Origin of the sequence: Rothia sp. HMSC072E10 (genome assembly GCF_001813965.1) — a bacterium.
In the GTDB taxonomy this organism is placed as follows: Bacteria; Actinomycetota; Actinomycetes; order Actinomycetales; family Micrococcaceae; genus Rothia; species Rothia mucilaginosa_A.
In genome coordinates, this window is the sequence record NZ_KV814486.1 from 230,728 (window position 1) to 288,398 (window position 57,671).

Sequence of the window (57,671 nt, forward strand, 5' to 3'; positions counted from 1 at the left end):
TGCTATGGCTCTGGTGAACCGCGAGTTCTCGGAGCTTGGCTCCACCGTCGACGTGGACATTCGCGGTAAGCGTGCACCCTTCGACGTTGTGGCTCTGCCCTTCTACAAGCGCGAAAAGTAACGAAATATACTGCGTGAGGTAACCTCCGCGAGGTGAATGGCGCCGTGTTTCCGAGAGGACACGGCGCCTTTCGCGTGTCGGGGCGGCAACTGAGACGAAGCAGCCGGGGGAGAGAGGAGGAACCGAGGCGTACCCTCACCTTAGTTTCTGCATCCTCGGAAGTGCGTTAGGATTAGAGCGGTTAGTCAAGGAGGACTGTCCATTATCACTACCTCATATGAATTAGGTGGAATACCGAGCCGGATAGTTTTCGGTAACCGATATCCCGCGCGACTGCGCCCCGCAGAGCGCAATGACTTCGAAGGACAGAACGTGGCGATTAATCAGAGCACCCCCAGCAGCGCCCAGAAAAAGGCGGAGGCCCTTCCCTACGACATCAGCGTTTTTGAGCTGTTCAGTATTGGTGTTGGTCCCTCCAGTTCCCACACCGTGGGTCCCATGCGTGCGTCGAATCGTTTCGTGGCTGAGCTGATTGATGAAGGTCTGCTGGACCGCGTGACCGGCGTGCATATCGATTTGTACGGTTCGTTGGCGGCAACCGGTGCCGGTCACGGTACGATGAGCGCCGCGTTGAAGGGGCTGTGCGGCTTCGTTCCCGAGACGATTGATATCGCCGCTGCGGAAGCGATGATTGAGCGCAATAGCGTTGACGGTACCCTGCCTCTGGCCGGATATCCTTCCTCCTCGTACGGAGTGAATGCTCCCGGCGGCGAGGAGAGCAAGGTGTACGGCCCGGTGGTGCACTACCGTGAGATTGACATGACTTTGCGCCCCCTGACTGTTCTTCCGCGCCATACGAACGGCATGAAGATTGCCGCGTTTGCGGGGGAGGAGCTACTGCTGGAGCGTACCTACTACTCGATTGGTGGTGGCTTTATCGTTGAGGGAGACGAGGAAGCTACCGGCGGTGCCTCGCTCACGAACCCGCCCTACCCCTTTGGGTCGGGTGCCGAGCTCGTCGAGATGGCGAACGAGGCTGGCCTGTCGATTGCACAGCTGAAGATGGCGAATGAGTGTTCGCTACGCACGGAGCAGGAGGTGCGCGCGGGCATCCTGCATATCTATCGCGTCATGAAGGAGTGCATCGGCTCCTCTCTGGCTCGTGTGGGGTATCTGCCCGGTCCGCTGAAGGTGCGTTGCCGTGCGGGTGCGTGGCACCGTGACCTGATGGTGGAGGATCCCGGCAAGTCTCCGGAGTTTGCGATTGACTGGGTGAACCTGATTGCTCTGGCTGTGAACGAGGAGAACGCCTTTGGCGGTCGCGTGGTGACGGCCCCGACGAACGGTGCATCCGGCATTATTCCGGCGGTACTGCACTACGCGATGAACTACACCCCGGGTATCCGCCATTGCGGCCAGGCCGCCCGTGAGCAGGCGATCGTGGACTTCTTCCTGGCTTCGGCCGCCGTGGGTGTGCTGTACAAGAAGCGCGCCTCGATTTCTGGCGCCGAGGTTGGTTGTCAGGGCGAGGTGGGTAGCGCCAGCTCGATGGCTGCTGCCGGCTTGGCTCAGGTGCTGGGCGGAACCCCCGAACAGGTGGAGAATGCGGCCGAGATTGCGATGGAGCACAACCTGGGTCTGACGTGTGACCCGGTGGGTGGTTTGGTGCAGATTCCGTGTATCGAACGTAATGCGATGGCCGCGTCGAACGCCGTGACTGCAGCGCGCATGGCTCTGCGCGGAGATGGTATGCACCGTGTGTCGCTGGATCAGGTGATTGAGACGATGCGCCAGACCGGTCTGGATATGTCGCACCGTTACAAGGAAACTTCGATGGGCGGCCTGGCCGTTAACGTGGTGGAGTGCTAGGTTCCTTGCGGTAGTGGGCGGGTTCTCAGGAGGATGAGTCCTTGAGAACCGGCCGGCGACCATCCGTGTATGGTTCTTCTTCAGGGTGGAAAATACATTTCTGTGTCAGGTTTGCACTCGCTCTTTGGGTGTGGTAGACAAAATAGATTTCTTCCTGTATCGTTAGTATTTACGCTTTCCCTAACCTTTGTGCCTTCATATAGCGGTGGGCACGGGCTGAAGGTGACGTTTTCCGTCCGACATCTGTAGCTTCGAGCACCGTTTATGCGGGGGCCGAGGTCGTCATGTCGCCGGTAAAGTCGCCGGGAGGCTGATTGCTAACAGACATGTCTGTGGAAGGATCCCCATTTTGGTCGCTTCGAGCACCTCTAACCATGACGCCGCTAACGGCGCAGAGAACGTCTCGCGCCGAATTTCATTCGCGAAGATTAACGAACCGCTGAAGGTTCCCAACCTGCTTGCTATCCAGACCGATAGCTTCGACCGCCTCGTAGGTAACGAGCGTTGGCTGGAGCGTCTGGAGTCCGCGCAGGCTGCTGGTGACACCTCTGTTCCCGCAAAGTCCGGTCTGGCTGAGATCTTTGAAGAGATTTCCCCGATTCGCGACTTCCAGGAGACCATGCAGCTCTCCTTCTCCGAGCCCGAGTTCGCCGACCCCAAGTACTCCGTCGAGGAGTGCAAGGACCGCGACGCAACCTACTCGGCACCGCTGTATATCAAGGCTGAATTCATGAACCTCGCTACCGGCGAGGTTAAGCAGCAGACCCTGTTCATGGGCGACTTCCCCCTGATGACCGAGGCCGGTACCTTCGTGATTAACGGTACCGAGCGCGTGGTTGTCTCCCAGCTGGTGCGTTCCCCCGGCGCCTACTTCGAGAAGGCTCCGGACCGCACCTCCGATAAGGACATCTACTCGGCCCGCGTGATTCCCTCCCGCGGTGCATGGTTCGAGCTTGAGATTGACAAGCGCGACCAGGTGGGCGTTCGTCTGGACCGCAAGCGTAAGCAGTCCGTGACCGTTCTGCTCAAGGCCCTGGGCTGGACCGAGTCCAAGATTCTGGCTGAGTTCGGTCAGTACGACTCCATCCGCGCAACCCTCGAGAAGGACTCCGTCAAGGACCGCGATGAGGCTCTGCTGGACATCTACCGTAAGCTGCGCCCGGGTGAGCCCCCGACGGTTGAGGCTGCCCAGGCTCTGCTGGACAACATGTACTTCACCCCGCGCCGCTACGACCTGGCCAAGGTCGGCCGTTACAAGCTGAACCGTAAGCTTGGCGTGGACGTTCCCCTGGATTCCCCCGAGGCCTCCGTGCTCAGCCAGGACGACATCGCCCAGATGATCCGTTACCTCTGCGCTCTGCACGCTGGCGAGACCAGCATCCCGGGCGTACGCGACGGCAAGGAAATCTCCCTGAAGGTCGACATCGACGATATCGACCACTTCGGTAACCGCCGCATCCGCACCGTGGGCGAGCTGATTGAGAACCAGATCCGTACCGGTCTGTCCCGTATGGAGCGTGTGGTCCGCGAGCGCATGACCACCCAGGACGTTGAGGCTATCACCCCGCAGTCCCTGGTGAACATCCGCCCCGTCGTGGCAGCTATCAAGGAGTTCTTCGGTACCTCTCAGCTGTCGCAGTTCATGGACCAGAACAACCCGCTGGCGGGTCTGACCCACAAGCGTCGTCTGTCCGCTCTGGGCCCTGGTGGTCTGTCCCGAGACCGCGCAGGCATGGAAGTGCGAGACGTGCACCCCTCGCACTACGGCCGCATGTGCCCCATCGAAACCCCTGAAGGCCCGAACATTGGTCTGATTGGTTCGCTGGCAACCTACGGTCGCATCAACTCCTTCGGTTTCATCGAGACCCCCTACCGCGTGGTGACCGATGGTCGCGTGACCGATGAGGTCCGCTACCTGACCGCTGACGACGAGAAGTCTGTTGTTATCGCGCAGGCAAACGCGCCTCTGAACCCGGACCGCACCTTCGCTGAGAACGAGGTTCTCTGCCGTGCAGGCGATGGTTCTGGCGAAGCTGTTCTGGTTGCTCCCGGTGCCGTTCAGTACATGGACGTCTCCCCGCGCCAGATGGTGTCCGTGGCTACCGCCCTGATTCCTTACCTGGAGCACGACGACGCTAACCGAGCACTGATGGGTGCTAACATGCAGCGTCAGGCTGTGCCCCTGCTGGAGTCTGAGGCTCCCGTGGTTGGTACCGGTATGGAGAAGTACGCAGCACTGGACTCCGGTGACTCCGTGCTCGCGAAGAAGCCCGGTGTGGTTTCCTCCGTGGACGCTAAGACCGTTATCGTCCGTAACGACGACGGCTCTGTCTCAACCTACCCGATCATGAAGTTCTCCCGCTCGAACCCGGGTAACTGCTACAACCAGCGCGTAGTGGTGAAGGAAGGCCAGCGCGTCGAATACCGCGACGTTATCGCTGACGGCCCCTCCACCGACGGTGGCGAGCTTGCACTGGGTAAGAACCTGCTCGTGGCATACATGCCGTGGGAAGGCCTGAACTACGAGGATGCGATCATCCTCTCCCAGCGCATGGTTTCTGAGGACGTGCTGACCTCGATTCACATCGAGGAGCACGAGATTGACGCCCGCGACACCAAGCTGGGCCCCGAGGAGATTACCCGCGACATCCCGAACGTGTCCGAGGATGTTCTCTCGGCTCTGGACGAGCGCGGCATCATCCACATCGGTGCCGAGGTTGAGGCTGGCGACATCCTCGTCGGTAAGGTTACCCCCAAGGGCGAGACCGAGCTGACCCCCGAGGAGCGCCTGCTGCGCGCAATCTTCGGTGAGAAGTCTCGCGAAGTTCGCGACACCTCCCTGAAGGTTCCTCACGGTGAGTCCGGTACCGTCATCGGTATCCGTATCTTCGACCGCGAGAACAACGACGAAGACGATCTGCCCCCGGGCGTGAACCAGCTGGTCCGCGTGTACGTGGCTCAGAAGCGTAAGATTACCGACGGCGACAAGCTTGCAGGCCGCCACGGTAACAAGGGTGTTATTTCCAAGATCCTGCCGATCGAGGATATGCCCTTCCTGGAAGACGGTACCCCCGTGGATGTCATCCTGAACCCGCTGGGCGTGCCCGGTCGTATGAACATTGGTCAGGTTCTGGAAGTCCACACCGGTTGGCTGGCTAAGCAGGGTTGGAAGATTGAGGGCGAGCCCGAGTGGCTTAAGCACATGCCGAACTTCCCGAAGGAATCCGGCCCGACCCGCCTGGCAACCCCGGTGTTCGACGGTGCCCACGAGGACGAGCTGTTCGACCTTATGGACCACTCGAACCCGAACCGCGATGGTGACCGTCTGATCAACCGTTCCGGTAAGGCACGTCTGATTGACGGCCGTTCCGGTGAGCCGTTCCCGGACCCGATTTCGGTTGGTTACCAGTACATCCTGAAGCTGCACCACCTGGTGGATGACAAGATTCACGCTCGTTCCACCGGTCCGTACTCGATGATTACCCAGCAGCCCCTGGGTGGTAAGGCGCAGTTCGGTGGTCAGCGCTTCGGTGAGATGGAAGTGTGGGCGCTGGAAGCATACGGCGCCGCATACACCCTGCAGGAAATCCTGACCGTCAAGTCCGATGACGTGGCGGGCCGTGTGAAGGTTTACGAGGCTATCGTGAAGGGCGAGAACATCCCTGAGCCGGGTATCCCCGAATCCTTCAAGGTTCTTATCAAGGAAATGCAGTCTCTGTGCCTGAACGTCGAGGTGCTCTCCACCGACGGCAAGATTATCGAGATGAGCGACTCGGAGGAAGAAGGCTTCCGGGCAGCAGAAGATATGGGCGTGAGCCTGACCCACGACGAGCCCAGCTCGGTCGACGAGGCATAAGCACCGCCTCCTTCTAGGGTGGAGAACCCCGCATGCGCTCGCATGCGTTGTGGGGTTCCCACCCGCAAACCCAAGTCTTCAGAAACTTACAGAAAGAGATTAGGACCGATATGTCCAACGAATCTTCGCTTGGTTTGATGCGAATTGGCCTCGCCACCGCCGACGACATCCGTCGTTGGTCCTTTGGTGAGGTTAAGAAGCCCGAGACCATCAACTACCGTACCCTGAAGCCCGAGAAGGACGGCCTCTTCGACGAGCGTATCTTCGGCCCCACCAAGGACTGGGAGTGCTACTGCGGTAAGTACAAGCGCGTGCGCTTCAAGGGCATTGTGTGTGAGCGCTGTGGCGTTGAGGTGACCCGTTCCAAGGTGCGTCGCGAGCGCATGGGCCACATTGAGCTGGCCGCTCCCGTGACCCACATTTGGTACTTCAAGGGTGTTCCTTCCCGTCTGGGCTACCTGCTGGATCTGGCTCCGAAGGACCTGGAGAAGGTCATTTACTTCGCTGCGTACATGATTACCAGCGTTGACGAGGAGGCTCGTCACGAGGATCTGCCGATGCTGCAGGCTGCTCACGACCGTGAGAAGCAGGAGCTTGAGGCTGCTCTGAACGCTGACGTGAACGCTATTAGCCGTGAGGTTGAGTCCGAACTGGCTCGTATCGAGGCAGAGGGCGGTAAGGCTGCTGAGAAGCGCAAGCTGCGCGATAACGCTGAGCGTCAGCTTGCCTCCGTGCGTAAGCGCTACGAGCGCGAGGTTGCTCACCTGGAGAACGTGTGGGAGCGTTTCAAGTCCCTGAAGGTCGCTGACCTCGAGGGTAACGAAGCTCTGTACCGTTCCATGGTGGACAAGTACGGCATGTATTTTGAGGGTGCCATGGGCGCCGAGGCTATCAAGAAGCGTCTGGAGTCTTTCGACCTGGAAGCTGAGGCCGAGGCTCTCAAGGAGATCATTCAGACCGGTAAGGGCCAGAAGAAGACCCGTGCCCTGAAGCGTCTGAAGGTTGTTAACGCCTTCCTGACCACCAACAACTCCCCGCTGGGTATGGTTCTGGACGTTGTTCCGGTCATCCCGCCGGAGCTGCGCCCGATGGTTCAGCTGGACGGTGGCCGCTTTGCGACCTCCGACCTGAACGACCTGTACCGTCGTGTGATCAACCGTAACAACCGTCTGAAGCGTCTGCTGGAGCTGGGCGCTCCCGAGATCATCGTGAACAACGAGAAGCGTATGCTGCAGGAAGCTGTGGACTCGCTCTTCGACAACGGCCGTCGTGGCCGTCCGGTGACCGGCCCCGGCAACCGTCCCCTGAAGTCTCTGTCGGACATGCTCAAGGGTAAGCAGGGTCGTTTCCGTCAGAACCTGCTGGGTAAGCGCGTGGACTACTCCGGTCGTTCCGTGATTGTGGTTGGTCCGCAGCTGCAGATGCACCAGTGTGGTCTGCCCAAGCAGATGGCGCTGGAGCTCTTCAAGCCCTTCGTCATGAAGCGTCTGGTGGAGCTGAGCCACGCTCAGAACATTAAGAGCGCTAAGCGCATGGTTGAGCGTTTCCGCCCGCAGGTTTGGGATGTTCTGGAAGAGGTTATCGCCGAGCACCCCGTGTTGCTGAACCGTGCACCTACCCTGCACCGCCTCGGTATTCAGGCATTTGAGCCGAAGCTGGTTGAGGGTAAGGCTATCCAGCTGCACCCGCTGGTTTGCTCCGCGTTCAACGCTGACTTCGATGGTGATCAGATGGCAGTTCACCTGCCGTTGTCTCCCGAGGCCCAGGCTGAGGCTCGTATCCTCATGCTGTCCTCGAACAACATCCTGAAGCCGTCGGATGGCCGTCCCGTGGCCGTTCCTTCGCAGGATATGATCATCGGTCTGTACCACCTGACCACTCCTCGCGATGGTCAGAAGAACGAGGGCCACGCTTTCTCCTCGGTTTCTGAGGCTCTGATGGCGATGGATCGTCACGAGATTGAGCTGTACACCAAGGTGAAGATCCTGCTGGACGGCGACCAGTTCGTTGCTCCCGAAGGTTGGGAAGCTCCCGAGGGCTACAAGCCCGGCGACCCCGTGTTGCTGGACTGCACCGTTGGCCAGGTCCTGTTCAACCAGGCTCTGCCGAAGGACTACCCCTGGTTCACCGGTGTGGCAGACAAGAAGGGCCTGGGTAGCCTGATTAACGATCTGGCTGAGCGTTACCCGATGGATGTTGTGGCTCGTGCCCTGGATAACCTGAAGAACGCAGGTTTCTACTGGGCATCCCGTTCGGGCGTGACCGTGGCCGTCTCCGATATCGCTACTCCCTCCGAGAAGCCGGCAATCATGGAGCGCTACGAGAAGCAGGCTGCCGCAATTCAGGACGACTTCGAGATCGGTACCATTGACGATGAAGAGCGTCGTCAGGAGCTGATTAAGGTTTGGACCGAGGCTACCGACGTGGTTGCTGAGGCTATGCGTGAGAACCTGAGCTCTCATGGCGGTCTGAACACCATTTACCGCATGGTGACCTCTGGTGCACGTGGTAACTGGATGCAGGTCCGTCAGATTGCGGGTATCCGTGGTCTGGTGTCGAACCCGAAGGGTGAGATTATGCCTCGCCCGATTAAGTCCTCCTACCGTGAGGGCCTGTCGGTTCTGGAGTACTTCATCGCAACCCACGGTGCACGTAAGGGTCTGGCTGATACCGCACTGCGTACCGCTAACTCGGGTTACCTGACCCGTCGTCTGGTGGATGTGTCGCAGGACGTTATCGTGCGTGAGCATGACTGCGGCACCCGCCGCGGTCTGATGCTCCCGCTGGTTGACGCCGACGGCAACCTGCACCCGGACGTTGAGACTTCGATTCACGGTCGTACCCTCGCGGTGGACGTGAAGGACGAGGCTGGCAACGTTTTGGCTGAGGCTGGCGCTGACGTTTCCGATGAGCTCATCGAGAAGCTGTTCAAGGCTGGTGTGAAGGAGCTGCGTGTCCGCTCGGTTCTGACCTGTGAGTCGGCTATCGGCGTGTGCGCACTGTGCTACGGCCGTTCGATGGCTTCGAACGTTCTGGTCGACATTGGTGAGGCTGTTGGTATTATTGCGGCTCAGTCGATTGGTGAGCCCGGTACCCAGCTGACCATGCGTACCTTCCACACCGGTGGTGTGGCATCGGCAGACGATATTACCCAGGGTCTGCCCCGTATTCAGGAGCTGTTCGAGGCCCGTACCCCCAAGGGTGTCGCCCCGATTTCTGAGGTGTCCGGTCGCGTGGCCATTGAGGATACCGAGAAGTCCTACAAGATTGTGGTGACCCCGGACGACGGTTCTGAGCCCCAGTCCTACACCGTTCTGCGCCGTGCGGCTTCTAAGCTGCAGAATGGCGATTACGTCCATGTCGGTGACCAGCTGGCTAGCGGTTCTGTTGACCCGAAGGAGGTCCTGCGAATTCGCGGTCCTCGTGAGGCTCAGAAGCACCTGGTGAGTGAGGTTCAGGGCGTGTACAAGTCGCAGGGTGTGGAAATCCACGACAAGCACGTCGAGGTTATCGTCCGCCAGATGCTGCGTCGCGTGACCGTGATTGAGTCCGGTGACACCGACCTTCTGCCGGGTGAGCTGGTCGATAACATTGTCTTCCAGACCGCAAACCGCAAGGCTCTGCTCGAGGGCAAGAAGCCTGCTGCCGGTCGTCCCGAGATGATGGGTATTACCAAGGCTTCGCTGGCTACCGAGTCCTGGCTGTCGGCGGCCTCCTTCCAGGAGACCACCCGCGTCCTGACTCAGGCAGCTATGGAGGCTAAGACCGACCCGCTGCTCGGCCTGAAGGAGAACGTGATCATCGGTAAGCTGGTTCCTGCCGGTACCGGTCTGGCACGTTACAACGATATTGAGGTTGAGCCGAGCGCTCAGGCTACCGCTGAGCGTCTGCAGTCTCTGGACACCTTCGGCGGCGGTTACCCGAGCGCTTTCCAGATCGACAGCGAGGTGTACTCCTACGGTAACAACGGCGGTTTCCGCGCCGTTTCGCTGGACGAGTACGGCCGTGGCCTGGAGCTCTAAGCTTCCTGCTGCTCGCTAGGTCTGAAGCCTAAGCATTCATAAAAGCGCGGATACTCGAGATTTCTCTCGGGTATCCGCGCTTTTGCATATTCGCGTGTGGGTGGGGTATGAGAGAGAAGGAACCCAGGCTTTTCTAATCACGATGGTTGTGGCAGTGGTTGAGGCTTTTGTGAATCCTGTCTTTAAGATTTGATATGGGTGCGCGTTGCGTTCGTTGTTTCTCCAAAATATTTTGGGAGAATCTCAGTAGAAACAGAATTTACACAGAGAGAAAAATTCTCTCGATTGCAAATTTTTGCAGTGGGGGAGAGCGGTTAGGTTTACTGGGTTTACTAGAGTAAACACCTCTTTATAGACCATTTATTCGTTTTTGTTGAGCAATATAAAGAATATATATTCTTGTATATTAGGATGCTTGGGTGATTGGAAAACGCTCTGACTTGGATTTACTCTTGAAGGCATGCATATCACTCCAGTCACTTCCGGATCGGGGAGAAATATCTTCACCCTGCATACTTCCGGTATCACTCCGTGTCCCTCGTTCCAGCAGGTATTTGCGTCCTCGTCCACAACGAAGGCCAAGAACTCTCTGTTTTCACGACTCGTCATGCCCAAGCGATCTCTGGCACGTGTGGGCGCCGCCTGCCTGATTGCCGCCTCCGCAATTTTGCCTTCCGGCCAGATGGCCGGGGCGGCCCCCGCGGCTCAAGCCTCCCAAGCCACGCCCTACCTCGTGGGTGCCGGCGCAGCCGATATTACCGGTGAACCCGGCGAGGTCGGTTTCATGGGCTACGGCGAGACTTCCCAGAAGGGTAGTGGTGTGCATACCCGTCAGTATGCTCGCGCCTTTATTGCTGTTGACCGTGCCAGCGGTCAGCGTAACCTCATCGTGGTGTTGGATGCTCTCACCGGCTGGCAGTCTCTCCGAGATGAGCTGGTCAAGCGTATCCGCGCCGAGTATGGATCTGAATACTCGGAATCGAACATCATGATTACCGCAACTCATACGCATGCGACCCCGGGCGGCATTACCCACCAGAGCCTGTACAACATCACGACCCTGGGATTTCACCAGGACACCTTTAATGCCCAGGTTGAGGGAACCATGAAGGCCGTGCGTCAGGCAACGAGAGACCTGGCCCCTGGCAACCTGACGGTCTCGACCTCTAAGCTCACGGGTGTGGGTGTGAACCGTTCGCGCGAGGCTTATAACCGAGATTCGCAGGAGCTGCGTTCCAAGCTTCCGAACGGTACCGACCCGACTAACATGACCCTGCGTCTGGAGCGTAACGGTAAGACTCGCGCGGTGCTGAATTGGTACGCGTTGCACCCGACCTCTCTGACCTCGAAGAATACCCTGATTTCAAGCGATAACAAGGGCTACGCCGAGTATCTGCTGGAGAACCAGGATCACGGCATTGACCGTAATGTCCCGGGTAGCGGAGATGGTTTTGTGGCCGCTTTTGCCAATGCAAACGCCGGTGACGTTTCTCCGAATACGTGGCTCAAGCCGGGTCAGGGGCCCACCAAGGATGACCATCAGAACCTGAAGATTCAGGGGCAGAAGCAGGCAGATGCCGTGCGTGCCCAGCTCAAGAGCGCAGGTAACTCGGTAGGCACCGGCCTGGATTCGCGAATCTCCTACTTCAACTTCTCAGGTATGAACGTTGACGCAAAGTACACCGGAACCGGCCGTAACGAACGCACCTGTCAGGGATTCTTGGGCACCGCTTTTGGTGCCGGCTCGACCGAAGATGGCGGTGGCGGCTGGGATGTGTATAAGGAAGGTTCCGGACGTCCCTCGATTTTGGGATTCCTTGCTTTTACTCCGAGCTCCGCTCAGATTAGCTGTCAGAAACCGAAGGGTGTCCTCTTCTCTGCTAAAAATGGAACGATCATTCAGGAGAAGTTCCCCGTTCAGATTATGCGTTTCGGTGACTACTACCTGCTCGGTATGCCGGGCGAATTTACCGGCGCGGTGGGCGTGCAGTATCGTCAGGACGCCGCTAAGCTCTTCGGCGTGCCCGAGTCGCATATTATTCTGCAGGGGTACACCAACGCCTATGACCACTATGTGACGACCCCCGAGGAGTACGATTCGCAGCAGTACGAGGGCGGCGCAACCCTCTTTGGTCGTTATACCTCCAGCGCTTTCCGCCAGACGATTAACGAAGTGGGTACCTCCCTGAAGAACGGTACTTCTCTGAGTATCGGCGATCGTCCGCAGGATCGTCGACCGGTCTCCAGCGCTCAGGGCAAGGTCGTCTATGACAGCCCGATGTTTGGCACGCGATATGGGCAGGTCACTCAGCAGCCGCAGGACGCTATTGCTGGTCGGCAGGAGGTTTCCGCGCGCTTTGTCGGCGCTCACCCGAATAACAATATTCATCACGACGGTAGCTACTTCGTGATTGAGCGTCGAGAGGGCAATACGTGGAAGTACTACACGGGCGATAACAACCCGGATACCTTCTACGAGTGGAAGCGCATGGGTATTGCCGCCTCGCAGGTGACGGTTCGTTGGAAGGTTCCCTTGAATACCCCAAAGGGCCAGTACCGCATTCGTTATTTCGGCACCGCAAAGAAGATTACGGGTGCGAAGACCAACTTTGAAGGTCAGACTCGCCAGTTCCAGGTTGTCTAAATACTGACAGCAACGGGATTGGGCGATGCTTGCGCCTTTGCCGGTACATGAGAAGTCGCCAAGAACTCGGGTTCTTGGCGACTTTTCGTATATTCGTATAACGGGGTGTCGGGGTGATGCCGTGGGAGTTGATAAGGGCAGAATTGCAAGCATGTAATTTAAGTGGTGCAAATCACCGGAAACTGCCTTCAATATCTGCTTAAAAGTGGAAAATCCGCGCAGTCCCGCTAGATTAAGCCGAGTTTAACCTGTATAGTCTTATGCGAAGTACTTGAGCTCGGTGTACTGGATCCACCCTTGGTGGGTTCCCTCGGGACTTTCCGAGGATACGGGCAAACGAATCAATGGCAGTATGGATACCGTCCTTTGGCGTTGCTTTTTGCTGACGCCTAAATGCCATTTTTACGTGTGCCCAAAAACTTTTCGTCTTCGGATGAAAAGGAGACAGAACTCGCCGAGAGTTGAGGAACCTATAGAAACCAACCGGAGTGCCCAGTGCACCCGAGCGTTTCTGATAACCGAGAGCACCCATCCACCGCGATGGGGGCCAGTAAGTTTATACGGGCTTCTCCAACGAGAAACCCGATCAAGCAACGGAGAAAACGTGCCTACTATTCAGCAGCTGGTCCGTAAGGGCCGGACTCCCAAGGTCGTTAAGACCAAGGCGCCCGCACTGAAGGGCAACCCCATGAAGCGTGGCGTGTGCACCCGTGTGTACACCACCACCCCGAAGAAGCCGAACTCGGCACTGCGTAAGGTCGCTCGTGTCAAGCTCAACGGCGGCGTCGAGGTTACCGCATACATTCCCGGTGAGGGCCACAACCTGCAGGAGCACTCGATTGTGCTCGTTCGCGGTGGTCGTGTGAAGGACCTCCCCGGTGTTCGCTACAAGATCGTTCGTGGCGCTCTGGATACCCAGGGTGTTAAGGGTCGCGGCCAGGCTCGCTCCCGCTACGGCGCTAAGAAGGAGAAGAAGTAATGCCTCGTAAGGGTCCCGCTCCCAAGCGTCCCCTCGTAAACGATCCTGTTTACGGTTCTGCGCTGGTCACTCAGCTGATCAACAAGGTTCTGCTGGACGGTAAGAAGTCCGTCGCAGAGCGCATCGTCTACGGTGCCCTCGAGGGCGTCGAGAAGAAGACCGGTTCCGATCCGGTCGCAACCCTGAAGAAGGCTATGGACAACATCAAGCCTTCTCTCGAGGTTCGCTCCCGCCGCGTTGGCGGTGCGACCTACCAGGTTCCGGTTGAGGTTCGCCCCGGCCGTTCCACCGCTCTGGCTCTTCGCTGGCTCGTTGGCTTCTCCAAGCAGCGCCGCGAGAAGACCATGACTGAGCGTCTGATGAACGAGATCCTGGATGCGTCCAACGGTCTCGGTGCCGCTGTGAAGCGTCGCGAGGACACTCACAAGATGGCCGAGTCCAACAAGGCCTTCGCACACTACCGCTGGTAATTCTCCGTTTAGAGCCTGCCGAGTCGATTCGAGTCGGCAGGCTTTCGGAGTATCTCATTTAGGGAGAATAACGTGGCACTTGACGTGTTCACCGACCTTAACAAGGTCCGCAACATCGGTATTATGGCGCACATCGACGCCGGTAAGACCACCACCACTGAGCGCATTCTGTTCTACACCGGTATTAACCACAAGATCGGTGAGACCCACGACGGCGCTTCCACCATGGACTGGATGGCTCAGGAGCAGGAGCGAGGTATTACCATTACCTCCGCAGCAACCACCTGCTTCTGGAAGGGCAACCAGATCAACATTATCGACACCCCCGGCCACGTCGACTTCACCGTTGAGGTTGAGCGCTCCCTGCGCGTCCTCGACGGCGCAGTTGCTGTGTTCGACGGCAAGGAAGGTGTTGAGCCCCAGTCTGAGACCGTTTGGCGTCAGGCTGACAAGTACGACGTCCCCCGTATCTGCTTCGTCAACAAGATGGACAAGATGGGCGCGGACTTCTACTTCACCGTTCAGACCATCATCGACCGCCTGGGCGCTCGCCCGCTGGTCCTCCAGCTCCCCATCGGTGCTGAGAGCGACTTCATCGGCGTTGTCGACCTGCTCGAGATGAAGGCATATGTGTGGCCCGGCGACGCCAAGGGCGACGTGACCATGGGTGCCTCCTACGAGGTTCAGGAGATTCCTGCTGACCTGGTTGAGAAGGCTGAGCAGTACCGCGCTGAGCTGGTGGAGGCTGTTGCCGAGTCCAGCGAAGAGCTCATGGAGAAGTACCTCGAAGAGGGCGAGCTGACCATCCCCGAGATCAAGGCTGGTATCCGCCAGCTCGTGATCGCAGGCGAGGCATTCCCCGTTCTCTGCGGTTCTGCATTCAAGAACCGCGGTGTTCAGCCCATGCTGGACGCCGTGATTGATTACCTGCCCTCTCCGCTGGACGTTCCGGACGTCGTCGGCTCCAACCCCTCCAACGAGGAAGAGAAGCTGACCCGTAAGGCATCCGCTGACGAGCCCTTCGCAGCACTGGCATTCAAGGTTGCAGCTCACCCGTTCTACGGTCAGCTGACCTACACCCGCGTGTACTCCGGTGTGGCAGCTCAGGGCCAGCAGGTTCTGAACTCCACCAAGGGTAAGAAGGAGCGCATCGGTAAGCTCTTCCAGATGCACTCCAACAAGGAGAACCCTGTTGAGGAGATCACCGCAGGTCACATTTACGCAGCAATCGGTCTGAAGGACACCACCACCGGTGACACCCTGTGCGACCCCGCACACCCGATTGTCCTCGAGTCGATGACCTTCCCCGACCCCGTGATCTTCGTGGCTATTGAGCCCAAGACCAAGGGCGACCAGGAGAAGATGTCCACCGCTATCCAGAAGCTCTCCGCTGAGGACCCCACCTTCACCGTTTCGCTGAACGAAGAAACCGGTCAGACCGAAATTGGTGGTATGGGTGAGCTGCACCTGGACATCATCGTTGACCGTATGAAGCGCGAGTTCAAGGTTGAGGCTAACGTTGGTAAGCCTCAGGTTGCTTACCGCGAGACCATCAAGAAGGCAGTCGAGAAGGTCGACTACACCCACAAGAAGCAGACCGGTGGTTCCGGTCAGTTCGCAAAGGTGCAGGTCTCCTTCGAGCCCCTGCCCCTGGATGGCGAAGAGCTGTACCTGTTCGAGGACAAGGTCACCGGTGGCCGCGTGCCTCGCGAGTACATCCCCTCGGTCGACGCTGGTATCCAGGACGCCATGAAGTTCGGTGTCCTCGCTGGCTACCCGATGGTGGGCGTGAAGGCAACCCTGCTCGACGGTGCTTACCACGACGTCGACTCCTCCGAAATGGCGTTCAAGATCGCTGGTTCGATGGTCTTCAAGGAAGGCGCTAAGCGCGCTAACCCGGTCCTGCTCGAGCCGCTGATGGACGTTGAGGTTCGTACCCCCGAGGAGTACATGGGCGACGTGATCGGCGACCTGAACTCCCGCCGTGGCCAGGTTCGTTCCATGGAGGACGCATCCGGCGTTAAGATCATCAAGGCTATCGTGCCCCTGACCGAGATGTTCGGTTACATTGGCGACCTGCGTGGCAAGACCCAGGGTCGTGCAGTGTTCTCGATGGCATTCGATAGCTACGGCGAGGTTCCCAAGAACGTCGCTGACGAGATCATCCAGAAGAGCCGCGGCGAGTAATTCTCGCGACTCACCCGTGGGCCACGGGGTAAAACCCGTGGCCCACAGCGAAATTTTTCCATTAAATCCATCATTGAGAGCATGGACAGTTTCATCTCTGCGGTGTAATCCGCTATTGTAGACGCTAGACCGTTTTATAACGGGATGCGCCGGAGTGAAGATCCGCGTGCATGTTTTCAATCGTTCTAGGAGGAACACTCTTGGCTAAGGCTAAGTTCGAGCGCTCCAAGCCTCACGTTAACGTCGGTACCATTGGTCACGTTGACCACGGTAAGACCACCCTGACCGCAGCAATCTCCAAGGTTCTGGCTGACAAGTACCCGGACCTGAACGAGAAGCGCGACTTCGGTATGATCGACTCCGCTCCCGAGGAGCGCCAGCGCGGTATTACCATTAACATTGCTCACATTGAGTACCAGACCGAGAAGCGCCACTACGCACACGTTGACGCTCCCGGCCACGCTGACTACGTCAAGAACATGATTACCGGTGCGGCTCAGATGGACGGCGCAATCCTCGTGGTTGCTGCTACCGACGGCCCCATGGCACAGACCCGCGAGCACGTTCTGCTCGCTCGCCAGGTTGGCGTCCCCACCCTGCTGGTTGCACTGAACAAGGCAGACATGGTTGACGACGAAGAGCTCCTCGACCTCGTCGAGATGGAGGTCCGTGACCTCCTCTCCTCGCAGGAGTTCGACGGCGACAACGCCCCTGTCATTCGCGTTTCCGCACTGAAGGCTCTCGAAGGCGATCCCGAGTGGGTTGCTAAGATCGAGGAGCTCATGGACGCAGTCGACACCTACATCCCGGACCCCGTGCGTGAGAAGGACAAGCCCTTCCTCATGCCCATCGAGGACGTCTTCACCATCACCGGTCGTGGCACCGTGGTGACCGGCCGTGCAGAGCGCGGTACCCTGAAGCTGAACTCCGAGGTCGAGATCGTTGGTATCCGCCCGATCCAGAAGACCACCGTTACCGGTATCGAGATGTTCCACAAGCAGCTCGACGAGGCATGGGCAGGCGAGAACTGTGGTCTGCTGCTGCGTGGTCTGAAGCGCGACGATGTTGAGCGTGGTCAGGTTGTCGTGGAGCCGGGCTCCATCACCCCCCACACCGAGTTCGAGGCAAACGTCTACATCCTCTCCAAGGATGAGGGTGGCCGTCACAACCCCTTCTACTCCAACTACCGTCCTCAGTTCTACTTCCGTACCACTGACGTGACCGGCGTTATCACCCTCCCCGAGGGCACCGAGATGGTTATGCCCGGTGACAACACCGAGATGACCGTTGACCTGATTCAGCCCATCGCAATGGAAGAGGGCCTCGGCTTCGCTATCCGTGAGGGTGGCCGCACCGTTGGTTCGGGTCGCGTTACCAAGATCATCAAGTAATTGCCGTAAACTTTACGACAATTCGCTGGTGACCTGCCGGAGGGTTTTCCCCTCCACCAGGTAGCGATACTTAAGGACCCCCGCAGTTTTGCGGGGGTCCTTGTGTTATGCCCAGAACCGGTCTCGTAGTGGTCTTGCCATAGCACCTAGACAAAATCGTAGGCCGACCAGCGCAGGACCGGGCCGGATAACCCCCTCACGGTACCCGAGCATTTAGAAGGGACCACACAGAAAAATACGGGGGAAGAAAATCTAGAAGAAGAGCAACGGGGCGGAGGACAGGCCACGAAAGTGCGCGGGGCTTCGGAAACGTTCTGCCCTGTGACCGCAGACCTTGCTAGTTGTTCCTCGTCGCAATGGGGGATGGCGGAAGCGACAAAGAAGCGGCCCTCAGCCGTATGAAGCTGAGGGCCGCTTGAAGGTGGGGCGCCTTGGAAAACACGGCTTACCTTGACTTCTCAGGGCGTTAGCGAGGCAACGTCACTACGCCGAACGCCCGTCCCCTTCAGGAACGGAGTAGCCGCCACCGGGAGGCGGGGTCTGCGCCGGCGGAATAGACTGGCTATTCACCGATTGTGGTGCCTGCCCGCTGGGAGACTGCCCAACATATCCCTCGGCCGGGGGAAGAGCGGTAGCTTGAGAAACCGGAGTCTGCTCCACCGGAGTCGACGGGACGCCGCTGTCATCCTGGTGGCCACTTTGACGGGCAAGGAGCCTCCAAATGACGCCGGCAATAAGAATCACCGAGATGATGAGCAGGAAGAGCGGGTTGAAACCATTGAGCGAAATGGCAAGATCCACCGTCACCAGTACGGCCGATACGTATGCCCACGCCTTGGGGAGTACAAGACCGGCCAAGAGGGTCAGGCCAATGCCCAGTACGAGGAGGATAACGTCAGGGCCCCCGGTCGGAATTCTCCAAAGAACCAGCGTCAGGAGCGCCTGAAGACCCAGAGCGCAGTACAGGAGAGTAGACGACACCTGTTCATTGACGGGACGATGCGCTGCCAAATTCTTGAAAACACCAACCGCAGCGATGGCGAGAACAATCAAAAGGGCAATCTCCAGCACCAGGACGATGCGAGGTGCATCAGAATAATGCAGCATCAGCCGGGAGATAGAGAGGCAGAAAGCCGTCGTTGCGATGGTAGGTACCTGCTCCACTCGGCATACGGACATCAGACACAGCGTGCTTAGACCCCATAGGAGGGCGTTGAGCTCTACGTGAGTGGAGCTTAGCAGGCCCATTAGCGTGGCGAAATAGAGTACGCCCAGTGCGGGAACCATCAGCAGATAGTTGATCGGACCAAAAATACCCTGAGCCAGGGGGAGACGGGGCGCAAACTGCGAGGTGGGTGCAGGCAGGGGACCGTGCATCGGAAGAACAATGTTCCTAGAGCCCGCCTGGACGACTATGGAAGGACGTACGTTAGGATGCAGAACGGGATTCTCTCGGGGGATGAGGACCTTCAATACCCACAGAATAACGACAGCCAGAAGTGCGGAGTAGCCGAAGAACTCGGCGTGGTCCGAAGGAGCCGGAACCCCGGAGACATTCCAGAGAGCAGTGATACAGAACGTGCTCACGCTCAGAGAAGCACCGGGCTGTAGGTACGGAACCTTCAGAGCAACGCCAACACCCCAAACAGCAATCAGCAGAGCCGGAGCACCGACGGAGAGAATGGGATCCTCAAGATATAGCAGGCCGCCGGTGAAAGCGCTGTAGCAGGCCGCCACCGTAAAGACTCCCGTCGCGATGTATAGCTCGGCAATGCGGCGAGTGCGGGCATAGAGGAGAACACTGTACAGGGTTTGCGCAGCCATTAGAGCAACGAAGAAGAAATGGACGACCATCGTCTTCACATCGTTATTCATGGACAGAAGCAATAGCGACCAGCAGATAGGCAGACGAGAAACAGTCAGAATCTCGGTGCGGATTGCTGAATGAGGGGGCAACATAAGACCGAGCGCCGCGTATAGCACGGTGATCAAAGTCGGGAGAACAGCGACCCACAGCGTGTACCCGGCGATATCCAAGGTACCTGTTATCACCGTGGCGAGGGCGCTACGGTAGTACAGGGTTCCGACCAAGCCGATCAGAAGAAGCCCATAGAGACCAATACGCGTCAGAACCAGCAGGGTGTAGCGCATATCGTCACGGTTTGAAATGCCGAAGATACGCCCCAACAGCAGAATAGCCAAAAGGCTGAGTAGAAGAAGCGCTGCGGAGAACATACCGAAGTAGGCCCAGAAATGCTGGGCAATCGTCTTGACGGTAATGTCCACGAACATCGAGGCGAGCAACGACAGAGAACCAAGGAACAGGTAAGCCAGCCCCTCGGGGGTTCTCCGTAGACCCGGGATCCCCTGAATTTCAGCGGAGGGAAGAGCGAAGATGAGCAGGCCCGCAAGTGCAAATACGAGTGCGAAGACCAGACGCATCTCGATGGGCTGCATATCAGGGAAGAGGGTCGTCGCAAGTAGGAAGAAACCTAGCGCATACCCGAGGGTGCTCATCATGGATCCCGCGAAGCGTAGTTTGACGTCGCTGCGGCTCAAAATGTAGATGATGGTAGATGCGCCAAAGAAGAGGTAGAAATCGCCCTGGGTGTTCCCATTCGCGATATTGATCAAGAGGGCGATGCAGGGGAGAAGTGCCGAGAGGGCCAGCAACGCCATCGGCCGAAGAGCCTTACGGTAGGTCAGGCAGCTGATCAGATAGAAGATACCGATACCCCAGGAAGCGGGGAAGATCGTGTGGGGGGTCTGCACGTACGGTAGAAGCTCGGCCCAGCCGCTTTCTACATAGGGGGAAGCTATGGCGAGGGCGGCTACAAACGCACAAGAAAGGAGGATGAGACCGAAGCCTGCGTCGTAGGTAGGAAGCCACTCGAACTTCTCGCGAGGCAACTGAGCAGCAGAAGAGCTCCAAGGAATCTTGGATACCGTAGCCTCTTGATGCTGGGTGGGGAGTTGCGCATTAGCCATAGTGCGCACGCGGGGGACGAAGACGTACACAGAAACAATGTTGGTGACGAGTACGGTAATCGCAAAAATCGAGGGAGTCCAGACAATTTGGTTCAACTCATCAGCAAATGCCAGGACAGCAATAAGCGGGTAGATTCGTGCCTGAACAAAGTAGTCGATCTTCCCCTCCATGCACAGGAAGAGGATAGCGTGGACAGACATCACCGTGAAGGCGATACCCATGTCCAGAGAGGACATCTCATAGGTAAAGAAGAAAATGGACGCCGCGGTGACCGGAACAAAAATTCGTGATGAATCAACGAGACCTTCGCGGATACCTCGTGGAGCGGCTTCGGGAACAAAGTGAAGTACGAGTCCCAAGACAATCGCTACGACCGTGAGGACAATGAAGTACCAAACGAAGGGGAGCTCAACCACCCTCGTGGCGGCCAACGAATCTGAAATAAAGAAAGAAATTAGGAGATAACCCATGACACGGTTACGCATCAGAGTACATGCTCCAATAATTGCGGCGGTACCAATCAGAGAAGTGATAAGCCAGATGAAACGGCCCTGATCCCAGATACCGAGGATATACGTGGCAATACCCGTGAGGGGGATGAAAGCCAAGCCGGTCGCCGTAAAGGAATAGGAAGCGATGCGCAGACGCTTCACGAAACGGTAGGTCAACAGGCCCGCACCGTAAAAGACAACGGCCCCCAGCGCTAACGCGAGGACGCGAATCAGCGCCGTCTCGTCGGTCGAGGAAGTAACCGAAGTAATGAAAAGGGCAGCAGCTCCAATGAGCAGAAGCGAACCGATGTACAGAACAATATTGAGGAAGAGGTCCTCATTCATCCGCTGAGGATGCGGTGTTTGATGAGAGTACATTTCTCCGCGGGTGACCTGCGACGGTGCAGGGGAGGGAGGGAACGGTGCTTGCTCGTTATAGGGTTGGTTGATGGGGGAGTGCGTGTGACTGGGTGCCCGGTGAGGTTGTGTCGGCTGAGACATGATTTCTCCTTAGGCTAAGTGGTACTTCTACCATACGAGTACTACTAGGCTTGAAAGCTATATTTCGGGGTATAAACTGCATGGAAAATACTGAAAGTAGGTTTAGAAGTCTCTGTGAAGGACACACCGGGCGATGATGTCTGGTTACGGAGAGGGGCAGGAAGGTCTTTTAAGTGTTCTTAACCACTTAATGAACGTTGGCATTGCGAGAACCCCCGAATATTTGAGAGAATTGACGACGTTGTCAAAGTGTCTATCTGTATCAGATAGGCCCACGTATGACCCGGTCCGAAGGATGACGGGACGAGTTTGTCTAGAATATAGACGACACGCCCGAGTTCGGGGGTCGGTACTCAGGCGGGGTGAGGAACCCGGCAAGGCCGGATTCAGTCCGTTCTGGGTGGCGCACGTGATGAATATATCGCGTTCCTTAAGCGCTATAACAAAGGAGCAAAAGCTCCGATACAGGGAATACATCAAGAAAGAGAGTCCGACAGATGGCGGGACAGAAAATCCGCATCCGTCTGAAGTCCTATGACCACGAGGTCATCGATTCTTCGGCACGGAAAATCGTCGAAACGGTCAAGGGCGCAGGCGCAACTGTAGTTGGCCCCGTGCCGCTGCCGACCGAGAAGAACGTCTACTGTGTTATTCGTTCTCCCCACAAGTACAAGGACAGCCGCGAGCACTTCGAGATGCGTACGCACAAGCGTCTGATCGACGTTGTTGATCCGACCCCCAAGGCTGTTGATGCCCTCATGCGTCTCGACCTGCCGGCAGACGTAAACATCGAGATCAAGCTGTAGAGGATCGCATCTAATGACTAACAAATTCGAGCGCCAGGTGAAGGGCCTGCTGGGCACCAAGCTCGGCATGACCCAGGTCTGGGACGAGGACGGCAAGTTTGTGCCCGTCACCGTCGTCAAGGCTGATTCTAACGTTGTTACCCAGATCCGTAACCAGGAGACTGACGGCTACGAAGCTGTTCAGATTGGTTTCGGTGCAATCGACTCTCGCAAGGTTACCAAGCCCCTGGCTGGTCACTTCGAGAAGGCCGGTGTTACCCCCCGTCGTCACATTGTCGAGTTGCGTACCGCAGATGCTTCTGAGTATTCCCTCGGTCAGGAACTGACCGTTGAGCTCTTCGAAGCAGGCCAGAAGGTCGACGTCGTTGGCAAGACCAAGGGTAAGGGCTTCGCAGGTGTTATGAAGCGTCACGGCTTCAAGGGTGTTGGCGCGTCTCACGGTCAGCACAAGAACCACCGCAAGCCCGGTTCCATCGGTGGCGCATCCTACCCCGCACGCGTGTTCAAGGGTATGCGCATGGCTGGCCGTATGGGCGCAGCACGTCACACTACCTTGAACCTGACTATCCAGGGTGTGGACGCAGAGAACAATGTCCTGCTGATCAAGGGCGCAATCCCCGGTCCCAAGGGCGGCGTTGTTCTGGTTCGTACCGCTGTGAAGGGAGCCTAATACATCATGGCTGTTAAGACCCTTAAGGTAGACCTGCCCGCAGAGATTTTCGACGCGCAGGCATCCGTGCCCCTGCTGCACCAGGTTGTCGTTGCACAGCTCGCAGCAGCACGTCAGGGCACCCACAAGGCTAAGAACCGCGGCGAGGTTTCCGGTGCAGGCCGTAAGCCCTTCAAGCAGAAGGGTACCGGTAACGCACGTCAGGGCTCCATCCGTGCACCGCACATGACTGGCGGTGGCGTTGTTCACGGTCCGACTCCGCGTAACTACGCACAGCGCACCCCCAAGAAGATGATCGCCGCTGCACTGCGCGGTGCTCTCTCTGACCGCGCTCGTCACGACCGCGTCCACGTTGTCGAGAACTTCATCTCCGGTGAGACCCCCTCGACCAAGGCTGCAAAGGCTGCATTCGCAGCTATCACCGAGCGCAAGAACATCCTTCTTGTGATTGCTCGTGCAGAGGACGTTGTGGCTCTGTCCGCACGTAACCTGGAGAATGTCCACGTTCTGTACGTCGACCAGCTCAACACCTACGATGTGCTGGTTTCGGACGACGTGGTCTTCACCAAGGCAGCATTCGACGCATTCGTTGCTGCAGCTCAGAAGAAGGAGGGCGCTAAGTAATGAGCGTTTCCACCAAGTCTGTATACGACGTGATCATTGCTCCCGTCGTTTCCGAGAAGAGCTACGGTCAGCTCGACGAAGGTAAGTACACCTTCGAGGTCGCTACCGATTCCAACAAGCTGGAAATCAAGCAGGCCATCGAGAAGATCTTTGACGTCAAGGTTGCTTCCGTCAACACCATCAACCGTCAGGGCAAGCGCAAGCGCACCCGTTTCGGTTGGGGCGCTCGCAAGAACACCAAGCGTGCGATTGTGACCCTCAAGGAAGGCACCATCGACATCTTCGGCGGTCCGCAGGCATAAGCCCCGCGGAGACCACTTTAACGAAGGAAGAAATATCTAAATGGGTATTCGTAAGTACAAGCCGACGACCCCGGGTCGCCGCGGTTCGAGCGTTGCTGATTTCGCAGAGATCACCCGCTCCACCCCGGAGAAGTCCCTGCTTCGTCCGCTTCACAAGACCGGCGGCCGTAACAACACCGGCCGCATCACCACCCGTCACAAGGGTGGCGGCCACAAGCGTCAGTACCGTCTGATCGACTTCCGTCGTCACGACAAGGACGGCGTGAACGCACGCGTTGCACACATCGAGTACGATCCCAACCGTACCGCACGCATCGCACTGCTGCACTACGTCGATGGTTCCAAGCGTTACATCATCGCTCCGAACAAACTCGCTCAGGGCGACATCGTCGAGTCCGGTCCCGCAGCTGACATCAAGCCCGGCAACAACCTGCCCCTGCGCAACATCCCGGTTGGTACCGTGATTCACTGCGTCGAGCTCCGCCCCGGTGGCGGCGCAAAGCTGGCACGTTCCGCTGGTGCTTCTGTCCAGCTGGTTGCTAAGGAAGGCAAGTACGGCCAGCTCCGTCTGCCCTCCGGCGAAATCCGCAACGTGGATGTTCGCTGCCGCGCAACCGTGGGCGAGGTCGGCAACGCCGAGCAGTCCAACATCAACTGGGGTAAGGCTGGCCGCAACCGCTGGAAGGGCATCCGCCCGACCGTCCGTGGTGTGGTTATGAACCCGGTTGACCACCCGCACGGTGGTGGTGAAGGTAAGACCTCCGGTGGTCGTCACCCGGTTAACCCCAACGGTAAGCCCGAGGGTCGTACCCGCCGTCCCAACAAGGAAAGCGACAAGCTCATCGTTCGTCGCCGTCGTACTGGCAAGAAGCGCTAAGGAGCCTGAAACATGCCTCGTAGTTTGAAGAAGGGCCCTTTCGTTGATCAGCACCTCTACCTGAAGGTTGCAGCTCAGAACGAGAAGGGCACCAAGAACGTAATTAAGACTTGGTCGCGTCGCTCGATGATTATCCCCGACATGCTCGGTCACACCATCGCAGTGTACGACGGTCGCAAGCACGTGCCGGTGTTCATCACCGAGTCGATGGTTGGTCACAAGCTCGGTGAGTTTGCTCCGACCCGCACTTTCCGCAGCCATGTGAAGGACGACCGTAAGGGCAAGCGTCGCTAATCGGTTCATACCGATAAGCTAACGTTTCCCTTTCGGCAATAGACGAAAGAGAGATAGGCAATGGAAGCCAAGGCATCAGCGCGTTTCGTTCGCGTTACGCCTATGAAGGCCCGCCGTGTCGTCAACCTGATCCGTGGTAAGCAGGCGGAAGAGGCTCTGGCGATTCTGAAGTTCGCCCCCCAGGCAGCTTCGGAACCGGTATACAAGATCGTTGCTTCGGCAGTAGCTAACGCTCGTCAGAAGGCAACCCAGCAGGGTCTGCCCTTCCGCGAGGAAGAGCTGTTCATCAGCGAAGCATTCGTGAACGAGGGCCCGACCATGAAGCGCATTCAGCCCCGCGCTCAGGGTCGTGCATACCGAATCAACAAGCGCACCAGCCACATCACCGTGGTAGTTGCTACCCCGGAGAAGGAGGAGGACCGCTAAATGGGTCAGAAAATTCACCCGAACGGTTTCCGACTGGGCATCACCACTGACCACGTCTCCAAGTGGTTCGCTGATTCCAACAAGCCCGGCGAGCGTTACGCAGACTTCGTCCGTGAGGACGTGAAGATCCGCGAGCTGCTGGCAAAGAACCTGGATCGCGCAGGCGTTGCAAAGGTCGAGATCGAGCGTACCCGTGACCGCGTGCGTGTGGACATCCACACCGCTCGTCCCGGTATCGTGATTGGCCGTCGTGGCGCAGAAGCAGACCGCATCCGCGGCGAGCTCGAGAAGCTCACCGGCAAGCAGATTCAGCTGAACATCCTCGAGGTTGCTAACCCCGACCTTTCCGCTCAGCTGGTTGCACAGAGCATCGCAGAGCAGCTCGCATCGCGTGTTGCATTCCGCCGTGCAATGAAGAAGGCAATCCAGTCCGCACAGCGTGCAGGCGCAAAGGGTATCCGTATCCAGTGCTCCGGCCGTCTGGGTGGCGCTGAAATGTCCCGTTCCGAGTTCTACCGCGAAGGCCGTGTGCCCCTGCACACCCTGCGCGCGAACATCGACTACGGCTTCTTCGAGGCCAAGACCACCTTCGGCCGCATCGGTGTGAAGGTCTGGATCTACAAGGGCGACCTGACCGACAAGGAGCTGGCAGCTCAGCAGGCAGCAAACAACCGCCGTGGCAACCGCCGCGATGGTGACCGCCGCCGCCAGGGCAACCGTGGTCCTCGTCGCGAGCGCCGCAACGAGAACGCTTCGGCAAAGGTCGAGGCCAAGACTGCAGAGAACGGTGAGGCATAAATGCTTATTCCCCGTCGAGTAAAGTACCGTAAGCAGCACCACCCCAAGCGTAGTGGTCTCGCAAAGGGCGGCACCGAGGTTAGCTTCGGTGAGTGGGGCATCCAGGCCCTGACCCCCGCATACGTGACCAACCGCCAGATTGAGGCTGCACGTATCGCAATGACCCGTCACATCAAGCGTGGCGGTAAGGTCTGGATCAACATTTACCCGGACCGCCCCCTGACCAAGAAGCCCGCCGAAACCCGTATGGGTTCCGGTAAGGGTTCGCCCGAGTGGTGGGTCGCAAATGTCAAGCCGGGTCGAGTCATGTTTGAACTCGCCGGTGTGTCCGAAGAGGTGGCTCGCGAGGCAATGCGCCTGGCAATCCACAAGCTCCCGATGAAGGCACGTATTGTGCGTCGCCGTGAAGGTGGTGAATAAGCGAGATGGCAGTAGGCTCCAAGGACCTGAGCATCGAGAAGCTCGCAGCACTCTCTAACGAGGATCTGGCTGCAAAGCTGAGCGAAGCGAAGAAGGAACTCTTCAACATCCGCTTCCAGGAAGTCACCGGTCAGGCTAATGCAGGTCGTCGCCGCACTATTAAGCGCGACATCGCACGTATCTACACCGTGCTGCGTGAGCGCGAGCTCGGTATTCGTCCCGCAACTGAAGGTGAGTCCAAGTGAGTGAAGTAAAGAACGAAGAGCGCGGCTACCGTAAGACCCGCCGCGGCTACGTTGTCTCCGACAAGATGGACAAGACCGTTGTCGTCGAGGTCGAGGACCACGTGAAGCACGCTCTGTACGGCAAGGTTGTTCGCCGTAGCTCCAAGATCAAGGCACACGATGAGCAGAACACTGCAGGCATCGGTGACCTCGTTCTGATCGCAGAGACCCGTCCGCTGTCCGCTTCCAAGCGCTGGCGCGTCGTGGAGATTCTGGAGAAGGCTAAGTAAGCCTTTCCGCAGAATCATCTGCTAGAGCAATAATGGCCCCTCTCCCACATCTGTGGGGGAGGGGCCATCGCTATATCCCGAGGCGAGAGACAGCGCGAACTAGAGAACGTCATATTCGGAGATCGGTCGTCATATATAGAAACAGTACTTTTGCCCGGGGCGGCTTTCTGCATTGCTTAAATAATGATCTGACCTGGATAAACGTGGGGAAAAGGTGGTTTTTACAGGCTGTAGATGGGGAACGGATAGTTGGGGGAAGACTTAGACAGAGCTAAAAATAGGTTGAAAACCTCCTGTGAAGGTGCTTATCATCGACTCTATAAGTGCTTAGCTATGCCTTGCCTATATATTAGGGGTAGTCGAGCACCTAATCCGGAGGTTGCACGACCTTTGGAGAAGTATCATCAACACATCATCGAGGATTACCATGACTTCTTCACCCAAGCCCTCACGCAAGCTGCTCGCCGTCGCCAGCGCCCTCTCCGTCGTCGCAGGATCGATGACCATGATTCCCGCATCTTTTGCGGCTAACGGCAATTCCTCCCTGCCCGCAGCATCCAGCGCACAGAACTCTAATGACGAGTGCCGTCATTTTAGCGTAAGCGCTACCCAGTATCAGGGTCTACCCGGCCAGTACCAGCTGGCTTACGCACCGGCTACCTCTACCCTGTTCACTTCCTTCTCCTCCGGCCGTCCTCCGATCCTGACCGGCGGTTTGGGCTCCTGGAATGTCTCCTCCGCACCGAGCCTTGCATCGGTCTACCAGTTCCCGACCGTGGACTTCACCCCTCGCGGAGCCACCGAACCCTCGGGTAAGCAGATTGCATCCCCCTACGGTGTCGGCTATGACGAGGCTACCGGTTACGTGTGGGTGACTCAGACTCGTAACAGCACCGTATCCGTGGTGGATCCCTCGACCAAGAAGGTGATCTGGACCAGCGCAGAAGGCGAAGTTGATCATCCTCGTGAGGTGCGCATCGACTCCGCAACCGGTAAAGCTTTTGTTTCCGGCTCCGGCGGCATTAGCGTCTTCGACACCACCCAGCACACCCTGGTCAAGAAGATCGAATTCACCAATGCCAAGGGCGAACCTGACACCGCAATGAACATGCACGTAGACTCCGCTGATGGCAAGGTCTACGTCCCTACCCTGAGCGCAGGCACCCTGAAGGTAATTAATGGCAAGACTCTCGAGGTTGAGAAGACCATTGAGCTGCACAAGGACAGCGCAGATATCGCTCTGAACGCCTCGGACGTCACTATCGACAAGTCCCTGAAGGAAATCTACGTAAGCTCTCAGGGCGACCGAAAGACCGGGGCCAACTCCGGTGTGACCGTCTACGATCTGGAGACCGGCGCATATAAGAAGTCCATTCCCTTCGGTAAGCAGGCTCTTGCCATCACCTCTGACGAAGCTCGTGACCTGCTCTACGTTACCGATTACGGTACCGGCAACGTGGGCGTGATTGATGCGCGTACCGGCACCGTTGTCTCCGAAGTATCCACCGGCGCTACTAGCGGCGCAAATGACGTGCTGGTTACTCCCGATGGCTCGGCCTACGCCTTGGCTCGAAGCACCGAGGACGCCTCCCCGATCGAGACCAACTACACCATCGACCCGGCTACCGGTGAATACCGAACCTCCAGCACCGAACCCAAGGGCAAGGACAACGCCGACAGCCCGATTACTCCCGGTGTCATGGTGAAGCTCAATACCACCATCAAGACCACCGCAAAGTCTGCCTCGCAGGCCTCTTCTGAGGAACTGGTGAAGACCTACACCGACGGCGCCAAGCTGTACACCACCAAGGATTGGACCAAGGGCGAGACCCTGAAGCTGCGCGGTGAGGGCTTCAAGACCCAGGACGGCAAGGGCTCCGTTGTTGCCGTCAAACTGAACAAGGGTAAGATCAGCGCTAAGGAAGAGCCGAAGCTCAACGGCAAGGAAGGCAACAGCGCGGGCGTGTGGGCCTACATTCAGGCCGATGAGAACGGCAACTTCACCGCCGAGCTACCTTACCCCACCACCGCTAACTCCAGCCTGAAGGACGATCTGAATACCGGTGACCAGATTTCCGTGGCTCTGCTCTCCGGTTCGATGGTTGAGAATGACACCCCGCGTGGTGGTGAGGCCCTGAAAGCAACCGTCACCGAGCAGAAGGCCGCAGACACCACCTGCGCAACCGTCGAAACCTCCAAGGTTGCTGCTGCTCCTTCCGGTGTGACTACTCAGTACCCTGCGGGTACTCCGCTGACCATCGCCAAGAACGATGAGCCTACCCCCACGCCGAGTGATTCGGCTAAGCCTGAGCCGACTACTCCGGCCCCGAGTGATTCGGCTAAGCCTGAGCCCTCCACCCCCGCACCGAGCGATTCGGCCACTTCGAACGAGGTTGTGCACGAGTACAAGGATGGCGCTAAGGTTTACTTCCCCAAGACTTGGGAAGGCGAGAAGCTGACCTTCCGCGGTGAAGGCTTCAAGACCAAGGACGGCAAGGGCTCGGTTATCGCAGTCAAGCTGAACAAGGGCACCATCTCAGCCAAGGAAGAGCCGAAGCTGGAGGGTGCAGAAGCTAACAGCTCGGGCGTGTGGGCCTACATCAAGGCTGACGAGAACGGTAACTTCACCGCGACTATCGATCGTCCGACCGTTGCCAACTCCAACCTGAAGGAAGAGCTCAAGACCGGTGATAAGGTGGCTATTTATCTGCTCTCCGGCTCCCTGACCGAGAACGATAACGCACGTGGCGGCATGGCCGTCGAGTACACCTTCACGACCGAGAACCAGCCGAAGAAGGATGAAGCTAAGGACGCCCCCGTGAACCCCTCGGCTCCTGAGCCCTCCGCACCGGCCGAGTCGAAGGATCAGGCTAAGGACCAGTCCAAGGCTCCTGCAGATTCCCTGAAGCCCTCGGCCCAGGAGAAGGGCAACAGCGCTTCGAAGACCTCCGCTTCTTCGTCGCAGAACACCTCTTCTACTAACGGCTCGAACTCTTCGAAGTCTTCGAAGTCTTCGCTGGCTAACACCGGTGCCTCCGGCGTCTTGATTGCATCTGGCCTGGGTGCCCTGGCTCTGGTCGCGGGTGCCGGTATTCTGGTGGCTCGTCGCCGCAAGGCATAAACGTCGATGAAGCCATGAGGTCTTCCCAGCGCTGTTCTGGGGAGGAGGAGCATGCTTCCATAATCGGTTTGCGTAAACCGTAAAATAGCCCAGGGGCGGTTCCCTTCCTTATGAAGGGAGCCGCCCCTGGGCTATGCCTGGAGGAATGTCTCGGGCAAAAAGAAAACCCGCACCGAAGTGCGGGCTTAATGGTCAAAGCGAGGTTCGGTCCCTAGACAAACGGATTAGCGAGGAAAAAGGGACCCAAGAAATCTGTCCGATAAGGACCGAACCTCTTGTTTGACGCATGCGTCTCTTCTATTATGGTACATCTCGCTGAATTTCGCACCTTCAGCGGGAGTTTTTGGCAAAAAACTTGGTTTTTGAAAAAATCGCCCTAAATTTCTAAACTTTTTGGCCGATTTTTGCAGAAACTCGATATTCCGGGCCGTTATCTGAAGAAATGTTACGAAATCACTGCCGGATTCCCCACCGTTCTTCTGTGGCTACAGCCGATGTAGAAGAGGTGGCTCTCAAGCTTGGGTTCCCCGCAAGGCCGTGATTTTCGGAAACCTTTGGAAATGCGTGGGCTCACCGGGCCGCAGACGACCCGAGGTCGTCTATCCCCGCGGTCACGTCCTCCACAGCGTATGATGTAGAGCAACATTGCGAGGTATAAGACCCATGCTGCCTCTCATCTTGCGGCTGTGGTACTTGAGCTGCACATATCTGTTCCCCCTACACACAGACCTTCGGAGGAAGAATGTCCCAGTCGAATAATGAAACACAGCAGGGAGTCTCAGGTGCTCGCCAGATCGTGGAGCGACAGCCCGGACTAGCCGGGCAATATCAGGTTGCTTACAACCCCGAACGGGATGTTCTCTTCGTGACCGGTAGCTTCAACCACACCAAGACCCATGGCACCCTGTGCGCCACTCTTGCACGCCTGAATGCCCACACCTTGGAGACTGAACTCACCGCGTATCTGCCCGTGGTCGAGGACCATAACCCTGGCCAGGAAGGCCTCTACCAAATTCAGGCCGCCTATGGGGTGGCCCTCGACAATCAAAGCGGTCTGGTATGGACCGGAGGGACCCGAACCCAAACGGTCACCGCGTACTCTCAGGATGACCTTTCGCTCGTGTGGGATTCACGCTCCAAGGATGATATTGAGATGCTCACCCCGCGCGAGCTCTACGTGGCTCCTGACGGATCTGTACTCGTGACCGGTGCCGGCGGTTACCAGGTTATTTCTACTGCTAACGATAAGGGGGAGCGCACCGTCAGCCCCCTGCGGGATTTTGGTCCCGCAATGCTACTCGGTCCCATCGCCGATGAGGAAAGCGGCCTGCTGTATGTCCCGAATATTATCAAGGACGAAATCTGGGTTATCGATCTGAAGACCTGGGAGCGGGGTAATGTTTTTTCCGTGCGGGGTGGTCAGGATGCTGAAACCTCCGTTATGGTACACGGCGCGGAGATTGACCCCGCCCGCGGGGAGCTTTATATTTCGGCACAGGGAGCTGAAAGCAAGAACTCCGGCCTGTACATTCTGAGCCTGGAGGGTGAACAGCTGGCTTATATTCCCTTTGGCCGGATGCCCACCGATATTCTCTTCGATTCGAAGCGTCATCTGCTCTACGTCGCGGACTTTGGCGGTAAGGGAGAGCCCTCCATCGCCGGTGGTGGCACCATCACGGTGATCAACTCTTTGACCCGAGAAGTTGTTGAGACGATTCAAGTAGCTCCTACCCGCATCAATCATCAGGTGCTGCTCTCCGACGGCTCGGTAATCGCTATCGACAAGGCCGGAGACTATCCCGCGGCTATCGTACCCTACGTGCTGGATGCTCGTAGCGGTCAGTATTACGAGTCGAAGAACGAATCACGCCCCGGAGAAGAACTGAACTCTATCGTTCGCGATGGGTTGGCTCGTGTGCGTGTTACGGTGGAATAGTTGGAGGACTCAGAGGGCTCTGGCTCGTTGAACCTTGGGCGGCAGCCCGTGTTTTCCAGTGGGGAGAGGCCGAGATGTTAGCGCGAATAGCGCTCGCGATGCGTAGAAAATAAGCCGGATGCGCGATGTATTTAAAGTATCCTCGGCAAGCCTGTCACGGGATATATCAAAAAGTAGTAAAATATAAATATCTACCACCTTTGTTTGACACATTGCGCGGTAGATTTCTCGAGGCCCCTTCAGTTTCTTATGCGTCAGGAACTACACGAAGGGGCCTCCTGCTTTAACTGTCTAATAAGGAGTTCACTCCCGCTAGGCCCGATGCATGGGCGGAAGATGTCTGCAATGATGCGGTAAGACTGGGGTAAGACAGGCGCAGAAGAGACGGTAATCATGTTTGTGAAACCCTTGCAATGCCCGAGTGGTTCCTGTAGAGTATTAAGACTGTGCGGCTGTATCCAAATAGCCGCGCAACCACGGGCTTCTCGTGCCAGTGCATAATGCCGCTAATTACGGGTGGATACGCCCGCTTCACGCGGGTCCAAATGCTTCTGGCATGGGTTTGCCCCAGGCGTTTCCGCTAACCCCTTCCCTAGAGCTGGGGCCCGGGGCGTCAACCAATCCCGTAAAAATGTTCCGCAAGGCTGGCTCACGCCTCAAGTGAGTCGGAACCGGCGAGACGACAGGAGAAATATGATTCAGCAGGAGTCGCGACTGAAGGTCGCCGACAACACTGGTGCGAAGGAAATCCTGACCATCCGTGTTCTCGGTGGTTCCTCGCGTCGCTACGCAGGCATCGGCGACATCATTGTCGCAACCGTCAAGGATGCAATCCCCGGCGGTACCGTAAAGAAGGGTGACGTTGTCAAGGCAGTCGTCGTCCGCACCAAGAAGGAAACCCGTCGTCCCGACGGCTCCTACATCAAGTTCGACGAGAACTCCGCAGTGATCCTGAAGAACACTGATGGTGATCCCCGTGGTACCCGTATCTTCGGCCCCGTGGGTCGTGAGCTTCGCGACAAGAAGTTCATGAAGATCGTTTCGCTGGCTCCGGAGGTGCTCTAATTCATGGCTAAGATCAAGTCCGGCGACCTGGTTCAGGTTATTTCCGGTGCAGATAAGGGCAAGCAGGGCAAGGTTCTGAAGGTTCTCCCCAAGGAAAACCGCGTGATTGTTGAGGGCGTTAAGGTCGTCACCAAGCACACCAAGGCTAACCCCCTGACCGGCGCAGCAGGCGGCATTCAGAAGGTTGAGGCACCGATCCACGTTTCTAACGTTGCGATTGTTGACCCCGAGACCAAGAAGCCGACCCGTGTTGGTTTCCGCCTCGAGACTGTAGAGCGTGACGGCAAGGAGCGCACCGTTCGCGTGCGCGTTGCTAAGCGTTCGGGTAAGGACATCTAATGACCGAAACCAAGATCACCCCCCGCTTCAAGACCAAGTACGCTGAGGTCGTCGTTCCCGCTCTGCAGGAAGAGTTCAAGTACGAGAACGTCATGCAGACCCCGAAGATCGTTAAGGTCGTCGTAAACATGGGTGTTGGCGAGGCAGCTCGCGACGCAAAGCTCATGGATGGCGCTATTCGCGATCTCACCGCAATCACCGGTCAGAAGCCGATTGTTACCCGCGCTAAGAAGTCCATCGCACAGTTCAAGCTGCGCGAAGGTATGCCCATCGGTGCACACGTCACCCTGCGTGGCGACCGCATGTGGGAATTCCTGGACCGCCTCGTCACCCTGGCACTGCCCCGAATCCGCGACTTCCGCGGCCTCTCGGATCGCCAGTTCGACGGTAACGGTAACTACACCTTCGGTCTGACCGAGCAGTCCATGTTCCACGAAATCGATCAGGACTCGATCGACCGCGTGCGTGGTATGGACATTACCGTGGTGACCTCCGCGAAGACCGACGACGAGGGCCGTGCCATTCTGAAGGCACTGGGCTTCCCGTTCAAGACCAAGTAACGACTACGTTGTAGGTCCAGACCCCGTTACCGCGGGGTAGGGAAACCACAACGAGGAAGGGCACAAGCCCACAATGACTATGACTGATCCGGTCGCAGATATGCTGACCCGTTTGCGCAACGCAAACTCCGCATACCACGACACCGTATCCATGCCCTACTCCAAGCTGAAGTCTCGCATCGCCGAGATCCTGAAGGCTGAGGGTTACATCGCCGACGTTAAGGTTGAGGATGCAAAGGTCGGCAAGACCCTGACCCTCGTCCTCAAGTACGGTCCGTCCCGCGAGCGTTCCATCGCTGGCGTGCGTCGTATTTCCAAGCCGGGCCTGCGTACCTACGCAAAGTCCACCAACCTGCCCCAGGTTCTGGGTGGCCTCGGCATCGCAATCCTGTCCACCTCTTCGGGTCTGCTGACTGACAAGCAGGCTGCGAAGAAGGGTGTGGGCGGCGAAGTCATCGCTTACATCTGGTAGTCGGTTAGAAGAGAAAGGAAGAGAATAATGTCACGTATTGGACGTCTCCCCATCTCGGTTCCCGCCGGCGTTGAGGTTAAGGTCGATGGCAACCTGGTCACCGTTAAGGGCGCAAAGGGCGAGCTCTCCCACAAGGTTGCTTCCCCCATCACTGTCGCTCTGAACGACAACGAGATCGTCGTGTCTCGTCCCAACGACGAGCGCCTGTCTCGCTCGCTGCACGGTCTGACTCGTACCCTGATTCAGAACCTGATCATCGGCGTGACCTCCGGCTTCGAGAAGAAGCTGGAAATCGTCGGTACCGGTTACCGTGTGACCCCGAAGGGTAACGACCTGGAGTTCGCTCTGGGCTACTCCCACCCGATCAACATCACCGCTCCCGAGGGTATTACCTTCGCAGTGGAGGGTGCTAACAAGCTGACCGTGTCGGGTATCGACAAGCAGCTCGTTGGTCAGGTTGCAGCAAACATTCGTGGTCTGCGTAAGCCCGATCCCTACAAGGGCAAGGGTGTTCGCTACGCAGGTGAGCACATCCGCCGCAAGGTCGGAAAGGCTGGTAAGTAAACATGGCTATCAAGTCGAAGGCAGCGCAGCGTGCACGTCGTCACGCTCGCATCCGCAAGTACGTTTCGGGTACCGCTGCGCGTCCGCGCCTGTGCGTCACCCGTTCGACCCGTCACATGTTCGTTCAGGTTATCGACGATGTCAAGGGCGTGACCCTGGCATCCGCTTCCACCATGGAAGCAGAGCTGCGTGCAGCTGACCTGGACAAGACCGCTAAGGCAAAGCGCGTTGGTGAGCTCGTTGCAGAGCGCGCCAAGGCAGCAGGTGTTGAGGCAGTCGTGTTCGACCGCGGTGGTAACAAGTACCACGGCCGTGTTGCAGCCGTTGCTGACGGTGCACGCGAAGGGGGTCTTGCACTCTAATGAGCGAGCAGAACGTAAAGGAAACTCAGGTGAGCGAAGCAGTAGTAGCTGAAACCGCTGAGACCTCCAACCAGCGCGAGGAGCGCCGCAACAACCGCGGCGAGCGTCGTGGCCGTGGCGAGCGCCGCAACAACCGCGCTCGCGAGGAGGAGAAGGACAAGTACATCGAGCGCGTTGTGACCATCAACCGCGTTTCCAAGGTCGTCAAGGGTGGTCGTCGCTTCAGCTTCACCGCACTGGTCGTCGTTGGTGACGGTAACGGCCTGGTCGGCGTTGGCTACGGTAAGGCTAAGGAAGTCCCCGCAGCAATCTCCAAGGGTGTCGAGGAAGCAAAGAAGAACTTCTTCCGCGTTCCCCGCATCGAGAACCGCACCATCCCGCACCGCGTGCAGGGTGAGGCAGCTGCAGGCGTTGTGATGCTCCGTCCGGCAACCGCTGGTACCGGTGTTATCGCAGGTGGCCCCGTGCGTGCAGTACTCGAGTGCGCAGGCATTCACGATGTGCTGTCCAAGTCGCTCGGTTCCTCGAACCAGATCAACATCGTTCACGCAACCGTTGCAGCACTCAAGCAGCTTGAGGAGCCCCTGGCAGTGGCAGCCCGCCGTGGCCTGCCCACCGACGAGGTTATCCCCAGCTACCTGCGCAACACCAAGTCTGAGAAGGCAGGTGCGTAGTAATGGCCAAGCGTATTCAGCCCAGCGACGCAAAGCTGGAAATCACCCAGGTCAAGTCCTATGTTGGTCAGAAGCAGAACATGCGTGAAACCCTCCGTTCCCTGGGCCTCAAGCGCCCCGGTAACAAGGTTGTTCGCACTGCTGACCCCGTCACCGTTGGCATGGTTAACACCGTTGCTCACCTGGTGAAGGTTGAGGAGGTCAAGTAAAGATGGCAGAAGCTATCAAGATTCACGATCTGCGCCCGGCACCGGGTGCCCACAAGGCAAAGACCCGCGTTGGCCGCGGTGAAGGCTCCAAGGGTAAGACCGCAGGTCGCGGTACCAAGGGTACCAAGGCACGCTACCAGGTTCGTGCAGGCTTCGAAGGCGGCCAGCTGCCGCTGCACATGCGCCTGCCGAAGCTGCGCGGTTTCAAGAACCCCTTCCGCACCGAGTACCAGGTTGTTAACCTGGACCGCATCCAGGAGCTGTTCCCCAACGGTGGCGATGTCACCGTTGAGGCACTGGTTGCCAAGGGCGCCGTTCGCAAGAACGAGCTCGTGAAGGTTCTGGGCAACGGCGAAATCTCCGTCAAGGTGAACGTTGTTGTCGACAAGGCATCGGCTTCCGCTATCGAGAAGATCGAGGCCGCTGGCGGTTCCGTAACCGTTAAGTAGTCTTAGCTACTGAAAGCCCCCGCTCGGATAATTCGAGCGGGGGCTTTTGCGTGAAAAGTTATTCTGACGGTCCTATATATCTGGTTTGGTATATATCGATAGGTTGTTTGAAGGCCCTTTGACAGTGCGTGAGAGGTAAAAATCACGCTAGAAGAATATAAAACATACATATTCTCGTGAGAAGTTATCTTTCATCCGCCCAAACACGATAGACTGGAAGATGTGTTTACTGCGCCCTAAAACTCTTTGAGGGGAGGGGCGCCCCATAGATTTACAGGAGGACATGTGCTGAGCGCAGTGGGGCGAGTCTTTAAGACTGCCGATTTGCGGCGTAAGCTGCTGTTTACCCTGGCAATGATTGTGCTGTACCGTTTGGGTACCTTTATCCCCGCACCGGGTGTTTCCTATGGAAACGTGCAACAGTGTCTTGAATCCAACACTACCAGTGGCGGAGTCTACGATATTGTGAACCTCTTCAGCGGTGGCGCCCTGCTGCAGCTGTCAATCTTTGCCCTCGGCGTGATGCCGTACATTACTGCATCCATTATCATTCAGCTGCTGCGCGTGGTCATCCCGCGATTCCAGGAGCTGCATGAAGAGGGTGCCCAGGGTCAGGCAAAGCTAACGCAGTACACCCGTTACCTCACCATCGCTCTCGCACTGCTGAACGCTACCACCATCGTCTCGATGGCGCGCTCCGGCGTTCTGCTGGGTAACTGCCCCGGCATCATCCCCCAGGACGACGTGATGCACATTCTGCTCATCATCGTCACCTTGTGTGCCGGTACCACCGTCATCATGTGGATGGGCGAGCAGATTACCGAGCGCGGCGTGGGCAACGGTATGTCCTTGCTGATTTTCACCTCTATCGCCTCCTCCTTCCCGAATGCTTTGGGCTCCATCCAGAGGACCCACGGTTGGGGTATTTTCGCAGCGGTCTGCGGTATCGGCCTCGTCGTGATGCTTGCCGTGGTGTACGTGGAGCAGTCGGTTCGCCGTATCCCCGTGCAGTACGCCAAGCGTATGATTGGTCGTCGCACCATCGGCGGAACCAGCACCTACATTCCGCTGAAGGTCAATATGGCCGGTGTGATTCCGCTGATTTTTGCCTCCTCCCTGTTGACCCTGCCCGGTCTGCTGGCTCAGTTCAACACCCCTACCGACGGCTCAACCCCGCCGGACTGGGTGAACTGGATTAACGCATACCTGGTGCGTGGCGATCACCCGCTGTACATCGTTCTCTACTTCTTCATGATTATCGGCTTCGCCTACTTCTACGTGGCGGTTACCTTTGATCCGGTTGAGGTCGCGGACAACATGAAGAAGTACGGCGGTTTCATCCCCGGTATTCGTGCGGGCAAGCCGACCGAGCGTTACCTCAGCTACGTGCTTAACCGCATCACCCTGCCCGGTGCGCTGTACCTGGGCGTCATCTCCATGATTCCCCTCGTTGCGCTGATTCTGTTCAACGCAAACCAGAACTTCCCGTTCGGCGGCGCGTCGCTGCTGATCGTGGTGGGTGTTGGTCTTGATACTCTCAAACAGATTAACGCCCAGCTCCAACAACGAAACTACGAAGGATTGCTCCGATGAACCGTCTGCTCATCGTTGGCCCTCCCGGTGCCGGTAAGGGCACCCAGGCCGTCAAGATTGCTGAAGCGCTGAAGATTCCCGCCATCTCCACTGGCGATATCTTCCGCAAGAACATTAAGGAAGAGACCGAGCTCGGTAAGGAAGCGAAGTCGTACATCGACTCCGGCAACCTGGTTCCCGACTCTGTCACCAACAACATGGTGCGTGCCCGCCTCGATGAGGGCGACGTCTCCAACGGATTCCTGCTGGATGGCTACCCCCGCAACACGGCACAGGTGCACGAGCTCGACTCCATCCTGGAAGCCAAGGGCGAGAAGATCGACCGCGTTCTGCTGCTGGTGGCCGACAACGACGAGCTGGTCGAGCGTCTGCTCAACCGCGCCGCTGAGCAGGGTCGCACCGATGACAACGAAGAGGTCATCCGTCACCGCCTGAAGGTCTATGAGGATGAGACCGCACCGCTGATCGCGATTTACCGTGAGCGCGGTATCGTCAAGGAAGTGAACGGCCTGGGCGAAATCGCCGAGGTGACCGAGCGCATCCTCGACGCACTGAAGTAACCCTCTGCTGTACCCCCGCGATTGTGGTGCCTGATGCATCACAAAGACTTGCGGGGGTACAGTGCTGTCTGTAGAGTTCTAAGCTTGGGCGTGTAGCCCCCCCCAACCCAGAAGGAGCCGTATCGTGGCACGAGTCGAAATCAAAACCAACGCACAGCTTCAGCAGATGGCCCGTGCCGGAGTCATCACCAGCCGCGCCCTCGATGCGGCTGTCGCTGCCGCGCGCCCCGGCGTGACTACGGCCGAGGTGAACGCGGCCTTCGAGCGCACCATGCTGGAACTGGGAGGAACCTCCAACTTCTACGGGTACTACGACTACCCGGCTACCGTATGCACCTCCGTCAACCACGAGGTGGTGCACGGAATCCCCGGCGACTATGTTCTGAAGGACGGCGATATCCTTTCGATTGACGGTGGCGCATATGTGATTGACCCCGCCACCAACCGTCAGTGGCACGGCGATTCTGCACGCACCGTACTGATCGGCAACGCGAGCGAAGCCCGCGCCGAGCTGTCCGCCGTTACCCGCGAAGCCATGTGGCACGGTATCGCCGCACTGGCCACGGCAAAGAAGGTCGGTGAAATCGGCCTGGCTATCGAAGCATACGTTACCGAAGAATACGGCGATAAGTACGGCATTATTGAAGACTACGTGGGCCACGGTATCGGTTCGCAGATGCACATGGCTCCGGATGTGCTGAACTACGCCGTGCGCGACTTGGGCCCCCGAATTAAGCCCGGTATGGCTTTCGCTATTGAGCCGATGCTTGTCACCGGGTCCATTGAAACCAAGGTCCTTTCTGATGATTGGACTGTTGTGACCGTTGACGGATCCGATGCCTGCCAGTGGGAACACTCGGTTGCCGTGCACAGCGAAGGTATCTGGGTTCTGACTGCAGAAGACGGTGGCGCAAGCGAGCTGGCCCGTTTCGGCATCACCCCCGTGCCCATCCCCGCCTAATACAGTCGCCAGTGGGAAGTAGCCCACGCGACGCATCCCAAGCATCAACCACACAGGAAGAAGCTCCATGAGCGAAACTCTTACCGGGTGCGAGAAAACCGAGCCTACCTCGACGAAGGTACCGGTCGAAATCTCCACCACCCGCCCCAAGCCCGGGCAGATTACCCTCAAGGCCCCGCGCCGCACGAAACCGCCGAAGCATATTGCGGATTTCGACATGGCCGGCCGCCGTGAATTTCTGAAGGAACTGGGTTACCAGCCCTTCCGTGCGTCCCAGCTATCGAAGCACTACTTTGAGCGTTTGGTGACCGACCCCGCCGAGATGACGGATCTGCCCGCCAAGGAACGCGAGCAGATGGTCGCGCAGGCCATGCCCCGACTGCTGACTCCGGTACGCACGCTGGAAGCAGACGGTGGGGATACCATCAAGGTCGTGCATCGCCTCTTTGACGGTGCGCTCATTGAGTCCGTGATTATGCGCTATGACAACCGCGTGACCATGTGCATCTCCTCGCAGGCTGGCTGCGGTATGAACTGCCCCTTCTGTGCAACCGGCCAGCAGGGTTTGACCCGTAACCTCTCCACCGCCGAAATCGTGGAGCAGGTGGTGGCCGGCGCCCGATATCTGAAGCAGATGAAGGGCCTGGAAGAAGCAGAAGGCGGTTCTGAGGATACTCGTCCGCTGCGTGTTTCCAACATTGTCTTCATGGGCATGGGCGAGGCGCTCGCTAACTACAAGTCGACGATGGGGGCCATTCACCGCCTGATTGATCCGGCTCCGGAGGGCCTGGGTATCTCGGCGCGCGGTCTGACCATGTCGACCGTGGGCCTGGTTCCGGGTATCCGCAAGTTCGAGATGGAGAAGCTGCCCATCACTCTGGCGCTGTCTCTGCACGCGCCGGATGATGAGCTGCGTGACGAGCTGATCCCGATTAACCAGCGCTGGAAGGTCGACGAGACTCTGGACGCCGTCTACGACTACTACCGCACGACCGGTCGTCGCATCTCGATTGAGTACGCGCTGATTCGCGATATTAACGATCAGGGCTGGCGCGCTGATCTGCTGGGCAAGAAACTGGCACAGCGCGGCCGCGGTTGGGTACACGTGAACCCGATTCCGTTGAACCCGACCCCGGGTTCGAAGTGGACGGCTTCTCGCAAGGGCGTGGAGCAGAACTTCGTGGAGCGCCTGCGTGCCCACGGTATTCCGACGACGATTCGCGATACTCGCGGTTCCGATATTGACGGTGCATGCGGCCAGCTTGCTGCTAAGGAAGAGGAAGAGTAGCAGACGTGTGGACGGGGCGGTGCCCCTCCTCCTTGAAAAATGTCAAGGCGTTTTTCGGGGACTTGCTCGGGAATGAGCCGGGTGAGGGGGGCCGCCCTTCTGTCTTCCGCGGAGTCGTGATATGCGGGATGCTTTACCTCTTGGCATTGCGGGTTAAGTGCCAGATGTCATAAATATCACGGTTGTTTTTAAAGATGATTTGCCGTAGAGTTATGAGTTGGTTGTTTATGCCGGTGTTAAGTGCGCCTTAAAACGCCTGCACCTCACCTCGGTGAGCTCATAAACAGAAGATACATTTGTCCGACGCAACTGCGCCGGGCACCGACGTTAGCGGAGGATATGGCTAAGAAAGACGGCGTCATCGAGATCGAAGGCTCTGTGGTTGAAGCTCTGCCCAACGCGATGTTCCGTGTTGAGCTGGATAACGGCCACAAGGTTCTCGCACACATCTCGGGCAAGATGCGTCAGCACTATATTCGAATCCTGCCTGAGGACCGAGTGGTAGTGGAACTGAGCCCCTACGACCTTTCCCGAGGTCGTATCGTCTACCGTTACAAGTAAACCCGAGATAAACGTCGCCCACCGGCGGCGTTTAAATCGTGTTCAAAGGGATAAATAGTTCCCCAACGTAAGTGAGGGAACCTCTTATCTCGCCAGTAATCAAGTTGCAATCAAAAGGAATGCGATGAAGGTCAAGCCGAGCGTTAAGCCGATCTGCGATAAGTGCAAGGTGATCCGCCGTCACGGTGTGGTCATGGTGATCTGCGAAAACCCGCGCCACAAGCAGCGCCAGGGCTAATCCCTAGCAGCTGACTTCATAACCGCCTACGGGCGGAATTGTCATAGGCACCGCTCCGAAGTAGCGTCCAATGTGGCGACTTCGGATACCTCCGGACTCAGAGGCCGGGGACCGGGACAGAACAACCCGGGCAGTGATGCTAAAGACCTCTGGAAAACAACAAGGAGAAGCCAGTATGGCACGTCTCGCTGGAGTTGATATTCCCCGCGAAAAGCGCGTGGAAGTTGCTCTCACTTACATCTACGGCGTGGGTAAGACCCGTGCACACGAAACCCTCGCTGCTACCGGCGTCAACCCTGACACCCGCGTCAAGGACCTGACCGACCAGGAGCTCGTGGCACTTCGTGACTTCATCGAAGGCAACTACAAGGTTGAAGGTGATCTTCGCCGCGAGGTTGCAGCTGACATTCGCCGCAAGGTCGAAATCGGCTCCTACCAGGGCCTGCGCCACCGCCGCGGCCTGCCGGTTCACGGTCAGCGCACCAAGACCAACGCACGTACCCGTAAGGGCCCGAAGCGTACCGTCGCAGGTAAGAAGAAGTAAGACACGTTGCTCTGTTGGGTATCTCTACCCGACCAACGTATTAGTAAACCTTTGTAGGAGAATCAAAAATGCCTCCCAAGACTCGCGCTGCGGCAGCTCGTAAGACCAACCGCCGCAAGGTTAGCAAGAACATCGTTGCTGGTCAGGCTCACATCAAGTCGACCTTCAACAACACCATCGTCTCCATCACCGATCCCACCGGTGCAGTGATTTCCTGGTCCTCCGCTGGCGACATGGGCTTCAAGGGCTCCCGTAAGTCCACCCCCTACGCCGCTCAGCTGGCTGCCGAGGCCGCTGCAAACCGCGCCAAGGAGCACGGCGTCCGCAAGGTCGACGTCTTCGTCAAGGGCCCCGGTTCCGGTCGCGAAACCGCAATCCGTTCCCTGCAGGCTGCAGGCCTCGAGGTCGGTTCGATTCAGGACGTTACCCCCGTTGCACACAACGGCTGCCGTCCTCCGAAGCGTCGCCGCGTCTAATTAGGTTTCGTCCTAATCCCTCGACGGGTACACTCCACGGAGCGTACCCGGAGAGCACAGACACCCGTCTGCTTCCTAAGATATGTTTTCCCCAACCTGTGGGCTCATATAGCGGAGCTCACCGAAAGGAAACAAAGTGCTCATTGCACAGCGCCCCACTCTGACTGAAGAGGTCGTAGCGCCCAACCGCTCGCGCTTCACCATCGAGCCTCTGGAGCCCGGTTTCGGCTACACCATGGGTAACTCCCTCCGCCGTACTTTGCTGTCCTCCATTCCTGGCGCCGCTGTTACCAGCGTCCGCATCGATGGTGTACTGCACGAGTTCAGCACTGTTCCCGGCGTGACCGAGGACGTCACCGAGATCATCTTGAACATCAAGAAGCTCTCCATCTCTTCTGAGAACGACGAGCCCGTCGTGGCCTACCTGCGCAAGCAGGGCGAAGGTGAACTGACCGCAGGCGACATCGAGGTTCCCGCTGGCGTGGAGATCCACAACCCGGACCTGCACCTGGCAACCCTGAACGCCTCGGCAAACTTCAACGCTGAGCTGGTTATTGAGCGTGGTCGCGGCTACGTGACCGCTGCACAGAACAAGGTCGGTGACGGTGAGATTGGCCGTATTCCGGTTGACTCCATCTACTCTCCGGTTCTGAAGGTCACCTTCAGCGTGAACGCAACCCGTGTTGAGCAGCGCACCGACTTCGACAGCCTGACCCTGGACGTCGAGACCAAGGAAGCCATCGCACCGCGTGACGCTGTTGCCTCTGCCGGCAGCACCCTGGTCGAGCTCTTCGGCCTGGCCCGCGAGCTGAACATTGCTGCTGAGGGTATCGAAGTTGGCCCGTCGCCCGCCGACGAGTCCATGGCCGCCGATCTGGCCCTGCCGATCGAGGACCTGAACATGTCCGTCCGCTCCTACAACTGCCTCAAGCGCGAGGGCATCCACACCGTGGGTGAGCTCGTGACCCGCAGCGAAGCTGACCTGATGGACATCCGTAACTTCGGTGCTAAGTCCATTGACGAGGTTAAGGCAAAGCTCACCGAGCTCGGCCTGGCCCTGAAGGATTCCCCTCCCGGCTTTGAGCCCGCCGCACGCCCGCTTGATGACGAAGACGGTTCCGGCGAATAATTTCGGCCGAATAGTTCACCCGGTTCTCCCGGGATCAGTCAAACTTGATTCCCTAAGAGGCTCCGCTGCTGGGGCGTTAGGGAACGCAACTATGGAGAAATAACTATGCCTACTCCCACTAAGGGTCCCCGCCTCGGCGGTTCCCCGACCCACGAGCGCCACATGCTCAACAACCTGTCGGCGCAGCTGTTCCAGCACAAGCGCATCACCACCACCCTGACCAAGGCAAAGCGCCTGCGTCCGGTGGCTGAGCGCTTCATCACCTTCGGTAAGAAGGGCGACCTGGCTGCTCGCCGTCGCGTGCTGCGTTCGATTGCCGACAAGTCCGTCGTGCACGAGCTCTTCACCGTCATTGCTCCCGCAATGGCAGAGCGCCCCGGTGGTTACACCCGCATCATCAAGATCGGTAACCGCAAGGGTGACAACGCTCCCATGGCTGTCATCGAGCTCGTGATGGAGCCCGTAGCATCCAAGGGCGCCGTTGCCGAGGCAACCAAGGTTGCTGAGAAGGCAGCAGAGGCTCCCAAGGCTGAGGCCCCCAAGGCTGAGGCTGCTGAGGGTCAGCCCGCCGGTTCCCACGCACCCCTGGAGTCCGGCGAGGCTCCCGAGGGCTTCGAGGTTAAGGGTAACGCCGACTCCATGAAGTACCACGTGCCCGGTTCCCGCTGGTACTCCAGCACCAAGGCTGAGATCTGGTTCGACTCCGCTGAGTCTGCAGAGGCTGCAGGTTACGCCCCCGCCGGTGGCGCAGCAGCTCAGAAGGTGTCCGAGTAATTCGGATTCCTCTGACGTAGGCCTAGCCTAAATATTGCCGATCCGCCGTCCGCTTCTGCGGGCGGCGGATCGGCGTATCTACATCTGACCGAAGCATCATGGAGCTACTTCCACGAACGTACCGACCGTCGAAAGGCATTTATGCTCAACGTATCAGAGGGCGTACCCGAAAATAGTTCCGTCGAAAGGCCCCTGGTGGCTGCACATCGCGTGCGCATTGATTGTGCCTACGACGGTTCGCTCTTCAGCGGCTGGGCGGCTCAGCCACACCTGGTTACTGTACAGGGTGTGCTCGAGAGCGCGCTGGAGCTTATTCTGCGCAGCCCGCATCGTGTGGTGGTTGCAGGTCGTACTGACGCCGGAGTGCATGCCGAGGCGCAGACCGTACACTGCGACTTGACCGAGGCTGATTGGGATCGTCTGAAGGGACGTACCGGGGATGACGACCCGGCCCCCGCGCTGGCACGCCGCCTGCAGGGTGCTCTGCGGCGTTGCCTCTACGACGCGGAGGAACGCCTCGGCCTTCCAAAAAACCTGGCCGGTATTCTGCAGGGGGCGATTCAGGCGCACTCGGTAAGCGAGGTGCCTTTCGAATTTGATGCGCGATTCTCGGCTACCGGTCGCCGCTACGTATATCGCATTGCAGATGGCGCGGCGGACGGTCTTAATCCTCTGCACCGTACCTACACCTGGGCTGTTGCAGAGCCGCTGGATTGTAGGCAGCTCAACGAGGCCACAACCCAGCTACTGGGCCTGCGAGATTTCCTTTCTTTCTGCAAACCGCGCGAGGGCGCGACCACGATTCGTGAGCTACGGGAGCTGAGCTTTAGCCGCAACGATAGCGGGATCATCGAGGTGCGGGTAGTTGCCGACGCTTTTTGCCACCACATGGTGCGTTCCCTCGTCGGCGCCCTGGTACTGTACGGTACGGGTAAGCGCGATGCGGCTTGGCTGCGTGAGCGGATTGAGAATCCCGGGCGCGAGGCATCGCTGACTCTGGCACCTCCGCATGCCTTGGCTCTGGCGGAGATTTACTACCCGCATCCCGAGCTTTACGGAACGCAGGCTGAGAGGGCTCGCTCTCGTCGTGAGGAAAGTGAGCTGACCTAGCAATGACGTTCAACGCAGGGGAGGGAAAGAGAGGGAGAGGGACCTTCACCTGGCCGCCGGGCCCTAAGCTCCTCCATTCGAATTACACGGATGGAATTTAAAACGTGTTTTAAGCCAAAAACCCCGATTTTTAAGGTGAAGGCGGTGGATTAAGGCCGTCCCGTCCTGTATAGTCTTGATATGTTGTGCGTGTTCTACCCGAGCGCGCTCTAACCGCTGTCTAGTTGCAGGACGTTAAGGCGGTCTAGAGTACGGGCAGAACGGGCGGCAGCTCGGTCCTCACCCGGGTGTTCGTCATGCACGTAAGTAAAAGGCGCGATACCCAACTAAGCGCCGTATGTACATTTCGAGACAAAGGCCAATATTTTGCGCACTTATACTCCTAAGCCCGGCGAAGTCGAGCGCCAGTGGCACGTCATTGACGCCACCGACGTTGTTCTCGGTCGCCTCGCAAGCCAGACCGCTATCCTGCTGCGCGGTAAGCACAAGCCGACTTTTGCTCCCCACGTTGACACCGGTGACTTCGTTATCATCGTGAACGCTGAGAAGGTCGCCCTGACCGGTGCAAAGCTCGAGCAGAAGCGTGCATACCGCCACTCGGGTTACCCCGGCGGTCTGAAGTCCGTGAACTACGCAGAGCTGCTTGAGACCAACCCCGTTCGCGCGGTTGAGAAGGCTGTCAAGGGCATGCTGCCCAAGAACAAGCTTGCTGCACAGCAGCTCAAGAAGCTGAAGGTCTACGCTGGCCCCGAGCACCCGCACGCGGCACAGCAGCCCAAGACCTACGAATTCAACCAGGTCGCCCAGTAATTCGGGCCTACGAGAAACAATAGGAGAAATCGTGGCTCAGAACGAAGAGCTGATCGTAGTCGAGGAAGAGCTGACCAGCTACACCTCGGAGTCCGCTGCTCCCGCAGCGGCTAAGGCAGCACGCCCGGCCCTGACTGTTGCAGGCGCAGCAGTTGGTCGCCGCAAGGAAGCAGTGGCACGCGTTCGCGTTGTGCCCGGTTCCGGCAACTGGACCATCAACGGCCGTAGCCTGGACGACTACTTCCCCAACAAGCTGCACCAGCAGGACGTCAACCAGCCCTTCAAGCTCCTCGAGCTTGAGGGCGCATACGACGTCATCGCACGCATCAACGGTGGTGGCCCCTCCGGCCAGGCAGGTGCTCTGCGCCTGGGTATCGCTCGTGCACTGAACGAGATCGACCGCGAGAACAACCGCCCCGCACTGAAGAAGGCTGGCTACCTGACCCGTGACGCACGCGTCATTGAGCGTAAGAAGGCTGGTCTTAAGAAGGCACGCAAGGCTTCGCAGTTCTCCAAGCGTTAATCGCTGGTTTTCACGAAGCGTTACGCCCCGTCTCTCCCTAGAGAGCGGGGCGTTTTGCGTACCCGGATTGAACTCTGAGAACTGGGGGAGGAACTGGGGTCTCGTCTGCTCCGCCGAGAGCTCTCGGACGATTTCCTCTCTAGGGTATAGGGTGCCCCTAACTGTTACGTTTGGTACATTTTGTGCCTGCCGGTAGAGTTAAAGAGTCAAAGCAGACAGGAAGAAAAGAGCACTCATGGCAGAGCAGAATCCCTCCACCCAGCCCGCAGAGAAGGCAGCGGAGGCTCCTCAGACTGAATCCCACCAGCACACCGCAGAAGGGGCACACGCACACAGCAGCTCTGAGAAGAAACAAGCCATTAAGGAAGCCCTGAAGCCCCAGGCACGCCGTACCTCCGTTGTCGAAGACTACTCGGCAGAGCTGGACGAAATGGCTTCCCTCACCCGCGCCCTCGGCAAGGACAAGAAGGACGACGAAACCTCGCAGGCATGGAAGAAGGGTTACCCCTACGACACCAAGCTCAGCCGTAAGGCATACGAGAAGGAAAAGCGCGCCCTGCAGATTGAGCTGCTGAAGTTGCAGCTCTGGGCTAAGTCCACCGGTCAGAAGATCCTTATCATCTTCGAAGGCCGTGACGCAGCAGGTAAGGGTGGCTCCATCAAGCGCTTCACCGAGCACCTGAACCCCCGTGGCGCTCGCGTTGTGGCACTGGAGAAGCCGACTGACATCGAGCAGACCCAGTGGTACTTCCAGCGTTACATTAAGCACCTGCCCTCCGGCGGCGAAATCGTCCTGATGGACCGCTCCTGGTACAACCGTGCCGGCGTTGAGCGCGTGATGGGTTACTGCACCCAGGCGCAGTACTTCGAATTTATGCGCGAAGTTCCCGACCTGGAGCGTATGCTGGTGAACTCTGGCATCCACATCATCAAGTTCTGGTTCTCCGTCACCCGTGAAGAGCAGCTGGCACGCTTCACCTCTCGCCGTACCGACCCGGTACGCCAGTGGAAGCTTTCCCCCACCGACCTGGCATCCCTGGACAAGTGGGACGACTACACCGCGGCAAAGGAAGCAATGTTCTTCTACACCCACACCGGTGACGCCCCCTGGACCGTTATCAAGTCGAACGACAAGAAGCGCGCACGTCTGGAAGCAATGCGTTACGTGCTCTCCCAGTTCGATTACCCCTCCAAGGACGATGCAGTCGTAGGTGAGCTCGACTCGCTGATCGTTCGCTCCGCATCCGACGTTTTTGAGGATGAGTCTGGCGACTCGCCCGACGGCTTCCCCGTCGTCAAGTAACCGGCACATCGGTCTAAAAGGCTGAGGTGTTACCCCCTCATCGGTGCGAACCTTCGGGAAAGCCTTTAGCCGCAATCCGTACCATACTGCACATAGAATGTCCGTTCCCGTTCCCTTATGGGTCGTGAACGGACATTCTGTTGTGTGGGGAGAGGAAGTAGCTCTTAAACATCTATCGAGATGACGAAAGGAACTTCCGCTCTAGTTTGGGGCTGAGAAGCAACTACGAACGCACTGAAAATCACTATCTCATCTCGAAAAAATGCGGTGTATGGGCGCGGAGAAACTTACGCGCATCGTAAAATAAAAGGGTGACTGAACGACTTTTTGGAACCGACGGCGTACGCGGTCTGGCAAACGATGTAATTACCCCCGCCCTCGCTATGGAGCTCGCTCAGGCGGCCTCTATTGTGCTGGGTTTTGACACGGTAGAAGAGGGCGTACGTCCCCGTGCCGTGATTGCAAATGACTCCCGATCCTCTGCAGACTTTATCGTCTCTGCGATGAAGGCTGGCTTCGCTAGCGCAGGCGTTGACGTGCTGGATGCCGGTATCGTCCCCACCCCCGCAGCAGCCTACCTGGTGGCGCACACCGGTGCCGACTTCGGCGTGATGATTTCTGCATCGCATAATCCCGCAGCGGACAACGGCATTAAGTTCCTGGCCCGTGGCGGTCAGAAGCTGGAGGACTCCGTTGAGGACGCTATCGAGCGCGTCTACCGCGAGAAGGCCTTCCGCTACCCGACCGGTGGCGCTGTGGGCACCGTCAAGCCCCTGGAAAACGGTACCGAGGCCTACGTGAAGCACCTGGTCTCTACCCTCTCTGAGGACAAGCCCCTGGCCGGTCAGAAGATTGTTCTGGACTGCGCAAACGGTGCGGCCTACGCGGCATCTCCGGCTGCTTTTGAAGCACTGGGCGCCGAGGTCATTGTCCTGGCTGTTGATCCCGACGGTACCAACATCAACGACGGCGTGGGCTCCACCCACCCCGAGAAGCTGCAGGCAGCCGTGGTTGAGCACGGCGCGAACCTCGGTATTGCGCACGACGGCGACTCCGACCGCTGCCAGGCGGTGGACGAGAAGGGCAACCTGGTGGATGGCGACCAGATTATGGCAATCCTTGCCGTTGCCGCCAAGCGCGAAGGCAAGCTCGCCAAGGACACCCTGGTTGCAACCGTGATGAGTAGCCTGGGCCTGGAACTGTACCTGCGCGAGCACGGCATTAACCTTGAGCGCACCGCCGTGGGTGACCGCTACGTCCTCGAGTCGATGCGCGAGCACGGCTACAACCTGGGCGGCGAGCAGTCCGGCCACGTCATCATGAGCGACTACGCCACCACCGGTGACGGCGTGCTGACCGGTATTCAGCTGGCCGCAGAGGTGGCTTGTAGCGGCCAGACTCTTTCCGAGCTGGCAGCCCGCATGCAGCCCACCCCGCAGCGCCTGATCAACGTCAAGGGCGTTGACCGTGCGGCGGTCAAGACCAACGAGGCGCTCGCTACCGCTGTGAGCGAGGCTGAAGGCGTACTGGGTGAGAGCGGCCGCGTGTTGCTGCGTGCATCCGGCACTGAGCCTCTGGTTCGCGTGATGGTTGAGGCTGCAACCCAGGAGCAGGCTGATGAGGTTGCTCAGCAGCTGGCTGACGTTGTGGCTAAGGAACTGGCACTCTAAACGTATTCTCTTCCGGCGCGAAGACCGGAATGGAGGATAGAGAAGGGCTGGGAAGGTGTTACCTTCCCAGCCCTTCTTCGTTATCTTGGGTGGGCGTAGGGGATGAGGATACGGAAAACCCCCGTATCCACTGGGGATACGGGGGTTTGAAAGTTAGTGTTAGAGAGCAGAGAAATTACTTCTTTGCCAGAGCGTCACGAATCTCCTTCAGGAGGTCAAGCTCGGTCTCTTCCTTTTCAATAGCCTCGTCTTCAGCCTTCTTCTTAGCCAGCGCGAGTTCAGTCAGCTTCTGAGTGGGCACAACAACTGCGAAGTACACAGCAGCTGCAATCAGGATGAAGTTGACAATAGCGGTCAGGAACACGCCAACCTTGATCTGGCCGAAGACCAGGAAGTTGTCGAAGTTGGGGGAGCCAACCAGCATGGAGATAGCCGGCATCAGGACGGCCTGGACAAGCGAGGTCACCACAGCGGTGAAGGCGGTACCCATGATCAGACCAACTGCGAGGTCGATGACGTTACCGCGGATTACAAAATCTTTAAAACCCTTAAGCATGAGATATAGAATAGCGGCTAATCGATGTTTAAAATAACAATTTGTGGGAAAATTTTCGCCGTAAAGTATGTGTTTTTCTTCACATTGCAAGATTGAGGGGCTCAACCTTAAGGTTTGAGTCACACTAAATGGGGATAGAGGGCCCTGGAGGCTGCAAATAAGCCGTTTGGGAGTTTAAATATGTATCAAAAATACCGAATTAAAACCGGTTGATTTCTCCCTTTGAGCGGGAAAGTGGAAACTCAGTAGGTACCAAAAATGGAAGCATCTATGAGGCATAATCGGGGGCTGCGCCGGTTCCCAAGAACTCCTCCAAGGTGCCGGCGCCGGATACCGTGTATTGCGCGGCAAGGTCCTTCCCCAGGTAGCGGTAATGCCAGGGCTCAAAGAGGTAGCCCGTAATGGCCTGCTGACCCTTGGGGAAACGCAGGATAAACCCATAGTTCGGGGCGTTCTTCGCCAGCCAGCGTCCGGCCCGGGTGTCTTCGTAGCACTCCTCCAGGCGACATCCCTCGGGGGAAGAAAAATCGATGGCAAGGCCCGTCTGGTGCTCCGAATAACCGGGACGGGCCGAAAGCTGATCCGCCAACCGCTGGCCGTTGACCGAAACCCAGTGCTGATAGGTCTGTTGCTGCACCGCGTAGGAGCGGTACGCGCTCGAGACCGTGAAGGTGACGCCCTCGGCCTTGGCCGCATCCATCATGGTGCGCGCGGCCCGCGCGGCCTCTGTCCGCAATTGTTGCCCCTCGAAATCCACGAGGTCGTTCGGCTCCCAATCTATCTGGGCGAAGGGGCGCATCTTATTCACCAGGCAACGCAAAGACTCGGGCGATGACTCCACGCTCGGACGAGCAGCCGCCGGAGAGGCAGAAGTAGTCTGCGATTCTGACGGAGAACCGCTCGGCGTTGCGCTCGGAGAATCCGACAGCGTGGCGCTCTTGGTTGGGGTAGCGGAGCCTTCAGCAGGTGCAGAAGAGGCAAGGGGAGAAACGCTCGGCGACGAGGCAGGGGAAGAACCCGTAGAAGACGCAGAAGAGCCCTCGGAGCCCCGGGTGCCACAGGCGGCCAGCAGGGCCGCACCGGCAGACCCCAACGCCACGCTCAGAGCGGCGCGGCGGGTCATGATGCTGTGAAAAGGCGAAGAGTGGTGATGATGCGGGTGCGGTCCCACGGTAGCTCCTGAAGATAACTATTCGTACGTATTGTGTTAGGCGGGGTGGACTAATTCTTGCGCAAAAGAACCTGATCCACCGTATGCTCCGGACCTTTCTGAAGAATAAGGTGGGCGCGAGCGCGGGTGGGCAATATATTTTGTACGAGGTTTGGCTCGTTCACGCTTTTCCAAATACCCGTTGCTACCTCAACGGCCTGCTCATCATTAAGCTCGGCATATCGCTTGAAATAAGACTCGGGATTCGTAAAAGCGGAAGAACGCAAGGCCAGAAAACGGTCGACGTACCAACGCTCAATATCCTCGGTGCGCGCATCCACGTAAATGGAAAAATCAAAGAAATCGCTGAGGGTCAGATCGGAGGTTTCGGGGCCCTCCGCGTGCGAAGGAGCCAGGACATTCAGACCCTCGAGAATAAGGACATCCGGTGCCGTGACCTCAATAAGCTCATCGGGGATGATGTCGTAGTACAGATGCGAATACTTCGGTGCCGTGACACGCTCAGCGCCCGCCTTGACCCTAGAAACGAACTCCAGCAGGGCTCGACGGTCGTAGGACTCCGGGAAGCCCTTGCGGTGCATGATGCCGCGTCGCTGCAACTCCGCCTTGGGGTATAGAAATCCGTCCGTCGTCACCAGCTGGACGTTTGGAGTGGAGGGCCAGCGGCTCAAAAGCGCTTGTAGGATGCGTGCCGTGGTTGATTTTCCCACGGCGACCGAGCCCGCCACGCCGATAATAAACGGTACCCTGCGCTGGGACAGATGCAGAAAATCATTCGTCATGTGGTTTAGGGAAGACGCCGCGGTGACGTAGAGGTTCAGAAGACGTGAAATAGGCAGATAGATACGCCGAACCTCCTCGAGGTCAACTGTTTCGCCCAGGCCGCGCAGGGACTCAATCTCCTCTGCGCTGAGGGGAACGGAAATCTCATCGGCCAGGTGCGACCAGCGAGAGCGGTCGAGGCGCATAAAGCGGTCATCGCCGGAAAAATACGGTGCGGAGCTCATTTATACAAGTGTACGAACTTTGCGTCCACGGGGAAAATACAATCGGATAAAACCCGGCAAAAGAGAAGCGTAAAGAAATAAGGGAGGACGCAGCAAAAGAGAATAAAAGATGCGTTAGAAAAATGGCTCCCAGCGTGACGAATAACAGATTTTCACCCTGCGCGGATAACCTGGACCATGAGATAAACTTATAGCATGTGTGGAATCGTAGGATATGTAGGTCTGGGTTTTGACCCGGACAGTAACAAGTTTGACCACAACGCATACGACGTGGTCCTCGAAGGTCTGCGCCGCCAGGAATACCGCGGCTACGACTCTGCCGGCGTGGCACTGGTGTGCCCCGACGGTATCGAATTCCGTAAGAAGGCAGGCAAGCTCCTGAACCTCGAGAACGAGGTTAAGGAACACCCCCTGCCGGAATCCCAGATTGGTATCGGTCACACCCGTTGGGCAACCCACGGTGGACCCACCGACGTCAACGCTCACCCCCACGTTGTTGACAACGGCCGCCTCGCCGTCGTCCACAACGGTATTATCGAAAACTTTGCAGAACTGCGTGCTGAGCTGCTCGCCGAGGGCGTGGAGTTCACTTCTCAGACTGACACTGAGGTAGCCGCCGCAACTATCGCAAGCATCTACAACAAGCTCGGTACCGGTGACCTCACCGAGGCCGTGCGTATCGCCTCCAACCGCCTCGAGGGTGCCTTCACCATCCTGGCTATCCATGCCGACCACCCGGACCGTGTTGTGGCACCCCGCCGCAACTCTCCGCTGGTGATTGGCCTGGGCCGCAACGAGAACTTCCTCGGTTCGGACGTCTCCGCGTTCATCGACTACACCAAGGAAGCCGTGGAGATGGGTCAGGACCAGATCGTGACCATCACCGCAACCGACTACTCGATTATCGACTTCGAGGGCAATCCCGCAGAGGGTAAGCCCTTCCACATCGAGTGGGACGCAGCCGCAGCCGAAAAGGGCGGCTACAACTCCTTCATGGAGAAGGAAATCCACGAGCAGCCGACCGCCGTTGAGCAGACCCTCATGGGCCGCCTCGATGAGAATGGTAATCTGACCCTCGACGAGCTGAACATCGACGACTCGGTGCTGCGCTCGATTGACAAGATCATCGTGGTTGCTTGCGGTACCGCCGCATACGCGGGCCAGGTGGCACGCTACGCCATCGAACACTGGTGCCGTATCCCCACCGAGGTTGAGCTCGCCCACGAGTTCCGCTACCGCGACCCGATCGTGAACGAGAAGACCCTGATTGTGGCCCTCTCGCAGTCTGGCGAAACCATGGACACTCTGATGGCCGTGCGCCACGCACGCGAACAGGGCGCAAAGGTTATCTCCATCTGCAACACCCACGGTTCGACCCTGCCCCGCGAATCCGACGCCGCGCTGTACACCCACGCCGGCCCCGAAATCGCAGTGGCCTCGACCAAGGCGTTCCTGGCACAGATTACCGCAGCATACCTGCTCGGTCTGTACCTGGCACAGCTACGCGGCAACAAGTACAAGGACGAGATTGCTTCGATCCTCTCTGAGCTGCAGCAGATGCCCGAGAAGATTCAGAAGGTTATCGACAACGACGCCCCGGTTAAGGAACTGGGCGTCGAGATGAAGGATGCCTCCTCCGTCATCTTCCTCGGCCGCCACGTGGGCTTCCCCGTTGCTATGGAGGGCGCACTCAAGCTCAAGGAGATCACCTACATCCACGCTGAAGGCTTCGCCGCTGGCGAGCTCAAGCACGGCCCGATCGCTCTGATTGACGAGGGTCAGCCCGTGATTATTGTGGTTCCCTCCGCAAGCGGACGCGACTCCCTGCACGGTAAGGTCGTCTCCAACATCCAGGAGGTGCGCGCTCGCGGCGCCTTCACCATCGTCATTGCTGAAGAAGGCGACGAGGCAGTCAAGCCCTACGCAGACCGCCTCATCACCGTCCCGGCATGCCCCTCGCTGCTGCAGCCCCTGCTGGCCACCGTGCCCCTGCAGATCTTCGCATGCGCACTGGCTGAAGCTAAGGGCCTGGACGTTGACCAGCCGCGTAACCTCGCAAAGTCCGTGACCGTGGAGTAATCACACGGCTCGAACGCTGCTCGATTGGGCGGTGGTTGAGTTCCCTAGGGAACTCAACCACCGCCCTTTGCATTTATCCGAATGACGAGTACAAGACAACGCGCAGAGTAACCGAACAGGAACGTCAGGAGATTTGAAACGCGTCATATTTGACGCTTAGCCGCACAGAAGCGTGGAAGCTCGCTAGACTTAAAACAAGAGAAGCCGCAACGACCGCGGCCGTAGTACCCGCCAAGGGAAGGTGTACCTCATGATCATGGGAATCGGCGTAGATACCGTCAATATTGAGCGTTTCGAACGGATCATCACCGAAACGCCGGCCTTCGTACGCCGCATTTTCACCCCCAACGAGCGAAGCCGTAACGTGCGTTCCCAAGCTGTGCGATTCGCCGCCAAGGAAGCCGTCGCCAAGGTTCTCGGAGCGCCCGCCGGGCTCAACTGGCAGGACTGCGAGGTCGCCACCGCCGATAGCGGGCAGCCCTACCTCATTATTCGCGGTACTATCGCCGACCGCGCTCGAAAGCTCGGGATTAACCGCATCCACCTTTCACTCACCCACGATGAGCCCATGGCTATTGCCATCGCTACCGCAGAGTATCTGAGCGACGCCGAGCTGGAGCACCTGCGGAAGTTCAACCCCGAAAGCTACCGGCTCAGCGTCATCACCGAAACCTCCGCTGACGAGGGGTAGAAGAGGATTCTTCGCGCCATCGTTTAGCCGCAGGTCCCACCCGCCGCGCCCCGCGGCACCCCGGTCCATCCGCCGCCACTAAGGAGACAGCAATGAAGCTTATCTACACCGCATCCCAGATTCGCGAAGCGGAAAAGCCCTACATCGAGGCACCCGACTACGATGGCTACCTCATGCAGCGTGCCGCCGACGCGGTCGCTACCGAAGCCATTGGCCTGCTCGATGGCCGACAGGGAGCCTCCGTACTCCTGCTCGTTGGCCCGGGCAACAACGGATCTGACACCGTTTACGCCGGCGCTCGGCTGAGCGCTAACGGGCACCGTGTGGACGCCGTGGTCTTCGAACCCAGCGAAAAGAACCTAGAGCTTATCGCCCGTGAGGGCGGCGAAGGCACGCGGGTGCTCGACCCCGCCAAAGCCCTGGAACAGGTGAAGGAATACGACCTCATCATTGACGGCATCCTCGGAACTGGCTCGAGCGGGGCCGTGCGAGGAGAAGCGGGGGAGTTCCTGCGTACCCTGTGCGCAACCCAGAAGAAGGGCCGCCTCGGCCGAGTGCTTGCCGTTGACACCCCCTCTGGTATCGACAACAACCGAGGGACCGTTCACGAACCCGTTCTGCGCGCTGACCGCACCGTCACCTTCATCGGCCGTAAGCTACCGCTCGGAACCGTTCACAGCGAGCACGCTGGCGACGTTAAGCTCTACACCCTGGGTGTGCCGGAAGCCCTCAACCGCTTCAAGCCCGCCATGCGCGTCATGGAACGACAAGACTTCCGCGATACCCTCGAGGTCCCCAATGCCCACTCTCATAAGTACACCCGCGGGGTGCTCGGTATGCTCACCGGAAGCCTCGAGTACCCGGGGGCGGCTCTGATGAGCGTGCGCGCCGCGCTCAATTGCGGCGTGGGTATGGTACGTTTTGGCACGAACTCCCACGAGCTACGCCAGCTCATGATTGCCCACAACCCCGAGGCCGTCTACTTCTCCGGAACCCCCGCAGTGCAGCGGGTGACCGTATGGGCCGGTGGCTCCGGATCCGGCCACGACTCGCTGGATAAGAACCGCTACCTACTGCACGCGCCGGAGCCGGCCATCCTGGATGCCGGTGCCTGCGACCTGGCCGCTGAATACCTGGCCACCGGTAAGCGCCTCGGACCCCACAAGATTCTGACCCCGCACGCCGGCGAGCTTGAACGCTTCCTGCGCATCGTGCACGAGGTCGCTCCCAGCGATTGGGAAGCTCATCTGGGGGATGCCATCGTGCCCAGCCGCCGCGATATCGACGCTGAACCCTTCCGCTGGGCGCGTGCCGCCTCCGAGCTCTCCGGCGCAACCGTCATGCTCAAGGGCGGATACACGATTATCGCGGCCCCCAACGGCGCCACCTACAGCGTGGCCGGCGGAACCCCCTGGCTGGCCACCGCCGGTAGCGGAGATACCCTAACCGGTATCTACGGCGCTCTGCTGGCCCAAACCATTGCAGTGCTCAACGCCGGCGACGAGCCCATCGAGGTGTGCACCTACTCCGCAGTGGGCGCCCTCGCCGTCTACCTGCACGGTCAGGCCGCCCGAGCCAGCGTCACCGGAAATACCGCAGACCCCCTGGATGGGCCTGCACCCGCCACTCGAGTGGCTCAGATGTTGCCGGAGGTAATCGCACGACTCCTCGCGGATTAGGGAAAG

General features: G+C 58.3%; 53 protein-coding genes (1 of these 53 running past the window's edge). 49 read left to right on the forward strand and 4 right to left on the reverse strand.

Annotated features, from left to right (window positions below; translation table 11 throughout):
* The 9 genes from gcvT to tuf all read left to right on the forward strand — a co-directional run.
* Positions 1 to 121 carry the 3' end of a glycine cleavage system aminomethyltransferase GcvT gene (gene gcvT / locus HMPREF2944_RS02610; protein ID WP_070680192.1) on the forward strand. The gene continues 998 nt to the left of window position 1, outside the view, so only the last 121 of its 1,119 coding nucleotides appear in the window; its start codon lies off the left edge, out of view; the stop codon is at positions 119 to 121.
* 312 nt (positions 122 to 433) lie between these two features.
* Positions 434 to 1,930: an L-serine ammonia-lyase gene (locus HMPREF2944_RS02615; RefSeq protein WP_053090111.1), complete on the forward strand. Its 1,497-nt coding sequence runs from the start codon at positions 434 to 436 to the stop codon at positions 1,928 to 1,930.
* Between the two features lie 349 nt (positions 1,931 to 2,279).
* Positions 2,280 to 5,786, forward strand: a complete 3,507-nt coding sequence (rpoB, locus tag HMPREF2944_RS02620; protein WP_049331898.1) for a DNA-directed RNA polymerase subunit beta — start codon at positions 2,280 to 2,282, stop codon at positions 5,784 to 5,786.
* A 110-nt stretch (positions 5,787 to 5,896) separates the two neighbouring features.
* The gene (locus HMPREF2944_RS02625; RefSeq protein WP_070680195.1) at positions 5,897 to 9,808 is read left to right on the forward strand and encodes a DNA-directed RNA polymerase subunit beta'; all 3,912 of its coding nucleotides are present in this window, start codon (positions 5,897 to 5,899) and stop codon (positions 9,806 to 9,808) included.
* 607 nt (positions 9,809 to 10,415) lie between these two features.
* Positions 10,416 to 12,452, forward strand: coding sequence for a neutral/alkaline non-lysosomal ceramidase N-terminal domain-containing protein (locus tag HMPREF2944_RS02630; protein ID WP_070680199.1), 2,037 nt, complete (start codon positions 10,416 to 10,418; stop codon positions 12,450 to 12,452).
* 604 nt (positions 12,453 to 13,056) lie between these two features.
* Positions 13,057 to 13,431 carry a 30S ribosomal protein S12 gene (gene rpsL, locus HMPREF2944_RS02635; protein WP_005504939.1) on the forward strand — a complete coding sequence of 125 codons (375 nt, stop codon included), beginning with the start codon at positions 13,057 to 13,059 and terminating at the stop codon, positions 13,429 to 13,431.
* Entirely contained in the window at positions 13,431 to 13,901 is a 471-nt protein-coding gene (gene rpsG, locus HMPREF2944_RS02640) for a 30S ribosomal protein S7 (RefSeq protein WP_005504941.1), read from the forward strand. Before rpsL ends, rpsG begins: the two co-directional genes overlap by 1 nt.
* Before the next feature lie 72 nt (positions 13,902 to 13,973).
* Positions 13,974 to 16,088 carry an elongation factor G gene (fusA, locus tag HMPREF2944_RS02645; RefSeq protein WP_070680202.1) on the forward strand — a complete coding sequence of 705 codons (2,115 nt, stop codon included), beginning with the start codon at positions 13,974 to 13,976 and terminating at the stop codon, positions 16,086 to 16,088.
* A 200-nt stretch (positions 16,089 to 16,288) separates the two neighbouring features.
* The gene (gene tuf, locus HMPREF2944_RS02650; protein WP_049331906.1) at positions 16,289 to 17,479 is read left to right on the forward strand and encodes an elongation factor Tu; all 1,191 of its coding nucleotides are present in this window, start codon (positions 16,289 to 16,291) and stop codon (positions 17,477 to 17,479) included.
* 483 nt (positions 17,480 to 17,962) lie between these two features.
* Here the strand turns inward: tuf and HMPREF2944_RS02655 are convergent, their stop codons facing one another.
* Entirely contained in the window at positions 17,963 to 21,460 is a 3,498-nt protein-coding gene (locus tag HMPREF2944_RS02655) for a Fe2+/Zn2+ uptake regulation protein (RefSeq protein WP_141755718.1), read from the reverse strand.
* 497 nt (positions 21,461 to 21,957) lie between these two features.
* Here HMPREF2944_RS02655 and rpsJ point away from each other — a divergent pair, with 497 nt between their 5' ends.
* The 37 genes from rpsJ to glmM all read left to right on the forward strand — a co-directional run bounded on the left by rpsJ (position 21,958) and on the right by glmM (position 50,482).
* Positions 21,958 to 22,266, forward strand: coding sequence for a 30S ribosomal protein S10 (rpsJ, locus tag HMPREF2944_RS02660; protein WP_004005287.1), 309 nt, complete (start codon positions 21,958 to 21,960; stop codon positions 22,264 to 22,266).
* Positions 22,267 to 22,279: 13 nt separating this feature from the next.
* Entirely contained in the window at positions 22,280 to 22,936 is a 657-nt protein-coding gene (gene rplC, locus HMPREF2944_RS02665) for a 50S ribosomal protein L3 (RefSeq protein WP_005504955.1), read from the forward strand.
* 6 nt (positions 22,937 to 22,942) lie between these two features.
* The gene (gene rplD / locus HMPREF2944_RS02670; protein WP_049331907.1) at positions 22,943 to 23,560 is read left to right on the forward strand and encodes a 50S ribosomal protein L4; all 618 of its coding nucleotides are present in this window, start codon (positions 22,943 to 22,945) and stop codon (positions 23,558 to 23,560) included.
* Positions 23,560 to 23,862 (forward strand): 50S ribosomal protein L23, encoded by a 303-nt coding sequence (rplW, locus tag HMPREF2944_RS02675; RefSeq protein ID WP_005504959.1) that lies wholly within the window; start codon positions 23,560 to 23,562, stop codon positions 23,860 to 23,862. The genes rplD and rplW overlap by 1 nt, the downstream gene beginning before the upstream one ends.
* A gap of 40 nt (positions 23,863 to 23,902) precedes the next feature.
* Positions 23,903 to 24,739, forward strand: a complete 837-nt coding sequence (gene rplB / locus HMPREF2944_RS02680; RefSeq protein WP_049331908.1) for a 50S ribosomal protein L2 — start codon at positions 23,903 to 23,905, stop codon at positions 24,737 to 24,739.
* A 12-nt stretch (positions 24,740 to 24,751) separates the two neighbouring features.
* Complete coding sequence (gene rpsS, locus HMPREF2944_RS02685) at positions 24,752 to 25,033, forward strand: 30S ribosomal protein S19 (RefSeq protein ID WP_004005282.1); 282 nt, start codon at positions 24,752 to 24,754, stop codon at positions 25,031 to 25,033.
* Between the two features lie 60 nt (positions 25,034 to 25,093).
* A complete protein-coding gene (gene rplV / locus HMPREF2944_RS02690; protein ID WP_005504964.1) occupies positions 25,094 to 25,459 on the forward strand; it encodes a 50S ribosomal protein L22 in 366 nt (121 codons plus the stop codon).
* Positions 25,460 to 26,257 (forward strand): 30S ribosomal protein S3, encoded by a 798-nt coding sequence (rpsC, locus tag HMPREF2944_RS02695; RefSeq protein ID WP_049331911.1) that lies wholly within the window; start codon positions 25,460 to 25,462, stop codon positions 26,255 to 26,257. It abuts the gene before it with no gap.
* Positions 26,258 to 26,677, forward strand: coding sequence for a 50S ribosomal protein L16 (gene rplP, locus HMPREF2944_RS02700; RefSeq protein ID WP_049331913.1), 420 nt, complete (start codon positions 26,258 to 26,260; stop codon positions 26,675 to 26,677). It begins immediately after the preceding gene.
* A 5-nt stretch (positions 26,678 to 26,682) separates the two neighbouring features.
* The gene (rpmC, locus tag HMPREF2944_RS02705) at positions 26,683 to 26,922 is read left to right on the forward strand and encodes a 50S ribosomal protein L29 (RefSeq protein WP_049331915.1); all 240 of its coding nucleotides are present in this window, start codon (positions 26,683 to 26,685) and stop codon (positions 26,920 to 26,922) included.
* A complete protein-coding gene (gene rpsQ, locus HMPREF2944_RS02710) occupies positions 26,919 to 27,191 on the forward strand; it encodes a 30S ribosomal protein S17 (protein ID WP_049331917.1) in 273 nt (90 codons plus the stop codon). The genes rpmC and rpsQ overlap by 4 nt, the downstream gene beginning before the upstream one ends.
* A gap of 427 nt (positions 27,192 to 27,618) precedes the next feature.
* On the forward strand, positions 27,619 to 30,312 hold the full coding sequence (locus HMPREF2944_RS02715) for a YncE family protein (protein WP_070680208.1): 2,694 nt from the start codon (positions 27,619 to 27,621) through the stop codon (positions 30,310 to 30,312).
* Positions 30,313 to 31,054: 742 nt separating this feature from the next.
* Entirely contained in the window at positions 31,055 to 32,248 is a 1,194-nt protein-coding gene (locus HMPREF2944_RS02720; protein WP_070680210.1) for a YncE family protein, read from the forward strand.
* Positions 32,249 to 32,941: 693 nt separating this feature from the next.
* Entirely contained in the window at positions 32,942 to 33,313 is a 372-nt protein-coding gene (gene rplN / locus HMPREF2944_RS02725; RefSeq protein WP_005504986.1) for a 50S ribosomal protein L14, read from the forward strand.
* 3 nt (positions 33,314 to 33,316) lie between these two features.
* Positions 33,317 to 33,652: a 50S ribosomal protein L24 gene (gene rplX / locus HMPREF2944_RS02730; protein ID WP_005504988.1), complete on the forward strand. Its 336-nt coding sequence runs from the start codon at positions 33,317 to 33,319 to the stop codon at positions 33,650 to 33,652.
* Entirely contained in the window at positions 33,652 to 34,212 is a 561-nt protein-coding gene (rplE, locus tag HMPREF2944_RS02735) for a 50S ribosomal protein L5 (RefSeq protein ID WP_049331923.1), read from the forward strand. Before rplX ends, rplE begins: the two co-directional genes overlap by 1 nt.
* A gap of 73 nt (positions 34,213 to 34,285) precedes the next feature.
* The gene (rpsH, locus tag HMPREF2944_RS02740) at positions 34,286 to 34,684 is read left to right on the forward strand and encodes a 30S ribosomal protein S8 (protein WP_049331925.1); all 399 of its coding nucleotides are present in this window, start codon (positions 34,286 to 34,288) and stop codon (positions 34,682 to 34,684) included.
* A gap of 27 nt (positions 34,685 to 34,711) precedes the next feature.
* On the forward strand, positions 34,712 to 35,248 hold the full coding sequence (gene rplF / locus HMPREF2944_RS02745; protein WP_049331926.1) for a 50S ribosomal protein L6: 537 nt from the start codon (positions 34,712 to 34,714) through the stop codon (positions 35,246 to 35,248).
* A 2-nt stretch (positions 35,249 to 35,250) separates the two neighbouring features.
* A complete protein-coding gene (rplR, locus tag HMPREF2944_RS02750) occupies positions 35,251 to 35,610 on the forward strand; it encodes a 50S ribosomal protein L18 (protein ID WP_005505006.1) in 360 nt (119 codons plus the stop codon).
* A 29-nt stretch (positions 35,611 to 35,639) separates the two neighbouring features.
* A complete protein-coding gene (gene rpsE, locus HMPREF2944_RS02755) occupies positions 35,640 to 36,284 on the forward strand; it encodes a 30S ribosomal protein S5 (protein ID WP_192830492.1) in 645 nt (214 codons plus the stop codon).
* Positions 36,285 to 36,286: 2 nt separating this feature from the next.
* Complete coding sequence (gene rpmD, locus HMPREF2944_RS02760; RefSeq protein WP_049331928.1) at positions 36,287 to 36,493, forward strand: 50S ribosomal protein L30; 207 nt, start codon at positions 36,287 to 36,289, stop codon at positions 36,491 to 36,493.
* Between the two features lie 2 nt (positions 36,494 to 36,495).
* Positions 36,496 to 36,942 carry a 50S ribosomal protein L15 gene (rplO, locus tag HMPREF2944_RS02765; RefSeq protein WP_005505008.1) on the forward strand — a complete coding sequence of 149 codons (447 nt, stop codon included), beginning with the start codon at positions 36,496 to 36,498 and terminating at the stop codon, positions 36,940 to 36,942.
* Positions 36,943 to 37,227: 285 nt separating this feature from the next.
* Complete coding sequence (secY, locus tag HMPREF2944_RS02770; RefSeq protein ID WP_049331929.1) at positions 37,228 to 38,535, forward strand: preprotein translocase subunit SecY; 1,308 nt, start codon at positions 37,228 to 37,230, stop codon at positions 38,533 to 38,535.
* Positions 38,532 to 39,095 carry an adenylate kinase gene (locus tag HMPREF2944_RS02775; protein ID WP_070680213.1) on the forward strand — a complete coding sequence of 188 codons (564 nt, stop codon included), beginning with the start codon at positions 38,532 to 38,534 and terminating at the stop codon, positions 39,093 to 39,095. The genes secY and HMPREF2944_RS02775 overlap by 4 nt, the downstream gene beginning before the upstream one ends.
* A 124-nt stretch (positions 39,096 to 39,219) precedes the next feature.
* A complete protein-coding gene (gene map / locus HMPREF2944_RS02780) occupies positions 39,220 to 40,056 on the forward strand; it encodes a type I methionyl aminopeptidase (RefSeq protein WP_080975240.1) in 837 nt (278 codons plus the stop codon).
* A gap of 67 nt (positions 40,057 to 40,123) precedes the next feature.
* A complete protein-coding gene (gene rlmN / locus HMPREF2944_RS02785; RefSeq protein WP_070680216.1) occupies positions 40,124 to 41,344 on the forward strand; it encodes a dual-specificity RNA methyltransferase RlmN in 1,221 nt (406 codons plus the stop codon).
* Positions 41,345 to 41,683: 339 nt separating this feature from the next.
* The gene (infA, locus tag HMPREF2944_RS02790; RefSeq protein ID WP_005505018.1) at positions 41,684 to 41,905 is read left to right on the forward strand and encodes a translation initiation factor IF-1; all 222 of its coding nucleotides are present in this window, start codon (positions 41,684 to 41,686) and stop codon (positions 41,903 to 41,905) included.
* A gap of 124 nt (positions 41,906 to 42,029) precedes the next feature.
* Complete coding sequence (gene rpmJ, locus HMPREF2944_RS02795) at positions 42,030 to 42,143, forward strand: 50S ribosomal protein L36 (RefSeq protein ID WP_004005257.1); 114 nt, start codon at positions 42,030 to 42,032, stop codon at positions 42,141 to 42,143.
* Positions 42,144 to 42,318: 175 nt separating this feature from the next.
* Positions 42,319 to 42,687 carry a 30S ribosomal protein S13 gene (gene rpsM, locus HMPREF2944_RS02800; RefSeq protein ID WP_005505026.1) on the forward strand — a complete coding sequence of 123 codons (369 nt, stop codon included), beginning with the start codon at positions 42,319 to 42,321 and terminating at the stop codon, positions 42,685 to 42,687.
* A gap of 68 nt (positions 42,688 to 42,755) precedes the next feature.
* Positions 42,756 to 43,163, forward strand: a complete 408-nt coding sequence (gene rpsK, locus HMPREF2944_RS02805) for a 30S ribosomal protein S11 (protein ID WP_005505028.1) — start codon at positions 42,756 to 42,758, stop codon at positions 43,161 to 43,163.
* Positions 43,164 to 43,299: 136 nt separating this feature from the next.
* Entirely contained in the window at positions 43,300 to 44,292 is a 993-nt protein-coding gene (locus tag HMPREF2944_RS02810) for a DNA-directed RNA polymerase subunit alpha (protein WP_049343386.1), read from the forward strand.
* Positions 44,293 to 44,397: 105 nt separating this feature from the next.
* Complete coding sequence (rplQ, locus tag HMPREF2944_RS02815; protein WP_049331938.1) at positions 44,398 to 45,066, forward strand: 50S ribosomal protein L17, sunset domain variant; 669 nt, start codon at positions 44,398 to 44,400, stop codon at positions 45,064 to 45,066.
* Positions 45,067 to 45,207: 141 nt separating this feature from the next.
* Positions 45,208 to 46,176 carry a tRNA pseudouridine(38-40) synthase TruA gene (gene truA / locus HMPREF2944_RS02820; RefSeq protein WP_070680218.1) on the forward strand — a complete coding sequence of 323 codons (969 nt, stop codon included), beginning with the start codon at positions 45,208 to 45,210 and terminating at the stop codon, positions 46,174 to 46,176.
* 366 nt (positions 46,177 to 46,542) lie between these two features.
* Positions 46,543 to 46,986 (forward strand): 50S ribosomal protein L13, encoded by a 444-nt coding sequence (gene rplM, locus HMPREF2944_RS02825; protein ID WP_005505035.1) that lies wholly within the window; start codon positions 46,543 to 46,545, stop codon positions 46,984 to 46,986.
* Positions 46,987 to 47,017: 31 nt separating this feature from the next.
* Entirely contained in the window at positions 47,018 to 47,509 is a 492-nt protein-coding gene (gene rpsI / locus HMPREF2944_RS02830) for a 30S ribosomal protein S9 (protein ID WP_049331941.1), read from the forward strand.
* 235 nt (positions 47,510 to 47,744) lie between these two features.
* Positions 47,745 to 48,812, forward strand: coding sequence for a polyphosphate kinase 2 (ppk2, locus tag HMPREF2944_RS02835; RefSeq protein ID WP_070680220.1), 1,068 nt, complete (start codon positions 47,745 to 47,747; stop codon positions 48,810 to 48,812).
* A 311-nt stretch (positions 48,813 to 49,123) separates the two neighbouring features.
* Positions 49,124 to 50,482: a phosphoglucosamine mutase gene (glmM, locus tag HMPREF2944_RS02840; RefSeq protein ID WP_070680223.1), complete on the forward strand. Its 1,359-nt coding sequence runs from the start codon at positions 49,124 to 49,126 to the stop codon at positions 50,480 to 50,482.
* A gap of 175 nt (positions 50,483 to 50,657) precedes the next feature.
* On the opposite strand, the gene mscL is transcribed toward glmM, so the two are convergent.
* The 3 genes from mscL to coaA all read right to left on the reverse strand — a co-directional run bounded on the left by mscL (position 50,658) and on the right by coaA (position 53,216).
* Positions 50,658 to 51,038: a large conductance mechanosensitive channel protein MscL gene (gene mscL, locus HMPREF2944_RS02845; RefSeq protein WP_049327571.1), complete on the reverse strand. Its 381-nt coding sequence runs from the start codon at positions 51,036 to 51,038 to the stop codon at positions 50,658 to 50,660.
* Between the two features lie 268 nt (positions 51,039 to 51,306).
* Entirely contained in the window at positions 51,307 to 52,209 is a 903-nt protein-coding gene (locus HMPREF2944_RS02850; RefSeq protein ID WP_070680226.1) for a M15 family metallopeptidase, read from the reverse strand.
* Between the two features lie 50 nt (positions 52,210 to 52,259).
* A complete protein-coding gene (gene coaA / locus HMPREF2944_RS02855; protein ID WP_070680229.1) occupies positions 52,260 to 53,216 on the reverse strand; it encodes a type I pantothenate kinase in 957 nt (318 codons plus the stop codon).
* A 195-nt stretch (positions 53,217 to 53,411) separates the two neighbouring features.
* Between coaA and glmS the strand changes: the two genes are divergently transcribed.
* The 3 genes from glmS to HMPREF2944_RS02870 all read left to right on the forward strand — a co-directional run bounded on the left by glmS (position 53,412) and on the right by HMPREF2944_RS02870 (position 57,665).
* Positions 53,412 to 55,295: a glutamine--fructose-6-phosphate transaminase (isomerizing) gene (gene glmS / locus HMPREF2944_RS02860; RefSeq protein ID WP_070680232.1), complete on the forward strand. Its 1,884-nt coding sequence runs from the start codon at positions 53,412 to 53,414 to the stop codon at positions 55,293 to 55,295.
* Positions 55,296 to 55,545: 250 nt separating this feature from the next.
* Positions 55,546 to 55,986 (forward strand): holo-ACP synthase, encoded by a 441-nt coding sequence (locus HMPREF2944_RS02865; RefSeq protein WP_070680235.1) that lies wholly within the window; start codon positions 55,546 to 55,548, stop codon positions 55,984 to 55,986.
* 92 nt (positions 55,987 to 56,078) lie between these two features.
* Positions 56,079 to 57,665, forward strand: coding sequence for a bifunctional ADP-dependent NAD(P)H-hydrate dehydratase/NAD(P)H-hydrate epimerase (locus tag HMPREF2944_RS02870; RefSeq protein ID WP_070483663.1), 1,587 nt, complete (start codon positions 56,079 to 56,081; stop codon positions 57,663 to 57,665).
* Positions 57,666 to 57,671 lie beyond the last annotated feature (6 nt).

Excerpts from the sequence above, each read along its gene's own strand:
- HMPREF2944_RS02625 (WP_070680195.1), top strand. The coding sequence starts at position 5,897 with ATGTCCAACGAATCTTCGCTTGGTTTGATGCGAATTGGCCTCGCCACC.
- HMPREF2944_RS02630 (WP_070680199.1), top strand. The coding sequence starts at position 10,416 with ATGCCCAAGCGATCTCTGGCACGTGTGGGCGCCGCCTGCCTGATTGCC.
- rpsG (WP_005504941.1), top strand. The coding sequence starts at position 13,431 with ATGCCTCGTAAGGGTCCCGCTCCCAAGCGTCCCCTCGTAAACGATCCT.
- HMPREF2944_RS02655 (WP_141755718.1), bottom strand. The coding sequence starts at position 21,460 with ATGTCTCAGCCGACACAACCTCACCGGGCACCCAGTCACACGCACTCC.
- rpsJ (WP_004005287.1), top strand. The coding sequence starts at position 21,958 with ATGGCGGGACAGAAAATCCGCATCCGTCTGAAGTCCTATGACCACGAG.
- rplC (WP_005504955.1), top strand. The coding sequence starts at position 22,280 with ATGACTAACAAATTCGAGCGCCAGGTGAAGGGCCTGCTGGGCACCAAG.
- rplD (WP_049331907.1), top strand. The coding sequence starts at position 22,943 with ATGGCTGTTAAGACCCTTAAGGTAGACCTGCCCGCAGAGATTTTCGAC.
- rplW (WP_005504959.1), top strand. The coding sequence starts at position 23,560 with ATGAGCGTTTCCACCAAGTCTGTATACGACGTGATCATTGCTCCCGTC.
- rplB (WP_049331908.1), top strand. The coding sequence starts at position 23,903 with ATGGGTATTCGTAAGTACAAGCCGACGACCCCGGGTCGCCGCGGTTCG.
- rpsS (WP_004005282.1), top strand. The coding sequence starts at position 24,752 with ATGCCTCGTAGTTTGAAGAAGGGCCCTTTCGTTGATCAGCACCTCTAC.
- rplV (WP_005504964.1), top strand. The coding sequence starts at position 25,094 with ATGGAAGCCAAGGCATCAGCGCGTTTCGTTCGCGTTACGCCTATGAAG.
- rpsC (WP_049331911.1), top strand. The coding sequence starts at position 25,460 with ATGGGTCAGAAAATTCACCCGAACGGTTTCCGACTGGGCATCACCACT.
- rplP (WP_049331913.1), top strand. The coding sequence starts at position 26,258 with ATGCTTATTCCCCGTCGAGTAAAGTACCGTAAGCAGCACCACCCCAAG.
- rpmC (WP_049331915.1), top strand. The coding sequence starts at position 26,683 with ATGGCAGTAGGCTCCAAGGACCTGAGCATCGAGAAGCTCGCAGCACTC.
- HMPREF2944_RS02715 (WP_070680208.1), top strand. The coding sequence starts at position 27,619 with ATGACTTCTTCACCCAAGCCCTCACGCAAGCTGCTCGCCGTCGCCAGC.
- HMPREF2944_RS02720 (WP_070680210.1), top strand. The coding sequence starts at position 31,055 with ATGTCCCAGTCGAATAATGAAACACAGCAGGGAGTCTCAGGTGCTCGC.
- rplN (WP_005504986.1), top strand. The coding sequence starts at position 32,942 with ATGATTCAGCAGGAGTCGCGACTGAAGGTCGCCGACAACACTGGTGCG.
- rplX (WP_005504988.1), top strand. The coding sequence starts at position 33,317 with ATGGCTAAGATCAAGTCCGGCGACCTGGTTCAGGTTATTTCCGGTGCA.
- rplE (WP_049331923.1), top strand. The coding sequence starts at position 33,652 with ATGACCGAAACCAAGATCACCCCCCGCTTCAAGACCAAGTACGCTGAG.
- rpsH (WP_049331925.1), top strand. The coding sequence starts at position 34,286 with ATGACTATGACTGATCCGGTCGCAGATATGCTGACCCGTTTGCGCAAC.
- rplF (WP_049331926.1), top strand. The coding sequence starts at position 34,712 with ATGTCACGTATTGGACGTCTCCCCATCTCGGTTCCCGCCGGCGTTGAG.
- rplR (WP_005505006.1), top strand. The coding sequence starts at position 35,251 with ATGGCTATCAAGTCGAAGGCAGCGCAGCGTGCACGTCGTCACGCTCGC.
- rpmD (WP_049331928.1), top strand. The coding sequence starts at position 36,287 with ATGGCCAAGCGTATTCAGCCCAGCGACGCAAAGCTGGAAATCACCCAG.
- rplO (WP_005505008.1), top strand. The coding sequence starts at position 36,496 with ATGGCAGAAGCTATCAAGATTCACGATCTGCGCCCGGCACCGGGTGCC.
- HMPREF2944_RS02775 (WP_070680213.1), top strand. The coding sequence starts at position 38,532 with ATGAACCGTCTGCTCATCGTTGGCCCTCCCGGTGCCGGTAAGGGCACC.
- rlmN (WP_070680216.1), top strand. The coding sequence starts at position 40,124 with ATGAGCGAAACTCTTACCGGGTGCGAGAAAACCGAGCCTACCTCGACG.
- infA (WP_005505018.1), top strand. The coding sequence starts at position 41,684 with ATGGCTAAGAAAGACGGCGTCATCGAGATCGAAGGCTCTGTGGTTGAA.
- rpmJ (WP_004005257.1), top strand. The coding sequence starts at position 42,030 with ATGAAGGTCAAGCCGAGCGTTAAGCCGATCTGCGATAAGTGCAAGGTG.
- rpsM (WP_005505026.1), top strand. The coding sequence starts at position 42,319 with ATGGCACGTCTCGCTGGAGTTGATATTCCCCGCGAAAAGCGCGTGGAA.
- rpsK (WP_005505028.1), top strand. The coding sequence starts at position 42,756 with ATGCCTCCCAAGACTCGCGCTGCGGCAGCTCGTAAGACCAACCGCCGC.
- rplQ (WP_049331938.1), top strand. The coding sequence starts at position 44,398 with ATGCCTACTCCCACTAAGGGTCCCCGCCTCGGCGGTTCCCCGACCCAC.
- truA (WP_070680218.1), top strand. The coding sequence starts at position 45,208 with ATGCTCAACGTATCAGAGGGCGTACCCGAAAATAGTTCCGTCGAAAGG.
- ppk2 (WP_070680220.1), top strand. The coding sequence starts at position 47,745 with ATGGCAGAGCAGAATCCCTCCACCCAGCCCGCAGAGAAGGCAGCGGAG.
- mscL (WP_049327571.1), bottom strand. The coding sequence starts at position 51,038 with ATGCTTAAGGGTTTTAAAGATTTTGTAATCCGCGGTAACGTCATCGAC.
- coaA (WP_070680229.1), bottom strand. The coding sequence starts at position 53,216 with ATGAGCTCCGCACCGTATTTTTCCGGCGATGACCGCTTTATGCGCCTC.
- glmS (WP_070680232.1), top strand. The coding sequence starts at position 53,412 with ATGTGTGGAATCGTAGGATATGTAGGTCTGGGTTTTGACCCGGACAGT.
- HMPREF2944_RS02865 (WP_070680235.1), top strand. The coding sequence starts at position 55,546 with ATGATCATGGGAATCGGCGTAGATACCGTCAATATTGAGCGTTTCGAA.
- HMPREF2944_RS02870 (WP_070483663.1), top strand. The coding sequence starts at position 56,079 with ATGAAGCTTATCTACACCGCATCCCAGATTCGCGAAGCGGAAAAGCCC.